The organism is Micromonospora sp. NPDC048063 (assembly GCF_043202855.1).
GTDB lineage: Bacteria > Actinomycetota > Actinomycetes > Mycobacteriales > Micromonosporaceae > Micromonospora.
Map to the genome: position 1 here is coordinate 1 of NZ_JBIDBG010000026.1, position 44,070 is coordinate 44,070.

The following is a 44,070-nucleotide window of genomic DNA, read 5'->3' on the forward strand; positions in this document are numbered from 1 at the left end:
CCGAGGCCCTCGCCGACTGGATCGCCACCCGCGGCTACGCCGCCTGATCCCACCACCACCAACGACAAGGGCCGGCCCCGAACGGGGCCGGCCCTCTCGTCGTACGCCCGGTCAGGCCGCGTAGCGGGCGGCCAGGTCGACCGTGCGACGGGCGGCGGCCACCATCGCCCGGTCGGCGAACCGGCCGTCCGGCAGCACCACGGTCCCGGAGTCCCGGGTCTGCGCCTCGGCCACCGCGGCGAGCAGTTCCTCGGCCCGCGCGACCTCCCGCTCCGCCGGCCGGAACGCCTCGGCAATCACCGGTAGCTGGCGCGGGTGGATGGCCGCCCGGCCGAGGAAGCCGAGCCGCCGGCCCACCGCGCAGGAGGCGGCCAGGCCGTCGGCGTCGGCCACGTTCGGGTACACCGACATGGCGGGCGGGGGCAGGGCGGCGGCGCGGGCCGCCACCACGATCCGGCCGCGCGCCCACGCCAGACCGGCCTCGTCGTCGACGCCGAGGTCGGAGCGCAGGTCGGCCTCGCCGAGGCCGATCGAGGCCACGGCGGGAGCGGCGGTGGCGATGGCGTACGCGGCCTCCAGACCGAGGGCCGACTCGACCAACGGGTGCAGCGGGGTGTCCACCCGGGCGGCAAGGGCGGCGACGGCGGTCGCCGACTCCACCTTCGGCAGCCGCAGGCCCGCCAGCCCGGGGCGGCCGACCACCGCGGCCAGGTCGGCGTCGACGTCCGGGCCGGTCAGCTCGTTGACCCGGACCTGGACCGCCACGGGGTGCGACTGCCCGAGGAACTCGGCGACGGCCTGCCGCGCGTACGCCTTGCGGTCGGCGAGCACCGCGTCCTCGAGGTCGAGGATCACCGCGTCGGCGCCGGAGGCGACCGCCTTGGCGAACCGGTCCGGCCGGTCACCCGGCACGTAGAGCCAGGTCAGCAGCATTCAGATCACCCCCTTCTCGCGCAGTGCCGCCAACTCGCCGTCGGTCAGGCCCAGCGACCGGAACACCGCGTCGGTGTCCTGGCCGTGCCGGCGCCCGGCGTGCCGGATGTCCCCCGGCGTCTCCGAGAGCCGGAACGGCACGTTCTGCATCCGTACCTCACCGAGTTCCTCGTCGGGGACCGTGCGGACGGTGCCGAGCGCGGCGTACTGCGGGTCGGCGAGGATGTCGCGTACGTCGTAGACCGGGGCGACGGCCGCCTCGGCGGCCTCGAACGCGGCCACCACCTCGTCCCGGTCGCGCCGCGCGACCCAGGCGCCCACGGCGGCGTCCAGTTCGTCGGCGTGCGCGGCCCGGCCGCTGCCGGTGGCGAACCACGGCTCGTCCACCAGTTCCGGGCGGCCGACCAGCCGCAGCACCCGCTCGGCGATGCTCTGCGCGCTGGTCGACACCGCCACCCAGCGCCCGTCGGCGCAGCGGTACGTGTTGCGCGGCGCGTTGTTGTTGGACCGGTTGCCCAGCCGGGGCTGGACGTAGCCGAGCTGGTCGTACCAGGTGATCTGGGGGCCCAGCATCGCCATGATCGGTTCGATGATGGCGAGGTCCACCACCTGGCCGGCGCCGGTGAGGTCGCGGGCCCGCAGGGCCAGCATGACCGCGTACGCGGCGGCGAGCGCGGTGACCGAGTCGGCCAGCCCGAACGGGGGCAGCGTCGGCGGGCCGTCCGGCTCGCCGGTGGCGGCGGCGAAGCCGCTCATCGCCTCGGCGAGGGTGCCGAAGCCCGGCCGCCGCGCGTACGGGCCGACCTGACCGAAGCCGCTGATCCGGGCGATCACCAGCCGGGGGTTGACCTCGTGCAGCTCGGCCGGGCCGAGCCCCCACCGTTCCAGGGTGCCGGGGCGGAAGTTCTCCACCAGCACGTCCGCGTCGGCGAGCAGGCGGCGCAGCAGTTCGGCGCCCCGCGGGTCGGACAGGTTCAGGGTCATCGTGCGCTTGTTGCGTCCGAGCACCTTCCACCACAGCCCGACGCCGTCCTTCGCCGGGCCGTGCCCCCGCGACGGGTCCGGCTTGGCCGGATGCTCCACCTTGACCACGTCGGCGCCGAAGTCGCCGAGGAACGCCGCCGCGAGCGGCCCGGCGAAGAGGGTGGCCAGGTCGACCACCTTCACCCCGTCGAGCGGGCGGGTCCGGTCGGCACCGGCGTCAGCTGGGCTGTTCAAGGCGTCCCTTTCGTCGGATCGACGGCGGCGAGGAAGACGTCGCCGTTGCCGAGCGCCGCCCCGCCCGACGTGGTCCCGGCGGTGAGCCCGGTGACCAGTAGCCGCCCGTCGGCACCGAGGGTCGCGTAGACGTTCTCCTCGCCGAAGGCGTCGGCGGCGTCGTCGCGGGCGGTGCCGTACTGGGCCACCCCGGCCTGGCGGCCCCGCGCGTCCAGCCGCAGGGTCAGCACGTCCGCGCCGCCGACCGGCAGGCCGAGCGCGCTGCCGGTGAAGCCGACCACGGCGACCGCACCGTCGGGCAGCGCCACCACGTCCGCACCCGCGTCCGCGCCCCGCCCGCCGGTCACCGTCCGCCAGCGCTGCCGGCCGGCACCGGTGTACGCCACGGTGAGCACGTCGCTGCCGCCGGCGGTGGCCTCGCCGCCGGTGGAGCCGGTGGCGACCACGAGGCCGTCGGCGCTGATCGCGACGCCGCCGAGCAGGTCGTCGCCGGCGCCGCCCACCGAGGTCACCCACGTGCGGGTGCCGCTGGCGTCGAACCGGGCGAGCCACCCGTCGCTGCCGCCCAGCGCGGTGGTGTCGGGCAGGCCGGCGGAGGTGCCGCCGGCCACGTACACGCCCTCGGCGTCGGCCGTCACCGCGTACGCCTTGTCCTCGCCGGAACCGCCGAACTGCCGGCTCCAGGCGATCCGCCCGTCCGGGGCGATGCGGGCCAGGATCGCGTCCTTGTCCCCGGCGCCGCTCTGCCCGGCGAACGAGCCGCTGGTGTAGCCGGCGACGTAGGCGCCGCCGTCGGGGGCCGCCGCGACGGCGTAGAACCGGTCGGCCTTGGCCGGGTCGCCGGCCTGGGTGAGCCAGGCCCGCTGCCCCGTCCCGGTCAACCTGACGACGAAGCCGTCGTCGGCGGGGCTGCCCGGGTGCGTCCCGTCCAGGTCGCCGCGGGTGTAGCCGGCGGCGACCACCCCGCCGTCGGCGAGCGGCACCACGCCGTGGAGGCGGTCGTTGGCGGCCGTGCCGAACTGCCTCGTCCAGGCCGGGGCCCCGCCGGCCGTGACGCGGCTGACCACGGCGTCCAGCCCGCCGGCGTACGGCTGGCCGGCGACCGGGCCGGAGGCGGCGTACCCGAGGGTGGTGCTGCCGTCGGGGTGGGCGGCCACGCCGCCGGCCCAGTCGGTGCCCGCGGTGCCGTGCGGCGGCCCGGGCAGCCCGGCCGGCGGGGTGACGCTCAGCGTCGCCGCCAGGTGCCTCAGCCCGTCCGCGAAGGCGGGTCGCCAGACGTCCCAGTCGTGCCCCCCGTCGAGCACCCGGAACTCCGCGGCGATCGCGTCGGAGCGGCGCACGGTGTTGTAGAGGGTGGCGGCCTCGTAGTCCAGGTCGTGGGCGGCGTCGGCCGGGTCGGGGTTCGCCCACTCGTCGTCGCCGACCGCGACGTACATCCGCACCGGGGACTCCGCGTCCAGGCCCGGCAGCAGGGCCGGGTAGTTCAGTCGCCGGTAGACCTCGTCGGAGAAGCGCTGCCCGCCGGAGCCGAAGCCGCCGAACTCGCGCGCCGACGAGTCGGCTGGCGGCAGCGGCCGGTACACCGCCGGGCTGAGCACCAGCGCGTGGCCGAACAGGTCCTGGTGGGCCAGGGCGTAGCGCAGCGCACCGGCGCCGCCCATCGAGTAGCCGCCGACCAGGCGCGCCCCCCGGTGGGCCGCGGTGCGGTAGGTGGCGTCGACGTGCCGCACCAGATCCCCGGTGAGGGCGGTCTCCACCGGCCGGCCGGGATCGTCCGCGCCGGTGTACCCGGAGTCGACGTACCAGCTGCCGCGGCTGCTCCACGGCGCGTCGGGCAGCACCGCGATCACCGGCGGCACGTCGCCGTCGGCGATCAGCCGGTCTAGGTCGGCCTTGACCCGGGTCCACGCCTGCATGGTGTCGCCCCGCCCGTGCAACAGGTACAGCACCGGGTAGCGGCTCGCCGTCGCCTCGCCGTAGCCGTGCGGCAGGTAGACCGTGTAGTCGATCGGAGCGCCCAGCGCCGCGGACGGCGCCGCGGCGGTGGTCAGCGTGCCTGCCCGGAGACGCTCCGCGCCGGCCGCGCCGGGCACCGCGCCGGCCAGGCCGAACACGAGGAGCACGGCGGCCACGCCGCCGCCGATCCGCCAACGTCTTCTCATCGGGTCACTCCTCGGCGGGAAGGTCGGCGGCGCAGCGGAAGCCGACCTGATCGGATCGGGTCAGGCCGGCGCCGAGCAGCAGCAGCTTCACCGACACGTCCGGCGGTTGCGGGCCGCCGTCGAGATACCAGTCGGAGCCCTCCGCCCGGTACGCGGCGCCACCCTTGAGGATCACGAAGCGGGTCCGCCCGTCGGAGTGCTCGCTCTCGGTCAGGTTCCACACCAGCGGTTCCCGGCGGTGCAGCAGCCCCGCCTCGGCGGCCACCTGCCACTCGTCCTCGGTGGGCAGCCGCAGCCCGGCCCAGGCCGCGTAGGCCCGGGCGTCGGCGAGGTCGACGCCGGTGACCGGGGCGTCGGCCGGGCCCTGTCCGGCGGTGAACCGCTCGGGGCGCGCCGGCCGGTGGCCGGTGGCGCGCAGGAACTCGGCGTACCGGCCGTGGGTGACCTCGTGGGTGTCGATGGCGAACCGGCCGAGCCGGACGGCGCGGCGCAGCGTGCCGGTGTGGTGCAGCCGGGGCGGCAGCGGCTTCCACTCGTCGACGTACGGGGTCTCGCCGTAGAGTCCGGTCTCCCGCACCCGGTGGCGCACGAGCAGCTCCCGTCTTCCGCCGTCGACCGCCACCATGCCGTCGGGCACGTCGCGCCGGGGCGCCCACGGCACGCGCAGCCGCTGCGCCGTCCGGGCCGGGAAGGACGGGTCGCCGACCGCCGCCGGGTGCGACGGCACCGACGCGTCGGCGGTCGCGACGACCGCGGCGACCGCCCCGGCCGGCAGCGGACCGCCGACGGCGACCGTGCCGTCCGGCTCTGCGCTGACGGCCAGCTCGGCGCCGGTGACCAGGTCGACGAAGCGCCGGCCGGGACGCGGCGCGGTACGCAGCCACGGCCCGTCGTAATCATCGGCCCGGTTCACCACCGTCCACAGCGGCTCGCCGTCGTGCGTCCAGCGGGACGCGTACACCTGACCGGTGCCGGGGTGGTCGGCGAGCGGGACCCAGTCCTCGGCGCGCAGCCACGCGGCGTGGCTGGCCTGCACCCGGCGCATCGCCCGCAGCACGGCCCGGTCCCGGTCGTTCCAGCCCACCCAGACGCCGAACACGCTCTCCCAGACCAGCACGCCGCAGCCGTTGAGCCAGGCGGAGTGCAGCTCGTCGAGGTGGCTGCGGTGCCAGCGGCGGGTGTGGTGCAGCACGTGCCGGCGCTCGAACCACTTGGCGCGCAGCACGCCGGGGACCTCGGAGTCGGCGAACCACTGCGCCCACGACATCGCGTGGTCGGCGATGCGGGCCAGCGGCACGCGGCTCTCGCCTTCGAGGACGATGCCGGGGCGGACGGCGTCCAACTCCCGGCGCAGCTCGTCGGCGCCCTCCTTGAGGGTGTCGAGGAAGACCCCGTCGACGCCGAGCTTGCCGGCCAGCGCGGCGACCTCCTGCGCGTCGGTGCCGGCCTCGCGCCGGGTGCCGGTGTCCCACGGGTTGTAGTCGACGAACACCCGCACCCCGCGCCGCTGGAAGGCGCGCACCACCTCGGGCAGCTCGGGGAGGTCGCGGTAGTAGTCGAACTGGTTGCGTTCGTCCAGCCCGATCACCGGGTACGCGTGCCACAGGACGATCCCGTCGAAGCCCCCGAAGTCCCGCTCGGCGGCGTCAAGGAACGCGTCGACGGTGAAGACGCCCCGCTCGTGGTCGTAGAGCGTCTCGTCCCACAGCCAGGCGAGGCAGACGCTGAAGCAGTCGCCGGGGATCTCGTCGTAGTGCGCCCCGGTGTAGCCGAGGCGGGCACGGGCGTCGGCGCGCCAGCGGGTGAGCTGCTCCCGCCAGGCCGGCCAGTCGGCCGGGTCGCCCGGGGCGGCGAAGACCTTCGCCTCGTCCAACGTGGTCAGGTCGGCGTGCCCGCCCAGCGGGACCTCCGTCGGCCGGTCGATGGGGCGCGGCACGTAGGGGTTGAAGCTCACGGGGCACCTCGGTAGGTCGCGGCGTACAGGTCCTCGATGGCGGCCCGGTCGGGCAGCGCGGTGGACGCGCCGGGGCGCTGCGCACATGCCGCGCCGGCCGCGCAGGCCCAGCGCAGGACGGCGGCGACGGTGTCGGCGTCGCGCGCGGCGCCGCGTTCGGCCCAGCCGACGGCGAGGGCGCCGGTGAACGCGTCCCCGGCGGCGGTGGTGTCCACCGCAGCGATGCGCGGGGCGGGGATCTCCAGTCGCGAACCGCGCCGGTCGGCGTACGCGGCACCCCGAGCACCGAGCGTCAGCACCACCCGGGGCACCAGCTCCAGCAGGGCGTCGAGCAGGACGGCCGGCTCGTCGGGGGCCGTCGCGGCGACGACGGCCGCCTCGTGCTCGTTGACGACCAGCACGTCGACCAGCCCGAGCAGGTCCGCCGGCAACGGCGCCGCCGGCGCGGCGTTGAGCACCACCGTGGTGCCCGCGGCGCGGGCCCGGCCGGCGGCCTCCACCACGGTCGGCAGCGGCACCTCCAGTTGGAGCAGCAGCACGTCGGCCGCGCCGATCGCCGCCCCGTCGGCGGCGTTCAGGTCGGTCAGCGCGGCGTTCGCGCCGGGGGCGACCACGATGAAGTTCTCCGCCGCCCGGTCGACCCCGATCAGGGCGACCCCCGAGGGGCCGGGGACGGTACGCAGGCCACGCACGTCCACCCCGGCGGCGACCAGGTTGTCCCGCAGTTGCTGCCCGAACTCGTCGGCGCCGACCGCGCCCACGAACGCGCAGTGCGCGCCCGCCCGGGCGGCGGCGACGGCCTGGTTGGCGCCCTTGCCGCCGGGCACGGTCCGGAAGTCCTCCCCGAGCACCGTCTCGCCGGGGCGGGGCAGGTGCGGCGCGGTGACCACCAGGTCCAGGTTGGCGCTGCCCACCACGACCACCCGCGCGCTCACGCCGGCCCGCCCTCGGTCGTGGCGACGCCGACGGGCGCCCCGGCGGCACCCGGCTCGGCGAGGGCGACGGTGCGGGCGGCCAGTTCGTCGAAGCCGATGCCGTCGAATCCGGCGATGCTGCTGGCGAGCCGGCCGCGCAGCGGGCCGACCCAACGCTCGGGCAGCCCGGACGCGCCGGTCAGCGCCCCGGTCACCGCGCCGACGGTGGCCCCGGTGGAGTCGGTGTCCCAGCCGCCGCTGACGACCGCGCAGATCGACCGCTCCAGCTCGCCCCGCCCGTACGCGAGGGCGGCGGCGACCAGCGCGGCGTTGTTGCGCACGTGCACCCAGTGCAGGTGGCCGTGCCGGGCGTACAGCTCGTCCACCACCGCCTCCCAGTCGTCCGTGCGCGAGCCGAGGGCGCGCGCCTCCCGGACCGTGGCGGCGAACCGGCTGCGCGGCGGCAGCACCGCCTCGCCGGCGTCGAGCACCTCGTCGACGTCGCCCGCCACCGTGGCGGCGGCGGCCAGGGCCGCGACCCACATCGCCCCGTACACCCCGGCGCGGACGTGGCTGACCGTGGCGTCGCGCCAGGCCAGCTCGGCGGCCAGGTCGGGGCGCCCGGGGTTGACCCAGCCGTACACGTCGGTGCGGATCTGGGCGCCGATCCACTCCCGGAACGGGTTGTGCCGCCGCGCCGTGTCCGGCGGGGCCAGCCCCAGCAGCAGGTTGCGGTAGGCCACCCGTTCGGCGGTGAAGACCCGCCCGCCGGGCAGCCAGTCCAGCCACGCCTGCGCCACGTCGGCGCTGGTGAAGTCCCGCCCGTACGTCTCCAGCACGCGCAGCGCCAGCAGCGCGAAGTTCAGGTCGTCGTCCTCGGGCATCCCGTCGATGTTCTCGGCCAGGCTGGTCGGGGCGCTGCGCCGGTTCCACGGCCAGCGGGCCGCCACGTCGGCGGGCAGCCCCCGGGCGGTGAACCAGTCGCGCAGCGGCCAGCGGCCGGTGGCGACGAGGATCTCCCGGATCCCGTGGCGGGGGATCTTCTCGACCGGCTTGCCGAGCAGGCAGCCGGCCGCCCGGCCGAGCCACGCGCCGCGCACCCGGTCGTACGCGGCCGGGCCGGCGGGCAGCGACCACTCCGCCGGCCAGCTGGCGCGGACGGCGGCCAGCTCCTCGGGCTCGTCGGGGCTGCCGGCTCCCGGCAGCGCGTCGGCCTCGTCGAGCAGCCGCGTGGCGAGGGCCCGCAGCCGGGGTGCCGCGGGCGTGGGCGACGCCCCGCTGACCGGCGGGGTGAGGTTTCCGCCGGCCGCGCGCCACCGCTCGGCGATCGCGCCGACGTCGCGCCCCTCGTCCCGGCTGGCCGCGATCTCGTGCGGCAGCAGGTCCTCGGGCTGCACCCAGGTGATCCTCACCGGCCCGACTCCCCGGGCGCCTGCTCAGGCCCGGCGGGGTCGGTGCCCCGCGCCGGACCGTCGGCGAGGCCGGCGAAGCGCTCGGCCCGGCGGGCGAAGCGCTCCCGGTCGCGCTCGAAGACCTCCGTGGCCACCGCGGCGAGCACCCGGGCGGGCGCGACCAGGTCGGTGCGGGAGGCGATGGCGACCGCCTCCGACCACTCCGCCGGCACCGCCGCCGCGCCGCCGAGCGCCCCGGCGATCGCCGCCGCCATGGTGGCGGTCGAGTCGGCGTCCCGGCCGTAGTTGACCGCGCCGAGCACCGCGTCGCGGAACTCGCCACCGGCCACCACCAGCATGCCGATCGCCACCGGCAGTTCCTCGATGGCGTGCAGCCGGCTCGGCCGCCGGGCGCCCAGCCCCGGGCTGCGGTACTCCTCCCCCACCGTGTCGAAGGGGGCGACCGCACCGCGCAGCGGGCCGATGGCGGCCCGCCAGTCGTGGTGGCCCCGGGCCTCCTTGACCACCGCGTCGATGGCCACCCGGGTGCCGTCGCGGGCCAGGTCCAGCGCGGCGGCGACCACGTCGTCGACGCCCGCGCCGGGGGTCGCGGCGGCGGCGACCGCGGCGGCGAAGACCGCCGCGGCCTCCCGCCCGTAGCTGTGCTGGTGCGCTCCGGCGATCTCCACCGCCTCGGCGTACGCCCCGGCCGGGTCGCCCGCGTTGACGATGCCGACCGGGGCCATGTACATGGCGGCGCCGCAGTTGACGATGTTGCCCACCCCGCCCTCGCGGGGGTCGGCGTGCGCGTGGTGCAGGCGGGTGACCAACCACCGCTCGGCGGCGGCGAGCCGGTGGAAGGTCACCCCCTCGCGCTCCAGGTCCGGGATGTACACCACCCGCTCGATCAGGTCGGGGACGAGCAGTTCCACCACGTCGTAGGCGTCGAGATGGTCGCGCTTGGCCGCGTACGCCCGCACCAGCGCGTGGGTCATCAACGTGTCGTCGGTGATGTGCCCGTCGCCCTTGTGGTACGGCGCGAGTGGCCGCGCGGTCGCCCAGTCGGCGTGGTACGGGGGCACGATGCCCTCCACCCAGCCGCCGAAGCGGGCACGGATCTGCTCCGGAAGTGCCGTCTCGGTCGCCCCGCCGAGGGCGTCACCCACGGCGGCGCCGACGAGACATCCGACCGACTTGTCGAGAAGGAGAGACATGGTTACCTCAGAACCTGCTTGCCACCGTCGACCAGCTGCGTGCCGAGCTGATCCAGGGTGATCTTGTTGGCGAAGTACTGCTGGAGGGCCGGGGTGGCGTACTTGGTCTTCCACTCCGGGTAGCCGTCGGCCTTCTGGAACGGCGCGACGGTCAGGTCGGCGGCGCTGTCGGCGGCCACGTCCCAGCCCTGCTTGCCGCCGGTCAGCTTGACCAGCTCCGCGTTGGCCTGCTTGCCGGTCGGGATCAGCCAGTCGCCCTTGGCGAGGGTGGCCATGTTGGTCGGGTTGAGGAAGAACTCCAGGAACTGCGCGGCCTGCTTCTTGTGCGTGGAGTCCTCACTGACGGACAGCGTCTGCGGGTTCGCCGCGTGGGTCGCGGACAACCCCTTCAGCGGCGGCAGGGTGACCCACTCGAAGCCGGCCGGCGCCTGCTCGACCATCTGCTGACGCAGCGACACCGAGCCGGGCAGCATCGCGTACTTGCCGCCGAAGAAGCCGGGCAGGGTGTCCGCGCCGCTCATCCCGAGCGCCTCCGGCGAGGCCGACTTCGCGGTGTAGATCATGTCGTGGATGCGCTTCGGGACCTCCTTCTCGGCGTCGCCCACCTTGACCTCGGTGCGGCCGCCGTCGGTGTGGAAGAACTTCCCGTCGAAGTTGAGTGCCAGGTTCAGCACCCGGTTGGTAGGCGACTTGAGGGCCCAGGCCGCGCCGTACTGACCCGGCTTGGTGAGCTTCTGCGCGTTGGCCTGGAACTCGTCCCAGGTCCAGCCGCCGTCGGCCGGCGGCACCGCGATGCCGGCGGCGTCGAGCAACTTCTTGTTGGCGATGACGACCTGCGACTCCAGCAGGAACGGCACGCCGGTGACCTTGCCGTCGTAGGTGACGGTGTCCCAGATGCCCTGGTCGATCTGGCCCTTGAGGTCGTCGGAGACGAGCTTGGACAGGTCGGCCAGGTAGCCCTGCTTGCTGAACTCGCCGATCGCGGACGCCTCGTAGTGCACGATGTCGGCCGCGTCGCCGCCCTCGAAGGAGGTGAGGAGCTGGTCGTGGACGGAGTTCCAGTCGCCCTGGACGTACTCGACCTGGATGTCGGGGTGCTCGGCGTTCCACTTGGCGACCAGGTCCTTGTTGGCCTGGAGCGACTCCTTCTGCCAGGCCAGGCTGAGGAAGCGCAGCTTGACCGGGCCGGACGTGGACTCGTCGTCGCCGCCGTCACCGCACGCGCTGAGCGCGCCGAGGCCGACGACCGCGACCGCGGCGGCCGCGGCGAGTCGACGGAATCTGGTACGGAGCATGGGGGGTTACCTCCTGGGTGGTGGGTGGGGGACGGTGTCAGCCCTTGACCGCGCCGGCGAGCGACCCGGACGAAAGCCGGCGTTGCATGAACGCGAAGAAGATCAGGCTGGGCAGGGTGGCCAGCAGCGAACCGGCCGCGAGGGGGCCCAGGCGGGCGGTGCCCTCGATGCCCACGAAGCGGGCGAGCGCCACCGGCAGGGTGGCCAGCTCCGGGGTCTTGATCAGCACGAGGGCGAAGAAGAACTCGTTCCAGGCCGAGATGAACGAGAACAGCGCGGTGGCGACCAGGCCGGGGGCGAGCAGCGGGAAGACCACCCGCCGCAGGATCTGCACGCGGCTGGCGCCGTCGACGGAGGCGGCCTCCTCCAGTTCCCGCGGGATGTTGCGGACGAAGCCCTGCAGCATCCACAGCGCGAACGGCAGCGCCCAGACCACGTAGATGAGCACCAGCCCGGCGTGCGTGTTGGCCAGCCCGACCTGCCGCAGCACCAGAAAGATCGGGATGATCAGCAGCACGAACGGGAAGAGCTGGGACAGCAGCACCCAGCCCAGGGCCGCGGTGCCGAGCTTCGAGCGGAACCGGGCCAGGGCGTACGACGCGGGCAGCGCGACCAGCACGGTGAGCAGGGCCGAGGCGAGCGAGACCTGGAGGCTGTTCAGCGCGGCCCGGCCCAACTCCTGCTCGGTGAACGCCTGGACGAAGTTCTGCACCGTCGGGTTGGCGGGGATCAGGGTCGGGTGCAGCTGGACCAGCTCCCGGGGCGGCTTGAAGGCCGTCGAGACCAGCCAGACCAGCGGGAACCCGAGGAAGACCAGGTAGCCGGCCAGGGCGACGTACTGCAACGCCCGCCCGGTGCGGCTCGGCTTTCCGAACATCACTGCCCTCCGATCCGGACTGCGGGGCTCGCAAGCTCACTCCTCGCACTGATCACGACTAGTTCGCCTCCCTCAACCGGCGACGGAGATACACGGCGAGCAGCGCCACGATGATCACGACCATCACGTTGCCGAGCGCGGCGGCGTAGCCGTAGTTGCCGTAGCGGAACGCCTCCTCGTAGGCGAAGAGCATCGGCAGCATGGTCTTGCCGCCCGGCCCGCCGGCGGTCAGCACGTAGACCAGGCCGAACGAGTTGAAGTTCCAGATGAAGTCCAGCGAGGTGATGGCCACGATCACCGGGGCCAGCGCGGGCAGCGTGACGTGCCGGAACCTGTGCCAGGTGCTGGCGCCGTCCACCGCGGCGGCCTCGTGCAGCTCGCGGCCGACCCCCTGCAGGCCGGCGAGGAGCACGACGGTGGTCTGCGGCATGCCCGCCCACACCCCGACGATGATCACCGCCGGCAGGGCGGTGCCGAAGTCGCCGAGCCAGTTGGCCCGCAGGCCGTCGGCGCCGACGCGGTGGAAGAACTCGTTCAGCAGGCCCGCGTCCGGGTGGTAGACCAGCTTCCACAGGATGCCGACCACCACCGGTGGCATCGCCCACGGCACCACGGCCAGCACCCGTGCCACGCCCCGGAAGCGCAACCGCTGGTTCAGCAGCAGCGCGAGCCCGAGGGCCAGCAGGAACTGCAGGACGGTCACCCCGAACGCCCAGAGCAGGCCGACCTGGAAGGAGTTCCAGAACAGCTCGTCGCCGAGCAGCTCGCGGTAGTTCGCCAACCCGGTGAAGCTGACCTCCACGTTGCGCCCGGCCCGGGCGTCGGTGAACCCGAGGTACATGCCGCGTACCAGGGGGAAGACCGACAGCACCAGGATCGGCAGCAGCGACGGGAGCAACAGCAGGTAGATCATGGTCCGGTCGGAGCGGGACCGGCTGTGCCGACGGGCCGCTCCGGCCCGGTCGACGTCCGGCCGCTCGGCCACAGTCGTCAAGACGGCACCTCTTCCGTGGACGGACGGGGGGTGGTCACGGCGGCCCGGCTGGAGGCGCGGACGACGAGGCTGGGCGACACCTGCTCGCGGCGGGGCGGCAGGGCGGGGTCGGCGATCCGCTGGAGCAGCAGTTCGGCCGCCCGTCGACCGCGCTCGGCCGAGCCGAGCGAGACGCTGGACAGTTGGGGGAACATCATCTGGGCCAGCTCGGTGTCGTCCATGCCGATCACCGCCACGTCCTCGGGCACCCGGTGCCCGGCGGCCAGCAGCGCGTGCAGCGCGCCGACCGCGATCAGGTCGTTGGCGCAGACCAGGGCGTCCGGGCGGGTCCGGGCGAGCAGCCGTTCGGTCGCCGCGCGGCCGGCCGCGTACTGGAAGTCGCCGACCTCGACCAGGCGTTCGTCGAGGGGAACGGCGTGCGCGGCGAGGGCGGCGCGGAAGCCGGCGTCGCGGGCGGCGCCGGGGACGGTGTCCAGCGGGCCGTTGACGAAGCCGATCCGGCGCCGCCCGCTGGCCACCAGGTGCTCCACGGCCAGCGCGACGCCGCGCCGGGAGTCGGTACGCACGTTGTCGACGGGCGCGTCGGCGCCGAGCTGGCCGATCACCACCACCGGCACCGGACTCTGCACGAGCGCGGCGAGGTGGTCGTCGGTGACTCGGATCGGCGACAGGATCATGCCGTCGACGTAGCGGTTGGCCAGCCGGCGCAGCAGTGCGGTCTCGTTGGCGATCTGCCCGCCGGTGGCGTGGACCAGCAGCTGCCGCCCGGACGCGGCCACCACCGCCTCGATGGCCCGCATCATCGACACGTAGACCGGGTTGCCGATGTCCTCGACCGCGAGCGCGACCAGTCCGGTGCGCTGGGACTGCAACGACCGGGCGATGGCGTTGGGCACGTACCCGACCTCCGCCGCCGCGGCGCGGACCTTGCGGATGGTCTCCTCGCTGCCGCCGACGCCGTTGAGCACCCGGGAGGCGGAGGCGATGGAGACACCGGCGCGGGCCGCGACGGTGTGGACGGTGGGCCGGCTGTCGGCCGACTCCGGTAAACGTTTACGACCCACGCCCCGGCACCTCCACCTGTTTCCTGTAAACGTTTCCGGGAGTCTGCGCCGCGCGTGGCGAGGAGGTCAAGGGCCCGTTACGAAAACGTTTCCAACAGGAGCGACGCGCTGGTCAGCGCGTCATCGCCGGACTACCCGGGGTGTCCACGGAACGGGGCGACGGTGCGTGCGGGTCCGCACGGAAACGGGGCGACGCTGCGTGCGGGCCGGCGCGTCCGTCAGGACCGGCGTTGGCGCTCCTGGCTCAGCCGCTCGTCGAGTCGGCCCAGCTCGTAGATGGCGTTCAGGTTCGTCGGCAACCGGGTCACGTTGTCGACCAGGGGTTCCCCGGCGGGATCGGGCGTGGGCGCGGGCGCGCCGGCCGGGCCCACCTGCGCGACGGCGGGCCGACGCCGGCGCAGGACGAGCAGCACCGGCACGGCCACGGCGGTCGCCGCCAGGCCGTAGAGAAGCCAACGCACCGCCGGATCCCCGTCGCCGTCCAGCGGCGGGGCAGTGACTGTGGACGCATCGCCCGAGGTGCCGGTCCGCCCGTTCGGGGCGGGCACCGCCGCCTTGCGCTCGCCCGGACCCTCGGCCGTCCGAGCCGAATCGGCGCGGGGGGACGCGGTGGTCGACGTGGACGGGCGCGGCGCGCCCGGCGCCGCCGACGGGCGGGGCGACGCCGGGGCGGTCGAGCCGGACGGGACCGGCGTCGGGGAGGCGCCCGGGGTGGTCCCACCCCCTCCGGTGAGCAGGTCGTCCACGATCTGCCCGATACCGCCGAGGAGGTCGCCGACGGGCCCGCCCGAGGCCGACGGCGTGGGCGCGGGAGCGAGCGCCAGGGTCAGGGCGAGTGCGGCCACGCCGGACATGGTTCACCTCGGAAGGGGTCGATGTGTCACGCACGGTACCGCACAGCGGGTGGTCGCCGCGTGACACCCCGGCGCGGCGGCCCGGCCGACGACGGACGGGGGGACGCCGAGCACGGCGTCCCCCCGGGTCGGGTTCGTCAGACCGGCAGACCGCCGACCTGGGTGTTGATCCAGGATCGGATGGACGGCAGGTCGACGTAGATGGACGGGCCGGTGGCGCAGGTGGAGTTGTTGTTGCCGGACCGGCTGGTGGCGCCGATCAGGTTCCACACCCCGTTGATCCGGCGTACCTGCGGGCCGCCCGAGTCGCCGTAGCAGGCGCCCGAGTTGCCGTTGGTGTTGTTGGTGCAGATCTCGTACGGGCCGTTGATGCCGATGCAGCGGCTGTCCGACACGATCGAGGTGTCCAGTTCGTACGCGACGGTCGGGGCGCCGCCGCAGCCGGGGGTCGGGCAGGTCTGACCCCAGCCGATGATCCGGGTGGCGGTGCCGACCGCGCCCGAGGTGCCGGGGATCGGCGCCGGGGCGTAGCCGACCGAGCCGGACAGTTGCAGCAGCTTCACGTCGACGCTGGGGTGGCTGACCGCGCGGATCACGGAGACGACCGTGCCGCCGCTGTTGCGGTAGATGCTGCCCACCCGCACCGAGGACGGCGTCGAGCAGTGCCGGGCGGTGACCGCCCAGTTGGCCTTGATCAGCGTGCCGGTGCAGCCGGAGACGTACACCATCCACGGGTAGTTCTCGGTGGCCGGCCGGCCGCCGACGACGTACGGCTCGATGTCGTCGCCGTCGTTCCACGAGTACGTGCCGGTGGGCACCGCGGACGCGGCCAGGCCGCCGGCGAACAGCGAGTTCACCCGGGACGCCTCGGTGGCGCTCGGGTACGCGTTGCGGCAGGAGACCGGGGCGCTGCTGCCGGACATCAGGTCGGAACACAGCCCGGTGCGCCGGTCCGGCAGGCCGAGGATGTGGCCCAGCTCGTGGCTGGCGATGCGGGTGCGGTCGTACCCCTGGTTGACGGCGGTCCAGCCCATCCAGATCCGGCCGGAGCCGAGCCCGGTGACCTGCGCCCGCGGCCAGCCGCTGTCGACGTAGATGGTGACGTTGCCCGGTGTGCGGGCCACCAGTTGGACGTTGCTGACCTGGCTGTTCCAAATGGCTGCGGCCTGGTCGAAGTTGGTGCGGAACTCGCCGGCCCGGCTCGCGTCGTAGTAGACGGTCCGGGCGGCGGCGGACGCGCTGGCGTCGGTGGCGACCTGCATTCCGGTTGCGGCCAGGACCGCCGCCAGCACGGCGCCCGCCGTGCGCAGCAGTTGTCGTCGGAACATACACGCACTCCCTGCGGTTGTCCGGCGGCGTGCCACCGCCGGTCATCGATGTACGTGGATGTTAGAACGAGGGTCGTCGATATGGGGCATAACGGAATCGTCATACCGGCGCCCCCGCCCGTGCACCGCAGGCCAGGTCGAGGGGCACCTCCGTCCACCGCCGGCCCGCCGCCCCGGGGACGACGGCGAGCGACACACGGGTGAGCGCCGACGGCGGCGGGCGGGCGGACGCGCCGGTCAGGGCAGCGGGTCGGGAAGCATCGCCAGGGTGGCCGGCAGCTGCGAGTGCAGCGGCGCGGGCAGGGCATCGCGGGTGAACCAGCCGATCCGGTCGAACTTGTGCGGCTCACCGATGGCCACCTCCGCCGGGTCCACCCGGACCGCGAAGAGCACCGCCACCCAGTGCGAGGGCGGGTCGTCGCGCAGCACGTTGCGCACGCCGAGCAGGGAGACCGACCGTGGCGTGGCCGCGTACTCCTCGGTGACCTCGCGGACGACCGCCGCCTCGAAGCTCTCGCCGAACTCCAGTGCCCCGGCGCCGGTGTCCCAGGCCCCCGGCTCGTCCCGGGCACCGGCCGCGCGCCGGGCCAGCAGCAGCCGGCCCGCGCCGTCGTGGCAGACGAAGACGCAGGAGACCTTCGGCGTACGGCCGGTCATCGGTGGTCCCTTCCGAAGAGTCGGGGTGGCAGTCAGCACCTCGGCGGCGGTGGTCCGCGCGTGCCGCACGAAGCGGCCGGCGCGGTGGGCGCCCACCAGCCCCGCGTCGTGCAGCGCCCCCGAGGTGCGCCGACACCGTACCCGGGCTCAGCCCGCACCGGTCGGCCGGTCCCGTGGTCGAGGTCGGCACCGCCCGATCGCGCGGCAGCGCCGCGGACACGAGCTGTTACGCGGGCGTTACCGCACGGCGAAGCTGCTGCCGTGGGGGCGTTCCACCGTGGACCCGACGACCCCGGCGACGAGGCCGGGCACCGACCGGAAACGGAAGAACGGGAGAGGACGATGCGGATCAGGAATGGACTGACGGCCCTGGTCGTGGTGCTCGCCGCACTGTTGGCCGGCGCCGGCACCGGCACGGCGGCGACCACGACGGCGGCGGCGACCGGATCGCCGTACTGCGGGATCACCTGGGGCAGCGCGGAGAAATCGGCCGGCACGCCGAGCAGCGCCCCGCTGGTCGACGTGCGCACCGGGCGGCACGACTGCTTCGACCGGGTGGTGTTCGAGTTCGCCGGCCCGGTCACCGGCTACACGGTCGGCTACGGCGAGACGTGGACCGAGGGCGAGGGCCTGCCGCTGTCGCCGTACACCGCCGGCGACGAGCTGCTGCGGATCTCGCTGCGGGCCCCGGCGCACGACGACGCGCACGTCGGCACCGTGCCCTACCAGGTCGGTGAGCACGCCGCGAACGTGCTGCGCCACCGGACGCTGCGGGATGTGGTCTTCGGCGGCAGCTTCGAGGGCTACACCACCTTCGCGGTCGGCGTGCGGGCCCGCCTGCCGTTCCGGGTGTTCGTGCTGACCGGCCCGGGCACACACAGCCGGATCGTGCTCGACGTGGCACACCAGTGGCAGCAGTGACCGCCGCGGAACCGGGGGTCCGGCGCCGGCCGGGCCCCCGACACCGTCCGTTCCGCCAGGTCGGCGCGGGCCGTCGCGGGGCTACCCTCGGCTCGTGGAGGGCCGCGTGCTGGTCGTCGAGGACGATGCCTCCATCCGGGAGGTCACCGCACTCGGGCTGCGCCGCGCCGGTTTCCGGGTCGACACCGCAGTCGACGGGCGGGAGGCGCTGGCGGCGTGGCGTGCCCGGCCGCCCGACCTGATCGTGCTCGACGTCATGCTGCCCGGCCTGGACGGCATCGAGGTCTGCCGGGAGATCCGGCGCACCAGCGGCGTACCCATCCTGATGCTGACCGCGCGCACCGACACCGTGGACGTCGTCGTCGGCCTCGAGTGCGGCGCCGACGACTACCTGCGCAAGCCGTTCGACCTGCCCGAGCTGGTGGCCCGGGTCCGGTCGGCGCTGCGCCGGGCGGGCGGCCCCGTCGTCGCCGCCGTCATCGAGGTCGCCGGGTTGGAGATCGACCCGGGCGGCTTCGTCGTCCGCAAGGCCGGCCGGGAGGTGGCGCTGACCGCCACCGAGTTCCGCCTGCTGCGCGAACTCGCCCGCCGCCCCGGCCAGGTCTTCACCCGGGAGGTGCTGCTGGAGCGGGTGTGGCAGCACGGCTACCTCGGCGACTCCCGGCTGGTCGACGTGGCGGTGCAGCGGCTGCGCGCCAAGATCGAGGACGATCCCGCGCACCCCCGGCTCCTGCGGACGGTGCGCGGGGCCGGCTACAAGCTGTCGCCGGGCTGAGGGAGGGTGCGCGATGGCCGGACGCGCCGTACCGCCCGGACGCCTGCGCCGCCGGCTGACCATCGCGTTCGTGCTCGTCGCCGGGGTCTCCGCCGGGCTGCTGGCCGGCGGCTCCTGGCTGCTGCTGCGGCAGGCCCGGTTTGACGCGTCGCTGCACCAGGCGGCGGCCGACGCCCGCTACCGGCTCGTCCTGGCCGGGCAGTTCCTGCCGTTGACCGAGGACCGTCGCGGCGAGCTGTTGACCAGCTTCGAGGGCAGCGGCCGGCACGTGGTGCTGGTCGACGACGGGCAGCACCCCTCCCACCCGGCGTACGCGCCGCCGCTGGGGGCGCGGCTGCGGGCCGCCGTCGCGGAGGGGCAGCTCGGGTACGAGCGGTCGTCGCCGCAGGAGCGGCCCCGGCTGCTCGTGGTCGGTGGCCGCATCCCCGGTTCGACGGCCGAGCTGTACGTCGTCACCGTCGAGGACGACATCGCCGCCGACCTGGACCAGCTGCGCACGGCCCTGCTGGCCGGCTGGGTGCTGGTGGTGCTGCTCGCCGCCGGGGTGGGGCACACCCTCGCCCGGCGCACGCTGGAGCCGGTCGGCCGGGCCAGCCGGGCCGCGCGGGCCCTCACCGAGGGGCTGCTCGACACCCGCCTGCCGGTACGCGGGCGCGACGAGTTCAGCGACTGGGCCGCCTCGTTCAACGAGATGGCCGAGGCGCTGGCGGCGAAGATCGAGGCGCTCTCCGCCGCCCAGGCGCGGGAGCGGCGGTTCACCGCCGACGTGGCGCACGAGCTGCGTACCCCCGTGACCGCCCTGGTGGCGGCGGCGTCGCTGCTGCGCGACCACCTGGACCAACTGCCGGGCGACGCGCGGCGCGCGGCGGAGCTGCTGGTCGCCGACGTGGTCCGGCTGCGCCGTCTGGTGGAGGACCTGATGGAGATCTCCCGGCTGGACGCCGGGCGGGAACGGCTCGCCGTCGCCGCCGTCGACCCGGTCGCCCTGCTGCGGGCGATCGTCGCGGCCCGCGGCTGGTCCGACCGGGTGCGGATCGACGGCGCGCCGGTGCCGCTGCGCACCGACCCGCGCCGGCTGGAGCGGGTGCTGGCGAACCTCGTCGCCAACGCGGTCGAGCACGGCGGCGGCGAGCTCCGGGCCGCGGTCGCCGGCGACGGGTCGCGGGTCGTCTTCGAGGTCAGCGACCAGGGCCCGGGCATCCCGACGGAGCACCTGCCGCGCCTGTTCGACCGCTTCCACAAGGTCGACCCGGCCCGCTCCGGCCGGGGCAGCGGGCTGGGCCTGGCCATCGCCCGGGAGAACGCCCACCTGCTCGGCGGGCGGCTGAGCGTGCGCAGCGAGCCGTGGGTGGCCACCCGGTTCCGGCTGGACCTGCCCGCCGAGCCGGCGTCGGACGGTGCGCGGTGAGCCGGCACGCCGCGGTCGCCACCGCCCTCCCGCCCGCCCGCCGAGCCGGCGTCGCGGACGGGCGGTGCGCGGTGACCCGGCGCGCCACGGTCGCCGCGCTGCTCGCCGCCGCGCTGTTGCCCGCCGGCTGCGCCGCGCCCCGGTCCGGCTCGCTCGGCCCCGCGCCCACCGCGCCGCCGCCGGTCGCCACCCCGTCCACGCCGGCGCCGCCGCCCGGCTCGACCGCGGCGCCGCCGACGGCCGGACCGGGCCGCTCCCCCACGCCCGCCGCGACCACCGCCGCCCCGACCCGGCCGCAGACCGTCACCGTCGAGCTGTGGTACGTCCGGGACGGGCGGCTCGCGCCGACCCGGCGCACCCGGCCGGCCACGGTGGCGACGTCCCGGCTGGCGCTGGCCGAACTGGCCGCCGGGCCCACCCCGGCGGAGGCCGCCACCGGGCTGACCACCCTGCTGCCCGCCGGCGGCGAGGTCACCCGCATCGCCGACGGCGTGGCGACGGTCGCGCCCGCCCCGGCGGGCGGCGACGCGCCGAGCCGGCGGCTGCGCGAGGCGCAGGTGGTCTACACGCTCACCCAGTTCCCCACCGTCAAGCGGGTCCGCCTCGCCGCCGGTCCCCCGGTCGGCCGGGCCGACTACGCGGACCTGCTGCCACCCGTCGTGGTCACCGGTCCGACCATCGGCGCTCGGGTCGGCAGCCCGGTCACCGTCACCGGCACCGCCGACGTGTTCGAGGCCACCGTCACGGTCCGGGTGCTCGACGCGGCGGGCCGGACGGTGGCGACCACCTTCACCACGGCCACCTGCGGCACGGGCTGCCGGGGCGACTTCCGGGTCGCCGTCGCCTACCGGGTGCGGCGGGAGCAGCCCGGCACGATCGAGGCGTACGAGGTCTCGGCGGCGGACGGGACGCGCCGGCACGTCGTCGCGGTGCCCGTCACCCTCACGCCCGTCCGATCCTGAGCACCGGGCCGGCGCGTCGGCGCGGGTGACCCCGCCGGTCACGTCCTCCCCCCGGTGCCGGCCACGTCACCGGGTCCCGGCGTCGGCGCCCCGGGCCGTGGCCGTCGCGCCGCTGGCCGCCGTCACGCCGTCGCGGCGCTCACCCGCGCTGCCAGCGGATCTCGCCGCCCACGACGGTGGTCATGACCCGGGTGCGCAGCACCGCGTCCGGCGACTCCAGCCAGGGGTCGGTGTCCACCGCGATGAAGTCGGCCAGCATGCCGGGCGCGAGGACGCCCTTGCGGTCCTCCTCGCCCGCGGCGTGGGCCGCGCCGAGGGTGTGGGCGGCGAGCGCCTCGGCCATGGTGAGCCGCTGCTCGGGCTGCCAGCCGCCCACGGGCGTCCCGTCGGGACGGGTACGGGTCACCGCGGCGTACAGGGCGGCGAAGGGGTTGGGGTGCTCGACCGGGGCGTCCGAGCCGAAGGCCAGGCCGACGCCGGCGTCGAGCATCCCGCGCCAGGCGTAGGAGGCCAGGTCGTGCCCGGCCAGCAGGGTGTCGACGAGGTCGATGTCGCTGGTGCAGTGCACGGGCTGCATCGAGGCGACGACGCCCAGCCGGGCCATCCGGGCCAGGTCGCCGGCCCGCAGGTGCTGGGCGTGCTCGATGCGGTGCCGCAGCCCCGGCGTGCGGCCGACGGCCTCGTAGGCGTCGATGACGAGGTGGTTGGCCTGGTCGCCGATGGCGTGCGTGGCCACGGCGATGCCGTTCTCCGCCGCCCTGGCGAAGAGCTTGACCAGGTCCTCGTACGGCGTGACGGCGATGCCGACGTTGGGGTGCTCGCCGGCGAAGGGCTCGCTCATGTGGCAGGTGTGCGAGCCCAGCGCCCCGTCGCTGAAGATCTTCACGGGCCCGGTGCGGAACCAGTCGTCGCCCTGCCCGGTGCGGCGACCCTCGGCGATCGCCTCCTCCAGGTGGACCGACGGAATGGCCTTGTGTACGCGCAGCTTCAGCTCGCCGGCCTCCCGCAACTCCAGGTAGGCCGCCCGGCAGTCCTCGCCGTCGATGTCGTGCACGCTGGTCAGACCGAGGGCGAGCAGTTCGTCCTGCGCGACGCGGAGTTGCTCGCGCAGATCGCGGGAGACCATGAGGCCCTCCAGCGGACGACAGGCCGTCTCGCGCAGGATGCCGGTGGGTTCCCCGCGCTCGTCCCTGACGATCTCACCGCCCACCGGGTCGGGGGTGTCGGCGTCGATGCCGGCCAGGCGCAGGGCCGCCGAGTTGGCCCACACCGTGTGGCCGTCCGCGTTCGGCAGCACGACCGGCAACTCCGGACAGACCGAGTCCAGGGCGTACCTGTCCGGCTGCCTCGGCGGATCCCATGTGTTGCTGTTCCACCTGCCGCCGAACAGCCAGGCGCCCGGTCGCAGCCGCGCCGCGTGCGCGGCCACCATGGCCAGCGCGTCGTCCAGGGAACGCACGTCGCGCAGGTCCACCGCGTCCAGGCTGTGGGCGTACTGCGCGGTGTGGATGTGCGCGTCGTAGAGACCGGGGAGCACGGCGGCGCCCGCCAGGTCGACCAGCTCCGCGCCGGGTCCCGCGGCGGCGCGCACCTCCGCCTCCGTGCCGACGGCCAGCAGCCGCTCGCCGACCACGGCCATGGCCCGGGCCGTCGGGTTGCCGGCGTCCCCGGTGCGGATGGCGGCGTTGCGGTACACGCGGATGCTCATGTCACCTTCAGGGCTCGAGTGATGGGTGACCACCCACTGTAGGAGCGGCGGAGAGAAGTCGGAAGTCACCGCCCCGGTTGCCCGTGGCCGCCCCCTACGGCGGTGGGCGCGACCTGCGGCCGCGCCCACCGGTGCGTCCGGACAGCGACGGGTCAGCGACGCGGGAGGAAGGCAAACTGCCGCTCACCGTTGGTCGCGGCGGGCAGCGAGAATCCTCCGATTCCCGGCAGCGACAGGAACGGGATCTGGGTCTCCTGGGGAAGCTCCTCGATCTTCCCGGTGCCGACCGCGACGGTGACGGGCACGTCCGCGTCTCCCCCCTGCCCGTAGCCGTAGGCGGTGCCGTCGTCGTCGACCGACAAAAGGCGGACGCTCTCCTGCTCGCCGTCTCCGCCGAAGCAGTAGCTCTTGCCCTTCCCGAAGTCCACGGCGATGGTCCCCGCGACCGCGTAGCGGCCGTTCGGCGACAGCACGGGCTGGTAGGAGGCTCCGTCCAACCCGCCCCCCGGGTCGCATACCACGGACGTCCGCAGCTTTCCGGACTTCAGGTCGTGCACGGCTGCCACCGGGATGCCGCCCTGCTTCGTCAGACCCTTCTCGGCGTTCCAGAGGGAGAAGACGTGCTCGCCGACGACAGCGAACACCCGGCCGTTCTCGTACTTGCTGACGAACTTCAGATCGGCGCCCGGCGGCACGGCGTCGCTGGCCTGCCAGACGCCGGGGACGCCGAAACCGGCCGGACTGAGCGTGACGACCGGGCCGTCCGGGGAGAGCCCGGCCACCGAACCGCTGATGCAGCCCGTCTGCTCGCAGTAGGGCAGTCGCACGCTCTCGTCGTACGTCTTGACGCGGTCCTTCGACAGGTCGATCGCCGCGGCGTGGTCGATGCCTTTCTCCTCCCAGCTGACCAGGAGCCCGTTCCCGCCGTCGACGACCTTCGCCGGGCCGTAGGCATCCATCGGCACGGTACGGGTGTGGGCGGCCGCGACCTCCGTTCCGGAGGAGTCGGCCGGGTAGGCGACGAGGGAGACCGTGTCCTCCTCCGTGAACCGAGGGGTGTACGCCCAGACGACGACGTACTCACGGCCCTCCTCGTTCGCGACGAGGAGTTGAGGGAGGTACGACGGATCGGGCTTCACGTCCTCGGGAAGGGCCGGCGGCTGCCACTGCTGGCTGCTCCAGCGGGGCGCGCCGGTGACGGCGTCGCGGGCCTCGACGACGTAGCCCGCACCCTTCTTCTGGAGGAAGGCGACCACGCCCGCCTTCGCCGCGGCTCCCACCGTCAGGTTCTTCGCGTCCTCCGGCAACCAGCCGACGGTCTCCTGCCAGCCCTTGGCGGTGTCGAACCCCTCCGGCGCCTTCACCACGGGCTGCGGAGACGCCCCGGCGCTCGGCGACGAACCGCCCGGATCTCCGCCGCGCGCCCCGCCGTCGGCACCGTCGCCACAGGCTGCCAGCATCGCGGCCGCCACCATGATGGTGACGGCCCTTCCCATACCCCTCATGCGCACCTCCCCAGAGCGCGGAGGCGTTCCTGGTACCGCACCTCCCGCAAGATCATCCAAATCGCCGGGAGGGGAACCTGTCAAAACGGACGGGCTCCGACATGAGCACGGTGGCCGCGATCGGCGACCGGTACGAGCAGGTGGAATCCGGCCTCGTCGCCGCGGACAGAGTCCATCATGGCCATGATCACATCCGGGCCGTCGACGTGGTCGCCGCACGCGCCGGGCACTTCGGCCGGCGGCAGCACGGGCCGGGGCAGGGTCGCGGCCGTCACAGGCCGGCGCAGGGGTTTCCGCCCACCGCGCAGCCCTCTGGCGCCCTCGCCCTCGGGTCGCTGTCGCGGACCTCGAACGTGAACGTCCGCGACTGTCCGGCCTTCACGGGCGGCCCGGTGAAGGTGACGGACCGCCCGTCCTGCCGCCAGTCGGCGCCGCTGGCGTCGGAGACCGTGCCGCCCTCGGCCAGCGTCACGACCACCGTCCAGTCCTTCGCGGCCGCGCCGCCCGAGTTGTCGACCACCACCTCGCCGGTGTAGCCGAAGAGCCGAGTCGACACCGTCTCGTAGCGGGCGGTCACGGCGGGCCCCGATGGTGCGGCGGAGGTGGGCGTACGCGAGGGCCTCGCCGTGGGGGTGCGGCTCGGGCGGGTGGCGTCCGGGGTGGCGGTCCGGGTGGGGCGGGCGGAGGCGGTCGACCGGGGCGAGCCGCTCGGGGTGGTCGTGGCGGTGGGCACCGGCGCGGGCGCCGGTGCGGCGGCGCGGTCCGGCTCGGTCGGCAGCACCGCCCACACCGCCACCCCGGCGGCCAACGCGGCGCCGGCCAGCCCGGCGACCAGCAGCGGTCGGCTACGGCGGCCGGCCGGCGCCGGCTCGTCGTCGAACGCCTCCGTGACCGGCATCTCGGCCGTCATCCCGGCCTCGCCGCGGCGCAGGTCCACCTGCTGGAAGGCCAGCCAGTCGAGGATCGCGGGCAGTCGATTGGTCAGGGCCTGCCGATAGCACTCCTCGCGGCGCTCGCGCTGCTCGTCGGCCCAGACGCCGTGCTCCAGCACCTCGCGGACCGACAGCCGACAGCCCTCGGCGGTGGCGGTGACGGCACAGGTCAGCCGGCTGCGCCGGCCGCCCTCGAGGCACCGCAGCGCGATCAGCTCCGGCTCCTGCCGTTCGGTGACCTCCGCGTCGACGGCGGCGTCGAAGCCGGGCAGCCCCGCCGTGCGCAGCAGCAGCCGGTTCCGCGTCCCCGTCTTCGTCTCGACCTCGGCGAACCACCGGGCGAGTACCTCGCGATCCGTCAGTGCGTGCCACACCCGCTCGGCGGGGTGGAACAGGTCGACCTCCGTGCCGATCTCGCTCACGGCGAGACTCTACGATCCCGGGAGCGGGACCGCCGGGCGGGGCGGCACCGACGGGCGGATCCGACGTCCATCTCGGACGCCCACATCCGCCGATGCGCGGGCCGCGTCGGCGCGGCCCCGGCCTCGCTGCGAGCGGAGGACTCGAACCTCCATCGCCCGTTCCAGAGACGGGTGTGCTGCCGATTGCACCAGCTCGCAAGGGGTTCCGTCCCGCGTCGCGGACCCGGACCGCGCCCGACCAGGATTCGAACCCGGGGCTCTCCGGTTTTGTGGACCGGCGCTCTCTCCGCCCAGCCACGGGACGGGCGACCGGCGCCCACCCCTCCTGGGCGCCGGTCGGCGGTCATCCCTTCACGCAGACGACCTGCTTGAGGTGCGCCACCACCTCGACCAGGTCCTCCTGCTGCGCCATCACCTGGGTGATGTCCTTGTACGCGCCGGGGATCTCGTCGACCACCCCGGCGTCCTTGCGGCACTCCACGCCGGCGGTCTGCGCGGCGAGGTCGGCGGTGCTGAACGTCCGCTTCGCCTGCGCCCGCGACATCCGCCGCCCGGCCCCGTGCGACGCGGAGCAGTACGCGTCCGGGTTCCCCTTGCCCCGCACGATGTACGACCCCGTGCCCATCGACCCGGGGATGATGCCCAGGTCCCCCCGACCGGCCCGGATCGCCCCCTTGCGGGTCACCAGCACGTCGACGCCGTCGTAACTCTCCTCCGCCACGTAGTTGTGGTGGCTCGAGATCGGCTCGTCGTAGCGCACCTGCGGGAACTGCTCCCGCACCACGCCGCAGAGCAGGGCGAGCATGACCGCCCGGTTGCGCCGCGCGTACTCCTGCGCCCACCACAGGTCCCGGCGGTAGGCGTCCATCTCCGGCGTACCGGCGAGGAACACCGCCAGGTCCCGGTCGGGCAGGTCGGTGTTGTGCGGCAGCCGCCGGGCGATGGCGATGTGCCGCTCCGCCAGCTCCTTGCCGATGTTGCGGGAGCCGGAGTGCAGCATCAGCCACACCCGGCCCTCGTCGGCGCCGCCCTGCTCCAGGCACACCTCGATGAAGTGGTTGCCGCCGCCGAGCGTGCCCAGCTGCCGCTGGGCCCGCGTCTCCAGCTGCGCCACCCGCCGGTCGAGGTCGGCGAAGCGGCGCCAGAATTCGTCCCAGCCCGCCTGCTCCAGGCCCCGGATCCGGCGCGGGTCGACCGGCTTCTCCCGCTGGGCGAACCCGACCGGGATGGTGGCCTCGATCGCCGACCGCAGGCCGGCCAGGTCGTCCGGGAGGTCGGCGGCGGTCAGCGAGGTGCGGACCGCGGACATGCCGCAGCCGATGTCGACGCCGACGGCGGCCGGCGAGACGGCCTGCCGCATCGCGATGACGGAGCCGACCGTGGCGCCCTTGCCGAAGTGCACGTCGGGCATGACCGCGACGCCCTCCACCCACGGGAGCGCGCCGATGTTGCGCAGCTGCTGGGCGGCCTGCGGCTCGATGCCGTACGGGTCGGTCCAGACCCGGACCGGCGCGCGGGTGCCCGCGAGCGGGGTGAAACTCATGGTCGTCTCCTCGTGTCGTCGGCTGGTCGGCACCCGTCTCGGCGCGACCGGAAAGGATCGACGACCGCCCGGGAATCGAACCCGGTGGGAGGGGTGTGCACGACCCCCCTCCGCGCCCAGCGCGCGGCCGGCCCGTCGGGCGCGGGGCCCGGCGGGTGGAGCGGTTGGCCGGATTCGAACCGGCGATCTTCACCGTGGCAGGGTGACGCGCTGACCTGACTGCGCCACAACCGCGTGCCTGCGACACCGCTCGGGCGTCGCCGCGTAGGCCGTACGGGGTTCGAACCCGTGACCTCCCGGCTGAGAACCGGGCGAGCTTCCCGTTGCTCCAACGGCCCGTGCCAGGGCAGGGTCGCCACCCTGCCCTGCCCTGCCGTCCGGGACCGGGGAATCGAACCCCGTGTCTCTCGCGCCCAAGGCGAGCGGGTCAGCCAGCTCCCTCGTCCCGGTGACGGTGTCGTCTTCCCGGTCGACCGTGATGGGCGACCGGGGCGTTGCTTCCACTGTGGAGTTGAGAAGGGTCGATGGCGCCGAAACAGGGCGGAGGGACGTCGGTCCGGGTGGACGAAAAAGCCGCCCGGTCCCCGGTGGGATGGGCGGCTGCGCGTACGCGCTGGCGCTAGTCGCGCCGCCACCCCGACTGCCGGCCCTGCTCGGGACGGCACCGACCTGGGGCACGCTCCCCTGTGGGCAGCGAGGCACCGTCGTGCGGCGTCGGCCACACGGCGTCGGTGCGGGTGCGCTGCGACACGGCGTACTCCCCTGGGTCGTTCGGTTGACCTTGCGCCGATGACGGTAGGCGCGCCGGACGGTGGCCGCAATGGATATTCGGCTACGGGCGCCCGAGCGCACGAGCCGCGCGTCACAGGCACCGGAACACTCCCCTGGCTTCCCTATCACTCCCTATCTGCACTAGGCTAGGGACTGATGAGTGAGGGAATGTACTCCGTCGAGCAGGTAGCCGAGCGGCTCGGCCTGCACGTGCGCACCGTGCGCGGCTACATCCGCGCCGGCCGGCTGAGAGCGGTACGGATCGGCAAGCAGTACCGGATCGCCCGCGCCGACCTCGACGCCCTGACCGGGCGGCCGGAGTCGGCCCGCCCCGCCGCCGGCCCGGCCGTGGAGGTGTCGAGCATCGTGCAGATCGACGGCGTCGACCGGGCCGCAGCCGACCGGCTCGGCACGCTCGTCCTGGCCGGGGCGAACACCGGCCACGACCCCGGCCACCCGCTGCGCATCCAGACCGTCCACGACGAGGAGCGACACCGCATGAAGATCGTGATACTCGGCGGCGCCGCCGCCACCGCCGAGGTGCTGCGCCTGCTCGACGCGGTGCTCGACGGCGACAACGGCCTGCTCGCCCGGGAGGTCGGGAATGCCTGACGTGGTGCGGGAGCGGGCCGGCGTGCCGGTGCTGGTGTGCGACCCGGACGGCCCGCCGGTGGCCACGGCGCAGGACGCGCTGGACCTGATCGGTGCGGCCTTCCTCGGAGCCGAGGTGGTGGCCGTGCCCGCGAGTCGGCTGGACGCGTCGTTCTTCTCCCTCGGCACCCGCTTCGCCGGCGAGATCATGCAGAAGTTCGTCAACTACCGGCTGCGCCTGGTCGTCGTCGGCGACATCTCCCGACACCTCGCGGCCAGCGCGGCCCTGCGCGCGCTCGTCCACGAGTCGAACCAGTCCGACCACGTGTGGTTCGTCGCCGACCTCGACGCGCTCGACGAACGGCTGCGGGCCGCGACCCGGCGGACCGGCCCGGCAGCCGGCTGAGCCACCGCACCGCCCCGGTGGCGCCGGCCGAGGATGGGCTACGGTCGACGACCGTGGCCCTGATGCGTGCTGACTTCTACTCCGACGTGCTCCGCGTCAACACCTCGATGACGGTGATCCTGCCGCAGCGGACCTCCTCGCAGATCGGCCTGTCCGGCAGCGCCCCGGACGGCGACCCGCCCGTGCTCTACCTGCTGCACGGCCTCTCCGACGACGACACGATCTGGCTGCGCCGCACGTCCATCGAGCGGTACGTCGCGCCGCTCGGCCTGGCGGTGGTGATGCCCCAGGTCGGGCGCAGCTTCTACAGCGACGAGGAGCACGGCAACCGGTACTGGACCTTCCTCAGCGAGGAGTTGCCGGGGCTGTGTCACGACTTCTTCCGGCTCTCCGCGCGGCAGGAGGACACCTTCGTCGCCGGGCTCTCGATGGGCGGCTACGGGGCGCTGAAGTGGGCGCTGCGCGACCCGGGCCGGTTCGCGGCGGCGGCGAGCCTGTCCGGCGCGCTGGACGTGGCCGGCCGCCGGCACCATCCGGTCCACCCGATCGACACCCAGGTCTGGCACACCGTCTTCGGCGAGCGCACCATCACCGGCAGCGACGACGACATCCTCGCCCTGCTCGACAAGGCGGGCGCCGACCTGCCCGCGCTCTACGTCGCCTGCGGCACGGAGGACTTCCTGTACGAGGACAACCTGACCTTCGTCGCGGCGGCCCGCGAGCGGGGCGTCCCGCTCACCGTGGACTTCTCCCCCGGCGCGCACGACTGGGCGTACTGGGACGCGAAGATCCAGGACGTGCTGGCCTGGCTGCCGCTGCGCGCCGACGGCTGACCGCCGCGCCCGGGCTCCGCTGCCGTCGCTGCCCCTCAGCCGCCGGTGATGCCGTCGATGCCGGTCAGGCGCCGACGGTGCCGTCGATGCCCTCGCGCAGGAAGTCGGCGTGGCCGTTGTGCCGCGCGTACTCGTGGATCAGGTGCAGCATCACCAGCCGCAGCGACACGTCCTCGCCCCACCTGGCGTTGTGGCCGGTCACGTCGAGCGACTCCGCCTCCCGCTCGATCCGGCGGGAGTGCGCGACCTCTCGCTGCCAGGCGTCGAACGCCTCCGCCCGGGTGGCGCCGCTGGCGTCGTACGCCGCCTGGAAGTCGCCGGAGTCCGACCAGACCAGCGGGACGTCCTCGCCGTCGATGGTTCGCCGGAACCAGTTGCGCTCCACCTCCGCCATGTGCCGGACGAGGCCGAGCAGGGACAGCGTGGACGGGGGCATCGACTGCCGGCGCAGGTCCTCGTCGGACAGCCCGTCGCACTTCATGGCGAGGGTCGCCCGGTGGTAGTCGAGGAAGGCGCGGAGCATCTCGCGCTCGCCCCCGGTGAGCGGTGGGCCGATGCGTTCGGTGGTCAATGCCGGCTCCCCTCGCCCGACGACGCGCCGCCGTCGGAGTGTCCTGCGGGCCCCGCGCGGCGGCGCCCCTCCCGAGGCGATCATGCCGGACGGGTCCGCCCCGCGCCGCATCGCGTCCCGCCGCGCACCTCGCCGAGACCGGCCCGTGCCCCGCCGCGCTGGCACCCGCCGCGCTGGCACCCGCCGCACCCGTGGGCCGCTCCGCCGGCTATCCGCTCGGCGCCGAGGTGCGGGCCACCGGCACGTCGAAGTACGTGTCCGGCCAGGGCTCGTCGCGGTAGCGGTAGTGCCACCACTCGCGGTCGTAGTTGACGAAGCCGCCGTCGGTCATCAACTGCCGCAGCAGCCGCCGGTTGTCCCGCGCGGTGCCGGTGATCCCCGGCGAGTCGGTGTGCGCGAGCGGGTCGAAGCAGTCGAAGCCGGTGCCCATGTCGACGCTGTTGTCGCCGAACCGCTGCCCCCGGGGGGCGGTGCAGGAGACCAGCGGCTGGCCCGGGGCGTACGGGGCCTGGGTGGGGGTCGGCACGTCGACCAGGGTCAGGTCGACCGTGCTGCCCCGGCTGTGCGCCGTGGGTGCGCCGATGTAACCCTCGTCGAACAGCTTCGACTTCGCCACCCGGGGATAGAATTCCGCCCTCATCTGCTGCTCGCCGGGCTGTTTCGCCCAGGCGACGAAGTCGTCGGCGGCGCGCCGGGGGCGGTAGCAGTCGTACACCTTCAGGCTTCGGCCCCGGGCGAGCGCGGCGTCCTGCACCCGGCGCAGCGCCTCGGCGGCCCGCCGGGTGAGCAGGCAGAGCGGTTCGGGGTAACCGGCGACCGGCCGACCGACGAAGTTGTGCGCGGTGGCGTACCGGATGTCGGTGCGGATCCTCGGGTCGACGTCGGTGAGGACGACGAAGTCCGGTGGGCGCGGCGTCACGGTCGCGCTCGGGGCTGCCGACACCGACGGCGACGGCGACGGACCGGGCCGGGTGCAGGCCGGCGCCAGCGCCGCGACCACCACGGCCACGGCGACGGCCCGGGCGGCGACGCCATGGGGCCGCCGGCCGGCCCCGCCCGCCCTGTCCACGCCTCATATCTATCAGGGTGCCGGCCCGTCGGACCCCGGGTCCGGCGACAGGCGTACGCGCGGGAACCGCCAGCCCCGCCCCCGCCCGTCGGAGGGACGGCCGGGCGGGGGCGGTGGAGACGGTCAGTGGTGGTGCCGGACAGCCCGGCGGATGTCGACCGGCAGGGCGGGCGCGCCGTCGACCGGCGCCGGGTCCTCGGCCGTGGGGGCGATGCCGCCGGCGGCGATCCGGTCGAGCGTGGCCAGGCCGGCGGCGTCGATCGAGCCGAAGACGGTGTAGTTGGGGCGCAGCGCCGAGTCGGACTGCACCAGGAAGAACTGGCTGCCGTTGGTGTCCGGGCCGGCGTTGGCCATGGCGAGGGTGCCCCGGGCGTAGAGCCGGCGCACGCCGGTCGGGTCGGTCGGTGCCGGCGGCAGGTCGGTGGGCAGTTCGTCGAGGTACCGGTAGCCCGGGCCGCCCGAGCCGGTGCCGGACGGGTCACCGCACTGGAGCACCTTCAGCGTCGGGTACGCGGTGAGCCGGTGGCAGGAGGTGCGGTCGTAGAAGCGGTGCCGCACCAGGTGCAGGAAGCTCTGCACGGTACACGGCGCGGCCTCGCCGTCGAGCGTCAGCCCGATGGGCCCCTGGTTGGTCCGCAGCGTCACCCGCACCGTGCCCCGGTCGGGCGTGCGCCTCGGGTCGGGCGGCAGCGGAACCGGCCGGGCGGCGGGCTCCTCCGGTGTCTCGGTGTAGGCGCACGGTCCCGGCGTGACCCGGGGACCGGCGGCGGAGCCGGCCGGGGACCCGGCGGGCGCGGCGACCGCGGCGGCACCGCCACCGGTCACCAGCGCGCCCGCCACCAGGGCCACCCCGGCGAGGCGGGTCAGCGCGCGGGCCGGACGGCGGGGCGCCGCGATCGACGGCGGGACGGGGTGCGGTCGGGATTCGCTCGGCACGTGGATCCTCCCTGGACGTGTGGCACCAGAAAGACCGGAGTCTATGGATCCCGTCGTCGGTTGTCGATCCGCTCCGCACCCGCGGCGACCTGCGGCAGGTGGGTGGCCACAAGTGCCTGCTGGCTGCGGCGACACACCCTGCCCGCGCCGGTGCCGCCGGCCCGCGCACAGGGCCCGGCGCGGCCCCCGGCCGATGGCCGCCTCGCCGCCCGGCCCGCGGTCACGGTGTCCGGCGTCGCCCCGCCCGACGCCAGAGCAGCGCCACCGCCGCCAGCCCGAGCGCGGCCACCGCGAGCGCGACCACGGGCCACCGTCCCAGCAGCCCGTCCTCCAGCGGGCCGCTGGCCGCAGCCGGACGAGGTTCGCCGGTGGCGGCGAGCGCGGGCGGCGTGGCGGCCGCCGAGGCGGCCAGCTCTCCCGGCTCGACGAGCCGGCCGACGGCGGAGTCCCGGGGCAGCGAGAAGCCCCAGTCGAGCAGCGCGGCGCCCTGCTCCCAGCCCCGCGCGGGCCGCGGTTCGGCGCCGAGCAGCGTGACGACCAGCCGGCGGCCGCCCCGGTGGGCCGCCCCGACGTAGGTGTGCCGGGCCAGGTCGGTGAAGCCGGTCTTGCCGCCGAGCGCCCCGGGGTAGCGGTAGATGAGCTGGTTCTCGTTCTGGATCTCGAAGCCCTTGGTCCGCTGCGCCGGCTGGGCGGGAATGCGGTGGGTCTCGGTCAGCGCGTACCGGCGGAAGGTGGGGTCGGCGAAGCAGGCCCGGGCGATGAGCGCCAGGTCGTACGCGCTGGTGAACTGGCCATTCCCGTCGAGGCCGGACGGGGTGACCGCGTGGGTCTGCAGGGCGCCGAGCCGGTGCGCCTCCTCGTTCATCGCCCGTACGCCGCCGGCCTTCCCGTCCGGGCCGCCGCCGAGGCGGGCCAGCAGGTTGGCCGCCTCGTTGCCGGACTGCAGCAGCAGCCCGAGCCAGACGGTCTCGATCCGGTAGCGCCCGCCGGCGACGAGCCCGACGGCGGAGGAGCCCGGCTCGATGTCCATGTCGCCGTCGGTGACGGTGACGACCTGCTTCGGGTCGAGCCGGGGCAGCATGGTGGCCGCCAGCAGCAGCTTCTGCACGCTGGCGGGGGTGCCGTACTCGTGCGGGCCGCAGCCGCCCAGCACCTGGCCGGTGTCCAGGTCGGCGACCAGCCACGAGGTCGCGGTGACCGCCGGCGGTCGCGGCACCCCCGCGGGGACGACCAGGCCGGCGGTGGCCAGCGCCGGCCCGCCCACGACCCGCTCCTCGGGCACGGCCGGCGGCGGCGACGGGCGCGGCGGCCGGGACACCGCCGGCGCGGGCGCTTTCGGGCACGGCGCCGGCGGCACCGCGCCGGACACGCCCGGCGCGGCGACGGTACGAGCGGTCGGGGCGGCCGCCACCGGGGCGGGCGCGCCGGCGGCGAGGAGGACGGCGGTCGCCGTGGTCGCCAGCAGCCGAACCTTCATGCCCCGCACCCTAGTCGGCACGATCCGGGGCGCGGGCCGGCTTCCCGATGCTCCGGCGTTCGGCGTGGCGGCGGAGAACGGAGGGGTCCGCCGGCGCGGGCGACCCGGGCGGCCCGGATTCCGGGACCATCGGCCCTTCCGCCGGGCGAGCCCGGCGCGGAAGCTGGTAACCGAAAGCGGTAGCGGATCTTCCGGTTTGCGCGGCGGTCGCCGCCGAACGGACTGCCCCGCCCCGCGCGCCGGCGCGCCACCCCACCCGGAAGGACGCACGATGGAAGGCCACTCGCTGATCCGCCTCGCCGACGAACAGCTCGCCGCCGCCCGGGAGGCCGACAGCGGGCGCAGCGCCCACAACCTGCACCGCGGCCGGGACCGCCGGCTGCGGCAGACCCTGCTCGCGCTGCGGGGCGGCCGCTCGCTCGACGAGCACGACAGTCCGGGCGAGGCGACGCTGCAGGTGCTCCGGGGGCAGGTACGCCTGGTGGCGGGCGACGAGTCCTGGGAGGGCCACGCCGGCGACCTGGTGGTCGTCCCGCCGCGGCGGCACGCGCTGCACGCCGTGACGGACGCCGCCGTCCTGCTCACCGTGACGCCACGCCCGTGACCGCCGTCTCCGCCCGCCGTCGCCGCCCGGCCGGGCGGCCCACCGCGAACGCCACCGGCCGCGCGCGGGCCGGGGGCCGGTCACCCGGCTGGCTGCCGCCGCAGCACGGCGCCTGGGCGATGCTGCTGCTGCCGTTCCTGGCGGCGGTGACCGTCACCGGCCCGCACCCGCTGCACCTGCCGCTGCTCGGGGCGGTGCTCGCCGCCTACCCGCTGTCGTACTTCGGGTTGCAGGCGGTCAAGACCGGCCGGTTCCGGCGGGTACGCCCGCAGCTTGCCGCGTACGGCGTCGCCACCGTGCTGTGCGCCGCGCCGGTGCTGGCGGCCCGGCCGGCGATCCTCGCGTACGCGCCGCTCTTTGGCGTCCTGGCCGCCGTCAACGCCGGCTACGCACGCCGGCGCCGGGACCGGGCGCTCGTCAACGACCTCGCCTTCGTGGCGCAGTGCGGGCTGCTCGGGTTCGTCGTCGCCACGGTCGCCGGGGTGCCGCCGGCCCGGGTGGCCGGCGCGACGGTGGTGACGCTCGGCTACCTCGTCGGCACGATCCTGTACGTCAAGACGATGATCCGGGAGCGGGACAGTGGTCGGTACCGGTGGGCGTCCTGGGCGTACCACGGCGTCGCCGCGCTCGCCGCGGCGCTCTGGGCGCCGACGCCGGTCGCCCTGGTCTTCGCGGCGCTGCTGGCCCGGGCCGTCGCGCTGCCCGGGCGCCGGCTCACGCCGAAGCGGGTGGGGCTGGTCGAGACGGCGTACACCCTGCTGGTGCTGGTGGCGGTGACCTTCTGAACCGGGTACCGGGCCGGTTGGTCGTGCGGCGGCAGGGCGACAGCCTCCGCGATCCCCGCACGACCGCCCGGGTGGGTACATTCGACCCCGATGGACATCGACGGTGTGGTCAGGCGCTTCCTCTTCCTCCTGGGTAGTTCACGCCCCGGTGGCAACACCGAACTCCTGGCCCGACGCGCGGCAGCCGCGCTGCCGGCCGGTGTCGAGCAGCGCTGGCTCCGCCTGGCCGACCATCCGCTGGCGCCGTTCCACGACATCCGACACGGCCAGTTCCCTCCCCCGCCGTCCGGCAACGAGGCGCTGCTGCTGACGGAGACCCTTGCCGCGACCGACCTGGTGATCGCCTCACCGGTCTACTGGTACAGCGTCAGCGCCCCCACCAAGCTCTACCTCGACCACTGGTCGACCTGGCTGCGGCTGCCCGGTGTCGATTTCCGGCCCCGCATGCGCGGCCGCACGATGTGGGCGATCAGCGCCCTCAGCGACGAGGACCCGGCCAAGGCGGACCCGATGGTGAACAGCCTCTGGATGAGCGCCGACTACCTCGGCATGCGATGGGGCGGTGCGCTGCTCGGCCACGCCGACCGCCCCGGCGACGTGCTCGGCGACGCGGCCGCCCTCCGCGCCGCGGACGCCTTCTTCGCCTCGACGGCGCCCGGCGACGCACGGGACGGGCGACGCCCTCGCACTGCCGTTGCGTGACTCCACGATGGACGCCGCGTGGATGTCCACGATGATCCATCACATCGCCGACCTGGACGCGGCGGCCCGCGAGCTGCGCCGAGGCGACCGGCCCGGTCGTCGACCACCTCGACCTGCTGGTGCTGCGCTGAGTCAGGCCGGCAGGGTCGGGTCGCGGTGCCGCAGGTAGTCGTACAGCGCCGCCGAGGCGCGCAGCCGCCGCAGGCTCCGCCGGTGCAGCTCCTGCTCCCGCCGGGCCAGCTCCGCGTGGACCCGTTGGGCGCTGCCGGTCGTACGCATCTCGTCGAGCACGGCCGCGATGATGTCGAACGGGTACGCGCCCCGGCGCAGCAGCGCGACGACCTGCGCGGCACGCAGTTCGGCCTGGTCGTACACCCGGTAGCCGGTGCCGCGCTCGCGGGCCGGCCGGACCAGGCCGCGTTGCTCCCACAGCCGTAGCTGGGAGGTGCGGACCCCGACCAGGTCGGCGACCGCGCCGATGCGCACCCCGCGCCGCGGCGCCGGCAGGGCCGCCGGCGGGCTGGTCACCACGGTCTCGAACGCGCCGAGCACCCGCCGGATGTCCGCCCGCTCGCGGTCCAGCTCGGCGTGGCCCCCGTCGAGCGCCGCCAGCGCCGCCGCCAGGTCGCCCCGGTGCACGGCGGCCATGATCTCCCGGGTACGCGCCCAGCCGTGGCCCTCGGCCATCCGGCGGGCCACGGCCAGCGCCCGGAGGTGGTCGGCGGTGAAGATGCGGTAGCCGGCGGGGGTGCGTTCGACCGGTGGCAGCACGCCCAGGTCGACGTAGTTGCGGACCTGCTGGACGGAGATCCCGGCGGTCGCGGCGAGGTCCACGGCCCGCAGCCGGCCACTGCCCTTCCGCGCGGTCACCACCGGGCCACCGTACCGCCCACCCACCGGCCGGAATTCCGTGCCCGCCCGGCGATCGACGCCGCCTGGGGGGTGTACGGAAGGGCCCCTTCCCGTCCAAGACAGGAAGGGGCCCCGCACACCGGGCCGTCGGGCTCAGCGCGTGAGCCGGTACAGCTCCCCGCCCCGGGCGTAGTACATGACACCCGACGCGTCCATCGTCCACACGTCGCTGATGCCGGTGGCCAGCTTCTGGACCGAGAGCGTCGCGGGGTCCACGCACGCGACGGTGGTCCGGAAGTTGCCGCACACCGCGCCGTCCGGCGCGACCGCCAGGTGGTCGCTGCGCCAGACGTGGGAGACGTTCCAGTCGAACGGCTCCACCTCGACGGTCCGGACCACGCTCCGGCTCACCGGGTCGAACTCGAAGAGCGTGCCGGAGGTCGACCCCCAGATCCGGCCGTCCGGCGCCACGATCAGACGGGTGATCGCCTTGGCGCCCGGGATGGCGGTGCCCTCCCAGACCTTCGTCGCGGTCGCCGGGTCCCAGAGGAAGAGCTTCGCCTCCGTCTGGGTCGGCGCGATGCCGAGCCCACCCCAGATGCCGGTGCCACCCAGGATCAGGTTGCCGACGGTGGCCAGGGCGGTGACGCTCTGCTCCGGTACGACGTTGCGGTGCACCTCCTTCGCCCCGGTGGCCGGGTCGACGAGCGTCAGCGCCCCGCCGAGCTGGCCGTACTCGGGGATGGTGCCGAAGGCGATCCGGTTGCCGACCCCCGTGATGGCGAACGGCCGGTCCTGGTGTTCGGTGCGGAGCGTCGCGAACTGCCGCGGGTTGGTGCCCCGCACGACGGGCTTGGTCGGGTCGAGTTCGAGCAGGTTCGCGCCCGGGTACACGCCGGCGTAGATCTTGCCCTGGTAGGAGAGCAGGCCCTCGGCCTGCCCGAGCGCCCCGGCGTTCTCGCTGAAGGCGCCGGTCGCCGGGTCGAAGGAGGTGATGCCGCCGCTCGGGTAGGCGCTGGACCAGATCTTGCCGTCCGGGCCGGCCTCCACCGTCTGCAGCTGGGCGGGCAGACCCTTGACCCCGGCGGAGACGACCTTCTTGGCGCCGGTCTGCGGGTTGTAGTAGGACAGGTTGCCGCTCAGGCTGATGGTGACGAGCGTCCTGCCGGGCCACGCCGGGTCGTCCAGGTGCGCCCAGCCGAATCCCCGGGCGGTGCCGAACCCGGTGAAGCCGGTCGGGGTGAGCGTCCGGGTGTCGAGGTTGTAGGCCATCAGTCGGCCGGCCGACGAGCCGAAGTAGACGTTCTTCTTCGCGTCCGGCGGGGAGAAGTTGAGGCCCGCGGCGGTACCGAGTTCGCCGATCCACCGGCCGGCCTTCAGGTCGTGGACGAGCACCTGGTTGCTGTTGGCGAGCCGGGCGAAGAGCGTCTGCTGGTGGACGTCGAGGTCGTAGACGAACTGCTCGCTGCGGTACTGCTCGGGCAGCGGGATCTCCCGCCGCTCACCGGAGTCGACGTCGACCTCGACGAGCCGGGCCACCGTGCCCAGGCCGACGTAGATCTTGCCGTTGGCGACGCCGATGCTGCGCGCGTACTGCTCGCCCGGCCAGATCTGCCCGTAGTCGCGGACGGCACCCGTGCGGTGGTCGAACGAGTAGACCTTGCCGGTGGGGAAGGTGCCGACGAAGACCCGCTCCCCGTCGTTGGCCAGGCGCCACGTCGTCGTCTCCCCCGGCACCGGCGAGCCGAGGTCCTCCACGTGGTCCGCGCCGGGCCGGTAGCGGAACAGCTTGCTGTCGGCTCCGATGTACGCGGTGCCGTCCGGGGTGACGGTGCCGCCCCACGAACCGCCGGCGCCGGGCAGCGGCAGGGTCCGGACCACGGTCGCGGTGCGGGTGTCGATGACGTTGAGCGCGCCGGTGGTCCCGCGCGCCACGGCGTACGCGTAGTCGCCCGCGGACGTGGAGCCGAAGGTCGCACCGTAGATGGCCAGGTTGTGGTGCGGCACGCCGACCAGGGTCTCGGTCGGCGTGGCGGCCACGGCCGGGGTACCCGACACGGCGGTGGCGGCGACGAGGGTCGCCACGATGGCGACCGACGCCAGGCGGCGACGCTGCTGGAGAGGCATAGGCATCCCTTCTTCAATTTCGGCCATCACCGTAAATCTCGGCACATCGAAGGTCAACCACGGATCGCAGCGAATTCGTGCATCGCAGCAGACCTCGCCGGCGGGCTTCCACTCAGAACGACGGTTACGGCCCGTCCGTTATCCATCGGCGCCGGGTTGACGTGCCGCGTCCCACGTGGACCGCACCCTCCGGACGCCAGCGCCACCCCCGCTTACACGTTATTTGAGACTTCCCCTACCTCTCTGGGCGCGAGAGGCAGGCCAACGCGGCAGAACCCTCCACATGGAAGTTAATGAGACGATCGAAGGAAGCCGTCCCCCGAAGACACGACCCGGGCGGAACCCCGCCCACGATCTCGCGAAGGGTTCGCATGCAGCAGCCAGCACGGTCCGCCGCCGACAGCCACGACATGATCGAGGTACGCGGAGCGCGGGAGAACAACCTCGCGGCCGTCTCCGTCGACATCCCCAAACGCCGGCTGACCGTCTTCACCGGCGTCTCCGGGTCGGGGAAGTCATCCCTGGTCTTCGGGACCATCGCCGCCGAGTCGCAACGCCTGATCAACGAGACCTACAGTGCCTTCCTCCAGTCGTTCATGCCGAGCCTGAGCCGGCCCGACGTCGACTCGCTGCGCAACCTGACCCCGGCCATCGTGGTCGACCAGGAGCGGATGGGCGCCAACTCCCGCTCCACGGTCGGCACCGCCACCGACGCGTACACGATGCTGCGGATCGTGTTCAGCCGGCTCGGCACCCCGCACGTCGGCGGCGCCGGGGCGTTCAGCTTCAACCTGGCCGAGGGGATGTGCCCGACCTGCGAGGGCCTCGGCCGGGTCTCCGACCTCGACGTCAACGAGATGGTCGACGTCGAGCGCTCCCTCAACGACGGCGCGGTCACGGTGCCCAACTTCGCCGTCGACTCCTGGTACTGGCAGACCATCGTCAACTCCGGCCTGTTCGACCCCGACGTCAAGCTCCAGGACTACACGCCCCAGCAGTGGGAGGACTTCCTCCACAAGCCGGCCACCAAGATCAAGGTGGGCAGCAACAACTGGACGTACGAGGGCCTGGCGGTCAAGGTCCGCCGGCTCTACCTGGCCAAGGACCGCGAGTCGATGCAGCCGCACATCCGCGCGTTCGTCGACCGGGCGGTCACCTTCACCACCTGCGCCGCCTGCCGGGGCGCCCGGCTCAACGAGGCGGCGCTCTCCTCCCGCATCGCCGGGCGCAACATCGCCGAATGCTCGGCGATGCAGATCAGCGACCTGGCCGGGTTCGTCCGCGGCATCGACGACCCGTCGGTCGCCCCGCTGGTCGGCAACCTGCGTGAGCTGCTCGACTCGCTGGTGGAGATCGGCCTCGGCTACCTCAGCCTCGACCGCGAATCCGCCACCCTCTCCGGCGGCGAGGCGCAGCGGGTGAAGATGGTCCGGCACCTCGGCTCCAGCCTCTCCGACGTCACGTACGTCTTCGACGAGCCGACCGTGGGCCTGCACCCGCACGACATCGCCCGGATGAACGGCCTCCTGCTGCGCCTGCGCGACAAGGGCAACACGGTGCTGGTCGTCGAGCACAAGCCGGAGACCATCGCGATCGCCGACCACGTGGTCGACCTCGGTCCGGGGGCGGGCGCCGCCGGCGGGCGGGTCTGCTACACCGGGGACGTGCCGGGCCTGCGCCGCTCCGACACCCTCACCGGCCGCCACCTCGACCACCGGGTCCGCCTCCGCGAGCACGTACGCCATCCCTCCGGCCACCTGTCGATCCGCGGCGCCGACCTGCACAACCTGCGGGACGTCAGCGTCGACATCCCGCTCGGGGTACTGACGGTGGTCACCGGCGTGGCTGGCTCCGGCAAGAGCTCACTGATCCACGGCTCGCTGCACCGCCGCGACGGCGTGGTGGTCGTCGACCAGACCTCGATCCGGGGTTCCCGGCGCAGCAACCCGGCCACCTACACGGGCCTGCTGGACCCGATCCGGACGGCCTTCGCCAAGGCCAACGGGGTCAAGGCGGCCCTGTTCAGCGCCAACTCCGAGGGCGCCTGTCCCACCTGCAAGGGCATCGGCCTGGTCTACACCGACCTGGCGATGATGGCCGGCGTCGCCTCCGTCTGCGAGCAGTGCGACGGACGACGCTTCACCGACGAGGTGCTCACCTACCGGCTGCGCGGGAAGAACATCAGCGAGGTGCTCGCCATGTCGGCCACGGAGGCCCGGGACTTCTTCCCCAGCGGCCCGGCCCGGGTGATCCTCGACCGGCTGGTCGACGTCGGGCTCAGCTACCTCACCCTGGGGCAGCCGCTCAACACCCTCTCCGGCGGCGAGCGGCAGCGGCTCAAGCTGGCCATCCACATGGCCGACAGCGCGAGCACCTACGTACTGGACGAGCCGACCACCGGCCTGCACCTCGCCGACGTGGACCAGTTGCTCGCGCTGCTGGACCGGCTCGTCGACGCCGGCAACACGGTCATCGTCATCGAGCACCACCAGGCGGTCATGGCGCACGCCGACTGGCTGATCGACCTCGGGCCCGGGGCGGGGCACGACGGCGGCCGGATCGTGTTCACCGGCACCCCGGCCGATCTGGTCGCCCACGGCGACACCCTGACCGCCCGCCATCTGCGCGAGTACGTCGACCGCTGAGAAAGCGGCGCGCCCTGGTCCCGGTGCCGCAGACCCGGGACCAGGGCAGCCACGCGGCACGGAACGCTCAGCGGCCGGGCACCGGGACGGCCCGGGCGGACGGGGCCGCCAGCCGGCGCACCCAGCGCCGCAGCGGCGACACCGAGGCGGCGACAGGGGTGAACAGCCCGACGGTGATCAGCAGGGTGTCGAGGAAGAGCGTGGCGAGCACGACGAGCACGGCCAGCGACGCGACCGTGCGGGCGATCGTCGGCACCCGGCGCGCGGCCGCGCGGTGCACACCGTGGTAGCGGACAAGGGTGCGGGGTGGGGCCATGGTGCTGGTACCTGCCTCAAGTTCGGACGAGGTGCCCCTCATACCCAACGTGAGCTGGACAAACCTCGCCGATGACACGAACCACAACCAGGTGGCCGGGCCACGCGTGCCACGATCGCGCCGGATCAGGCGAGGCGGCGCAGCCAGCGACGCTGCCAGGGGGTCTCCACGGCCCGTGGGCGGTAGGCGGCGCGCACCCAGTCCACGGCCCGCTCCGGCGGCAGCCCGTCCAGGATCGCCAACCCGGCCAGCGCCGTGCCCGTGCGTCCGGTGCCGCCCTTGCAGGCCACCTCCACCCGCTCGCCATCGCGGGCCCGACGCAGCGCCTCCGTCAACGCGTCGACCGCGTCCGCCCGGTCCACCGGGACCCAGAAGTCCGGCCACCGGATCCGCCGGTGCGGCCACGCCGGCACCGGCCCAGGTGCCAGCAACAGCGCGAAGTCGGCGGGCGAGGCCACGTCGGCGACGCGGCGCCCGCGCACGGCCGCCCCACTCGGCAGTACGACCACACCCGGCTGGTCACGCCACTCCCGCTGCACATCCACCGACCCATTCTGCCTCCACCGCGCCCATTCCCCCGCCCCGCCTCGCAGCACGCGAGGTCGTGGCGGCGTCGACCCACAGGGGTCCGCCACCGTCGCCCGCAGGGGTCCGCCACCGTCGCCCCACGGGGACGGATGCGGTCACGAGACAGCACCGCCCCCGGGCCGGATCGGCACGGGGGCGGCGCTGGGCGTCGGTGTGCAGGTCGCCTCTCGGCGCGTGGCGCGACGCGGCTCCAGCCGAACGGTATTCCGCGAAGGCAATTCAGGTGAGGCCCGGGGACACTGGGCACACCGACACCTCATTGAACCAGCCGGCGGCCGTCGGTGTTCCCGCACCAGCCGCCTTTTCCCGGCCGGCCGACTGTCGGCTGGTGGAGATGTGCCGCTGGCCGGCACCCGTCACGGGCGCCGGCCAGCGATCCCCCTTGTGGTGAGTGAATGTCTGTGTCAGCTGTTCCAGTGTTCGGCGACGAGGTCGGCGGCCTGCTGCTCCCACTGGGCGTAGTGGTCGGGGTACGCCGACACCTGCACGGTCTGCGCGGCCTCGGTCAGCGGCATGTCCTGCCACCCGTCGACCTGCTTCAGACCCTTCAGGAACGCCGTGGTCGAGTACTCCGGGTCGGTGATCTGCTCCACCGTGCCCCAACCGCTCGACGGGCGCTGCTGGAACAGGCCCAGCGAGTCGTGGTCGTTGCGGTCACCCAGATGACCCAGGTTCTCCAGCTTCGACTCCTGCAACGCCGTCGCGATCGACACCACCGCGGCCCGCTCGTCCATCCCGGCCTTCTTCGTCGCCGCAATGATCGCCTTCACGTTACCGACCTGCTCGTCCGACAGGTCGATGCGCGACTGCGCGCCCTGCACACCATGCGGGATCAGCTTCGCGGTGTCCACGGCCGGCTTGTCCGCCTGCACCGCCACGGCGGTGACCGGCGTCGCCGCCACGGGGGTGGTGTCGGCGTGGTTCAGCGGACCAGCAGCCAGACCACCAGCAACAGCCAGACCAGCAATACCCAGAACGCTCTTACGCATGATCGTGTTCATCAGACGCTCCATTCGGGGGTTGGCACCACACGCCGAAGGGGGGTTCAGCGAGGGTGCAAGCACCGTCCGGCGCTCAAGAAATCGGGGGATCCGGCGCGTCACGCGCCGGGAAGAATCAGACCGGCCATCTGGAGACCGGGAGCGGCCCGCGTCGCGGGGCGGGGAGTCGCCCTCGCCGGGCCGGGACCATGTGTAACGACCGGCGGCCCACCATCATTCCGGGGGCCCGCACGCCAGCCCGCCGGGGGGCGGGGGTCTTGCTCGGCCGTACGCAGGGTGTAACGACCCCGGCCCGGCCACGATTCCGCCCCCACGATGCCCCCGGTCACACCCCGAACCGGACCCACGGGACACTGCCACCCGACCCCTGTCGAGCTGCCCTCACAGATGGGGCACAACCGGATCCCACGGGATGCCGTCGCTCGGCCACTGTCGAGCTGCCCTCACAGATGGGGCACAAGTGCCCCGGGCAGGCGATCGAGCCTGGTGTGACGGGGTGGTCCCACAGATGGGGCAGCTCGACAGCGCCCACCGCACCCACCCACCGGCCCGGTCAAGAGCGGGCCGACGGGCCGCGACCTCGCGGTCGACACCTCGCCAACGCATCGCCCGTCGCCTCCCGACGGGCGTCCCGACGGGCCTCCCCCAACGGCCGATGCCGGACAACGGACAGCCAGGCACGGACGACGCGCGACCACCGACGGGGTGTGGCCCGCCGTGCCCGGCGCAGGGATCAAGCCTGACCGCCCGGAGCCGGGCACGGCG

General features: G+C 74.4%; 40 protein-coding genes and 5 tRNA genes. 12 read left to right on the forward strand and 33 right to left on the reverse strand.

The window, feature by feature from the left end; genetic code table 11:
- Positions 1-111: 111 nt before the first annotated feature.
- From ACGFZ2_RS32365 to ACGFZ2_RS32430, 14 genes are all read right to left on the reverse strand, one after another.
- On the reverse strand, positions 112-933 hold the full coding sequence (locus tag ACGFZ2_RS32365; RefSeq protein WP_393270739.1) for an HpcH/HpaI aldolase/citrate lyase family protein: 822 nt from the start codon (positions 931-933) through the stop codon (positions 112-114).
- The gene (locus ACGFZ2_RS32370; RefSeq protein ID WP_393460383.1) at positions 934-2,151 is read right to left on the reverse strand and encodes a CaiB/BaiF CoA transferase family protein; all 1,218 of its coding nucleotides are present in this window, start codon (positions 2,149-2,151) and stop codon (positions 934-936) included.
- The gene (locus ACGFZ2_RS32375) at positions 2,148-4,313 is read right to left on the reverse strand and encodes an alpha/beta hydrolase-fold protein (protein ID WP_393270743.1); all 2,166 of its coding nucleotides are present in this window, start codon (positions 4,311-4,313) and stop codon (positions 2,148-2,150) included. The genes ACGFZ2_RS32370 and ACGFZ2_RS32375 overlap by 4 nt, the downstream gene beginning before the upstream one ends.
- A gap of 4 nt (positions 4,314-4,317) precedes the next feature.
- The gene (locus ACGFZ2_RS32380) at positions 4,318-6,267 is read right to left on the reverse strand and encodes an SUMF1/EgtB/PvdO family nonheme iron enzyme (RefSeq protein ID WP_393460386.1); all 1,950 of its coding nucleotides are present in this window, start codon (positions 6,265-6,267) and stop codon (positions 4,318-4,320) included.
- Positions 6,264-7,202: a PfkB family carbohydrate kinase gene (locus tag ACGFZ2_RS32385; protein WP_393460389.1), complete on the reverse strand. Its 939-nt coding sequence runs from the start codon at positions 7,200-7,202 to the stop codon at positions 6,264-6,266. Before ACGFZ2_RS32385 ends, ACGFZ2_RS32380 begins: the two co-directional genes overlap by 4 nt.
- The gene (locus ACGFZ2_RS32390) at positions 7,199-8,593 is read right to left on the reverse strand and encodes an ADP-ribosylglycohydrolase family protein (protein ID WP_393460392.1); all 1,395 of its coding nucleotides are present in this window, start codon (positions 8,591-8,593) and stop codon (positions 7,199-7,201) included. Before ACGFZ2_RS32390 ends, ACGFZ2_RS32385 begins: the two co-directional genes overlap by 4 nt.
- Complete coding sequence (locus tag ACGFZ2_RS32395; RefSeq protein ID WP_393270754.1) at positions 8,590-9,786, reverse strand: ADP-ribosylglycohydrolase family protein; 1,197 nt, start codon at positions 9,784-9,786, stop codon at positions 8,590-8,592. Before ACGFZ2_RS32395 ends, ACGFZ2_RS32390 begins: the two co-directional genes overlap by 4 nt.
- A 2-nt stretch (positions 9,787-9,788) precedes the next feature.
- Positions 9,789-11,081: an ABC transporter substrate-binding protein gene (locus ACGFZ2_RS32400; protein ID WP_393460395.1), complete on the reverse strand. Its 1,293-nt coding sequence runs from the start codon at positions 11,079-11,081 to the stop codon at positions 9,789-9,791.
- Positions 11,082-11,118: 37 nt separating this feature from the next.
- Positions 11,119-11,958: a carbohydrate ABC transporter permease gene (locus tag ACGFZ2_RS32405; RefSeq protein ID WP_357463140.1), complete on the reverse strand. Its 840-nt coding sequence runs from the start codon at positions 11,956-11,958 to the stop codon at positions 11,119-11,121.
- A gap of 58 nt (positions 11,959-12,016) precedes the next feature.
- Positions 12,017-12,943, reverse strand: coding sequence for a sugar ABC transporter permease (locus ACGFZ2_RS32410; protein ID WP_357463171.1), 927 nt, complete (start codon positions 12,941-12,943; stop codon positions 12,017-12,019).
- 5 nt (positions 12,944-12,948) lie between these two features.
- Positions 12,949-14,016 (reverse strand): LacI family DNA-binding transcriptional regulator, encoded by a 1,068-nt coding sequence (locus ACGFZ2_RS32415; RefSeq protein ID WP_393270759.1) that lies wholly within the window; start codon positions 14,014-14,016, stop codon positions 12,949-12,951.
- 218 nt (positions 14,017-14,234) lie between these two features.
- A complete protein-coding gene (locus ACGFZ2_RS32420; protein WP_393270760.1) occupies positions 14,235-14,861 on the reverse strand; it encodes a hypothetical protein in 627 nt (208 codons plus the stop codon).
- A gap of 146 nt (positions 14,862-15,007) precedes the next feature.
- Positions 15,008-16,198, reverse strand: a complete 1,191-nt coding sequence (locus ACGFZ2_RS32425) for a snapalysin family zinc-dependent metalloprotease (RefSeq protein ID WP_393270763.1) — start codon at positions 16,196-16,198, stop codon at positions 15,008-15,010.
- A 237-nt stretch (positions 16,199-16,435) separates the two neighbouring features.
- On the reverse strand, positions 16,436-16,855 hold the full coding sequence (locus ACGFZ2_RS32430) for an NUDIX domain-containing protein (RefSeq protein ID WP_357463128.1): 420 nt from the start codon (positions 16,853-16,855) through the stop codon (positions 16,436-16,438).
- Positions 16,856-17,197: 342 nt separating this feature from the next.
- Between ACGFZ2_RS32430 and ACGFZ2_RS32435 the strand changes: the two genes are divergently transcribed.
- From ACGFZ2_RS32435 to ACGFZ2_RS32450, 4 genes are all read left to right on the forward strand, one after another.
- A complete protein-coding gene (locus tag ACGFZ2_RS32435; protein WP_393460398.1) occupies positions 17,198-17,776 on the forward strand; it encodes a hypothetical protein in 579 nt (192 codons plus the stop codon).
- Between the two features lie 94 nt (positions 17,777-17,870).
- Complete coding sequence (locus ACGFZ2_RS32440) at positions 17,871-18,551, forward strand: response regulator (RefSeq protein WP_393460401.1); 681 nt, start codon at positions 17,871-17,873, stop codon at positions 18,549-18,551.
- 13 nt (positions 18,552-18,564) lie between these two features.
- Positions 18,565-19,959, forward strand: a complete 1,395-nt coding sequence (locus ACGFZ2_RS32445; protein WP_393460404.1) for an ATP-binding protein — start codon at positions 18,565-18,567, stop codon at positions 19,957-19,959.
- A complete protein-coding gene (locus ACGFZ2_RS32450; RefSeq protein WP_393460407.1) occupies positions 19,956-20,921 on the forward strand; it encodes a Gmad2 immunoglobulin-like domain-containing protein in 966 nt (321 codons plus the stop codon). The genes ACGFZ2_RS32445 and ACGFZ2_RS32450 overlap by 4 nt, the downstream gene beginning before the upstream one ends.
- Positions 20,922-21,060: 139 nt before the next feature.
- Here the strand turns inward: ACGFZ2_RS32450 and ACGFZ2_RS32455 are convergent, their stop codons facing one another.
- The 10 genes from ACGFZ2_RS32455 to ACGFZ2_RS32500 form a co-directional block, all read right to left on the reverse strand.
- Positions 21,061-22,629: an amidohydrolase gene (locus tag ACGFZ2_RS32455; RefSeq protein WP_393460410.1), complete on the reverse strand. Its 1,569-nt coding sequence runs from the start codon at positions 22,627-22,629 to the stop codon at positions 21,061-21,063.
- Positions 22,630-22,781: 152 nt separating this feature from the next.
- Entirely contained in the window at positions 22,782-24,134 is a 1,353-nt protein-coding gene (locus tag ACGFZ2_RS32460) for a hypothetical protein (RefSeq protein WP_393460413.1), read from the reverse strand.
- An 80-nt stretch (positions 24,135-24,214) separates the two neighbouring features.
- On the reverse strand, positions 24,215-24,382 hold the full coding sequence (locus ACGFZ2_RS32465) for a hypothetical protein (RefSeq protein ID WP_393460416.1): 168 nt from the start codon (positions 24,380-24,382) through the stop codon (positions 24,215-24,217).
- Between the two features lie 23 nt (positions 24,383-24,405).
- Positions 24,406-25,488, reverse strand: a complete 1,083-nt coding sequence (locus tag ACGFZ2_RS32470; protein ID WP_393460419.1) for an SRPBCC domain-containing protein — start codon at positions 25,486-25,488, stop codon at positions 24,406-24,408.
- Positions 25,489-25,614: 126 nt separating this feature from the next.
- Positions 25,615-25,686 (reverse strand) — tRNA-Gln (locus ACGFZ2_RS32475).
- Positions 25,687-25,717: 31 nt separating this feature from the next.
- Positions 25,718-25,796 (reverse strand) — tRNA-Cys (locus ACGFZ2_RS32480).
- A gap of 35 nt (positions 25,797-25,831) precedes the next feature.
- A complete protein-coding gene (locus tag ACGFZ2_RS32485) occupies positions 25,832-27,031 on the reverse strand; it encodes an RtcB family protein (RefSeq protein WP_393460422.1) in 1,200 nt (399 codons plus the stop codon).
- Positions 27,032-27,187: 156 nt separating this feature from the next.
- Positions 27,188-27,265: transfer RNA gene (locus tag ACGFZ2_RS32490), tRNA-Gly, on the reverse strand.
- A gap of 31 nt (positions 27,266-27,296) precedes the next feature.
- Positions 27,297-27,369: transfer RNA gene (locus ACGFZ2_RS32495), tRNA-Glu, on the reverse strand.
- A 38-nt stretch (positions 27,370-27,407) separates the two neighbouring features.
- Positions 27,408-27,480 (reverse strand) — tRNA-Pro (locus tag ACGFZ2_RS32500).
- A 478-nt stretch (positions 27,481-27,958) separates the two neighbouring features.
- On the opposite strand from ACGFZ2_RS32500, the gene ACGFZ2_RS32505 reads away from it, so the two are divergent.
- Genes ACGFZ2_RS32505 through ACGFZ2_RS32515 form a run of 3 tightly spaced genes read left to right on the forward strand, consistent with a single transcriptional unit; the run spans position 27,959 to position 29,632 of the window.
- The gene (locus ACGFZ2_RS32505) at positions 27,959-28,414 is read left to right on the forward strand and encodes a helix-turn-helix domain-containing protein (protein WP_393460425.1); all 456 of its coding nucleotides are present in this window, start codon (positions 27,959-27,961) and stop codon (positions 28,412-28,414) included.
- Entirely contained in the window at positions 28,407-28,799 is a 393-nt protein-coding gene (locus ACGFZ2_RS32510) for a DUF4180 domain-containing protein (protein ID WP_393460428.1), read from the forward strand. Before ACGFZ2_RS32505 ends, ACGFZ2_RS32510 begins: the two co-directional genes overlap by 8 nt.
- A gap of 53 nt (positions 28,800-28,852) precedes the next feature.
- Positions 28,853-29,632 carry an alpha/beta hydrolase gene (locus tag ACGFZ2_RS32515; protein ID WP_393460431.1) on the forward strand — a complete coding sequence of 260 codons (780 nt, stop codon included), beginning with the start codon at positions 28,853-28,855 and terminating at the stop codon, positions 29,630-29,632.
- Positions 29,633-29,696: 64 nt separating this feature from the next.
- Here the strand turns inward: ACGFZ2_RS32515 and ACGFZ2_RS32520 are convergent, their stop codons facing one another.
- From ACGFZ2_RS32520 to ACGFZ2_RS32535, 4 genes are all read right to left on the reverse strand, one after another.
- Entirely contained in the window at positions 29,697-30,203 is a 507-nt protein-coding gene (locus ACGFZ2_RS32520) for a DinB family protein (RefSeq protein WP_393460434.1), read from the reverse strand.
- 208 nt (positions 30,204-30,411) lie between these two features.
- Complete coding sequence (locus ACGFZ2_RS32525; RefSeq protein WP_393460437.1) at positions 30,412-31,272, reverse strand: M15 family metallopeptidase; 861 nt, start codon at positions 31,270-31,272, stop codon at positions 30,412-30,414.
- A gap of 123 nt (positions 31,273-31,395) precedes the next feature.
- Positions 31,396-32,208: a peptidylprolyl isomerase gene (locus tag ACGFZ2_RS32530; RefSeq protein ID WP_393460440.1), complete on the reverse strand. Its 813-nt coding sequence runs from the start codon at positions 32,206-32,208 to the stop codon at positions 31,396-31,398.
- Positions 32,209-32,428: 220 nt separating this feature from the next.
- The gene (locus ACGFZ2_RS32535; RefSeq protein ID WP_393460443.1) at positions 32,429-33,685 is read right to left on the reverse strand and encodes a D-alanyl-D-alanine carboxypeptidase family protein; all 1,257 of its coding nucleotides are present in this window, start codon (positions 33,683-33,685) and stop codon (positions 32,429-32,431) included.
- Between the two features lie 271 nt (positions 33,686-33,956).
- Between ACGFZ2_RS32535 and ACGFZ2_RS32540 the strand changes: the two genes are divergently transcribed.
- From ACGFZ2_RS32540 to ACGFZ2_RS32555, 4 genes are all read left to right on the forward strand, one after another.
- Positions 33,957-34,289, forward strand: coding sequence for a cupin domain-containing protein (locus tag ACGFZ2_RS32540; protein ID WP_393460446.1), 333 nt, complete (start codon positions 33,957-33,959; stop codon positions 34,287-34,289).
- On the forward strand, positions 34,286-35,074 hold the full coding sequence (locus ACGFZ2_RS32545) for a YwiC-like family protein (RefSeq protein ID WP_393460449.1): 789 nt from the start codon (positions 34,286-34,288) through the stop codon (positions 35,072-35,074). The genes ACGFZ2_RS32540 and ACGFZ2_RS32545 overlap by 4 nt, the downstream gene beginning before the upstream one ends.
- A gap of 90 nt (positions 35,075-35,164) precedes the next feature.
- Positions 35,165-35,776 (forward strand): flavodoxin family protein, encoded by a 612-nt coding sequence (locus ACGFZ2_RS32550; protein ID WP_393460452.1) that lies wholly within the window; start codon positions 35,165-35,167, stop codon positions 35,774-35,776.
- Positions 35,777-35,798: 22 nt separating this feature from the next.
- Positions 35,799-35,945: a hypothetical protein gene (locus tag ACGFZ2_RS32555; protein ID WP_393460455.1), complete on the forward strand. Its 147-nt coding sequence runs from the start codon at positions 35,799-35,801 to the stop codon at positions 35,943-35,945.
- Here the strand turns inward: ACGFZ2_RS32555 and ACGFZ2_RS32560 are convergent.
- A complete protein-coding gene (locus ACGFZ2_RS32560) occupies positions 35,909-36,649 on the reverse strand; it encodes a MerR family transcriptional regulator (RefSeq protein WP_393460458.1) in 741 nt (246 codons plus the stop codon). The genes ACGFZ2_RS32555 and ACGFZ2_RS32560 overlap by 37 nt on opposite strands.
- A gap of 132 nt (positions 36,650-36,781) precedes the next feature.
- Positions 36,782-38,755, reverse strand: coding sequence for a hypothetical protein (locus ACGFZ2_RS32565; RefSeq protein WP_393270813.1), 1,974 nt, complete (start codon positions 38,753-38,755; stop codon positions 36,782-36,784).
- Positions 38,756-39,126: 371 nt separating this feature from the next.
- Here ACGFZ2_RS32565 and ACGFZ2_RS32570 point away from each other — a divergent pair, with 371 nt between their 5' ends.
- On the forward strand, positions 39,127-41,400 hold the full coding sequence (locus ACGFZ2_RS32570) for an ATP-binding cassette domain-containing protein (protein WP_393460461.1): 2,274 nt from the start codon (positions 39,127-39,129) through the stop codon (positions 41,398-41,400).
- A gap of 67 nt (positions 41,401-41,467) precedes the next feature.
- Here ACGFZ2_RS32570 and ACGFZ2_RS32575 read toward each other — a convergent pair whose 3' ends face one another.
- From ACGFZ2_RS32575 to ACGFZ2_RS32585, 3 genes are all read right to left on the reverse strand, one after another.
- Positions 41,468-41,716 carry a hypothetical protein gene (locus ACGFZ2_RS32575; protein ID WP_393270819.1) on the reverse strand — a complete coding sequence of 83 codons (249 nt, stop codon included), beginning with the start codon at positions 41,714-41,716 and terminating at the stop codon, positions 41,468-41,470.
- A 125-nt stretch (positions 41,717-41,841) separates the two neighbouring features.
- Positions 41,842-42,261, reverse strand: coding sequence for a protein-tyrosine phosphatase family protein (locus tag ACGFZ2_RS32580; RefSeq protein WP_393270821.1), 420 nt, complete (start codon positions 42,259-42,261; stop codon positions 41,842-41,844).
- A gap of 447 nt (positions 42,262-42,708) precedes the next feature.
- Complete coding sequence (locus ACGFZ2_RS32585; protein ID WP_393460464.1) at positions 42,709-43,305, reverse strand: hypothetical protein; 597 nt, start codon at positions 43,303-43,305, stop codon at positions 42,709-42,711.
- Between the last annotated feature and the right edge of the window lie 765 nt (positions 43,306-44,070).

Coding starts and splice junctions, on each gene's coding strand:
- ACGFZ2_RS32365 (WP_393270739.1), bottom strand. CDS start 933: ATGCTGCTGACCTGGCTCTACGTGCCGGGTGACCGGCCGGACCGGTTC.
- ACGFZ2_RS32375 (WP_393270743.1), bottom strand. CDS start 4,313: ATGAGAAGACGTTGGCGGATCGGCGGCGGCGTGGCCGCCGTGCTCCTC.
- ACGFZ2_RS32395 (WP_393270754.1), bottom strand. CDS start 9,786: ATGTCTCTCCTTCTCGACAAGTCGGTCGGATGTCTCGTCGGCGCCGCC.
- ACGFZ2_RS32400 (WP_393460395.1), bottom strand. CDS start 11,081: ATGCTCCGTACCAGATTCCGTCGACTCGCCGCGGCCGCCGCGGTCGCG.
- ACGFZ2_RS32405 (WP_357463140.1), bottom strand. CDS start 11,958: ATGTTCGGAAAGCCGAGCCGCACCGGGCGGGCGTTGCAGTACGTCGCC.
- ACGFZ2_RS32425 (WP_393270763.1), bottom strand. CDS start 16,198: ATGTTCCGACGACAACTGCTGCGCACGGCGGGCGCCGTGCTGGCGGCG.
- ACGFZ2_RS32430 (WP_357463128.1), bottom strand. CDS start 16,855: ATGACCGGCCGTACGCCGAAGGTCTCCTGCGTCTTCGTCTGCCACGAC.
- ACGFZ2_RS32435 (WP_393460398.1), top strand. CDS start 17,198: ATGCGGATCAGGAATGGACTGACGGCCCTGGTCGTGGTGCTCGCCGCA.
- ACGFZ2_RS32445 (WP_393460404.1), top strand. CDS start 18,565: ATGGCCGGACGCGCCGTACCGCCCGGACGCCTGCGCCGCCGGCTGACC.
- ACGFZ2_RS32455 (WP_393460410.1), bottom strand. CDS start 22,629: ATGAGCATCCGCGTGTACCGCAACGCCGCCATCCGCACCGGGGACGCC.
- ACGFZ2_RS32460 (WP_393460413.1), bottom strand. CDS start 24,134: ATGAGGGGTATGGGAAGGGCCGTCACCATCATGGTGGCGGCCGCGATG.
- ACGFZ2_RS32485 (WP_393460422.1), bottom strand. CDS start 27,031: ATGAGTTTCACCCCGCTCGCGGGCACCCGCGCGCCGGTCCGGGTCTGG.
- ACGFZ2_RS32505 (WP_393460425.1), top strand. CDS start 27,959: ATGAGTGAGGGAATGTACTCCGTCGAGCAGGTAGCCGAGCGGCTCGGC.
- ACGFZ2_RS32510 (WP_393460428.1), top strand. CDS start 28,407: ATGCCTGACGTGGTGCGGGAGCGGGCCGGCGTGCCGGTGCTGGTGTGC.
- ACGFZ2_RS32535 (WP_393460443.1), bottom strand. CDS start 33,685: ATGAAGGTTCGGCTGCTGGCGACCACGGCGACCGCCGTCCTCCTCGCC.
- ACGFZ2_RS32540 (WP_393460446.1), top strand. CDS start 33,957: ATGGAAGGCCACTCGCTGATCCGCCTCGCCGACGAACAGCTCGCCGCC.
- ACGFZ2_RS32550 (WP_393460452.1), top strand. CDS start 35,165: ATGGACATCGACGGTGTGGTCAGGCGCTTCCTCTTCCTCCTGGGTAGT.
- ACGFZ2_RS32555 (WP_393460455.1), top strand. CDS start 35,799: ATGTCCACGATGATCCATCACATCGCCGACCTGGACGCGGCGGCCCGC.
- ACGFZ2_RS32565 (WP_393270813.1), bottom strand. CDS start 38,755: ATGCCTCTCCAGCAGCGTCGCCGCCTGGCGTCGGTCGCCATCGTGGCG.
- ACGFZ2_RS32570 (WP_393460461.1), top strand. CDS start 39,127: ATGCAGCAGCCAGCACGGTCCGCCGCCGACAGCCACGACATGATCGAG.
- ACGFZ2_RS32575 (WP_393270819.1), bottom strand. CDS start 41,716: ATGGCCCCACCCCGCACCCTTGTCCGCTACCACGGTGTGCACCGCGCG.
- ACGFZ2_RS32585 (WP_393460464.1), bottom strand. CDS start 43,305: ATGAACACGATCATGCGTAAGAGCGTTCTGGGTATTGCTGGTCTGGCT.